Here is a 57,671-nt window from a genome sequence, read left to right on the forward strand (position 1 = left end):
GACGTGGTGCGGGAACGAACGCATCATGCGAGAAGGGAGGCGAGGCGCCGCACGGCGAATTCGTAGCCCGCGGTGCCGCAACCGGCGATGACGGCGGCGGCGATCGGCGAAATGTACGAATGGTGACGGAAGGTTTCTCGGGCGTGCACATTGCTGATGTGCACCTCGACAATCGGTACTTCGGGGATCACCAGGGCGTCGGCCAGGGCGACGGACGTGTGCGTCCAGCCACCGGGGTTGATGACGATGCCGCTAACCTCACCGCGCGCCGCATGGATCGCGTCGATCATCTCGCCCTCGTGATTGGTCTGCAGCGCACGCACACCGAAATCGAGTTCGGCGGCCACCCGCTCTACCAGCAGCACCACATCCGCAAGGGTGTCGGCACCGTAAACCTCTGGTTGTCGGGCCCCGAGCATGTTCAAGTTGGGTCCGTTGAGCAGCAGGATCGGAAGATTGCCGGTAGCGCCGGTTACTGAGGCCTCAGACATAAGTGCACTCTACTTGGCTTAGGATCAACTGCTGTGCCAGCATTCTCTGTCCGACGCGCTCAGTTAGTCGCCATCGTTGCTGGCATTCTCGGTGTGTTCCTAGCTTTGGCGACCCCGCTTCTGCCGGTTAAACAAACCGTCGCCGAGGTCTCGTGGCCGCAAAATGGCGTCGTCGAATCGGTATCGGCACCCCTATTTTCGTATGCGCCGATCAGCCTGAACGCCGATATTCCGTGTCGGGCGGTCGAATCGCTGCCCGCGGGCGAGTCGGTGCTGCTGTCGACGACGTCGCCATCGGCACCCAAAGCCTCCGACCGTGGCCTGTTTGTTCGTGTCACCGGGTCGGCAAACCCCAACGTTGAGGTCGTCACCCGGAATATCCCGATCCTGACCGCGCCGCTCTCGGCAGTCACCTCGGACCGGTGCGAGCGCATCGAGATCCGCGCCTCCGCGAGTGAAGTCAGCGCGACGTTCGTCGGCCTCACCGACGCGGCGGGCGACGAAATGACCGCGGCCACCGGCAGTGGCGACATCCCCGGTGGAGATCAGCGGCCACAGGTCACCGGCCTGTTCACCCAGTTGACGGGCCCCGCCGCCAGCTTGCCGGGCCTCACCGCGCACATGGTGATTGACTCCCGCTACAGCACGGCACCCACGCTCACGAAATGGCTGGCGATTGTTTTTGGGATCCTGTGCACGCTGATGGCGTTGGCGGCCCTGGCCCGCCTCGACGCCACTGACCGCCGCGGACACCGCCGGATTTTCCCGGCCCGCTGGTGGCGCCTCAACTCTCGCGACTACACCGTCATCGGGTTGTTGGCCCTGTGGCACATGATCGGACCTAATACTTCCGACGACGGCTACCTGATGACGATGTCGCGGGTGGCGCAGAGCAGTGACTACACGGCCAACTACTTCCGCTGGTTCGGCGCACCGGAAGCGCCTTTTGGCTGGTACTACGAAATTTTCGGACTCCTCAGCCATGTCACCGTTGCCAGTCCCTGGATGCGACTGCCCGCGCTGGCCTGCGGAATCATCAGTTGGCTGATTATCAGTCACGAAATTCTGCCGCGGATTGGGCGTGCCGCTCGAGTGCGGGCAGCGGTGCCGTGGACGGCGGCCGCCGTGTTCCTCGTCGCCTGGTTCCCCTTCAACAATGGGCTGCGCCCCGAGCCGATTATCTGCCTCGGTGCCCTCCTCACCTGGTGTTCGGTTGAGCGGTCCATCGCGACGGGCCGCCTCCTGCCCGCCGCGGTTGCCTGCACGGCCGGCGCATTCAGCATCGCCGCAGGCCCCACCGGGGTGCTGGCCGTTGCCGCCCTCGTCGCTGGCGCGCGCCCCATGTTCCTGGCGTTACGCAAGCGCGCCATCGAGGTCAACGCGCTCACCGGGCGCGGCTCGTTCACCGCCTACCTCAGCCTGGTGGCACCGATCGTCGCGGCGGGCACGTTTGTCATTTTCGTCGTCTTCTCCAAGCTCACGTTAAGTGCCTTCAGCGAAGCGTCCGCCATGAAGACCGCCCTTGGACCGTCGCTGAACTGGTACAACGAGATCGACCGCTACTCATCGCTGTTCGCGTTTTCGGCCGACGGTTCCATCGCTCGCCGGTTTACCGTCGTCGCGATGGTCCTCAGCATGACGATCGCCGGGGCGGTCCTTATCCGAAAGTCACGCATCCCCGGCACGGCACTGGGACCGGCTCGACGCATCGTCGGCATCACCTTCGGTTCGCTGCTGTTTTTGATGTTTACGCCAACCAAGTGGACGCACCACTTCGGTGTCTTCGCCGGGCTGGCGGCGGCCCTCGCCGCGCTGGCGACGATTGCCGCCAGCGCGCAGTCCACGCATTCGCGGCGCAATCGGACCGTCGCCGGTGCCCTGGTGTTGTTCACCCTCGCCCTGTCACTGACCGCGCCCAACTCGTACTACTACGCCTCAGCCTGGGGTATGCCGTGGGGCACCTCCCAGGTCGCGATCGCGGGAGTCCCACTCGGCGACATTCTGCTGTACGCGGCCCTCGCTCTGCTCGCACTGGCACTGTGGTTCCACTTCCGGGAACCCTTCGCCGGTACCGATCCCCAGCCCGCGCCGGCTCGCGACCAATCACGCCTGCACCGCACCGCCACTTCTGCAACGCGCGTCGTCGCTGCGGCACCACTCGGGATCGCCGCCGGGGCCGTGGTGGTCTTCCTCGTGTGGACGGCGGCCATGACCGGGGTCCACCAGAGCGAATCGTTCTCGGTGCCGCGATCGAACTTCGCCGCTCTGGCCGGTAAGCCCTGCGGCATGGCCGACAAAGTCCTCGTCGAATCCGATCCCAGCCAGTTCCTCCTCGAACCGGTCGACAAGACCCTGCCCAACCCGCTCGCCGGATCGTCGACACCATCGCCCACTGACCCCGATCATCGACCGACCAGCGGTTTCACCCCGGACGGTATCCCCGACAGTGTCGATACCAAGGCTCCGTCTGGGGCCTTCGGCGTCCTCGCGCGCGACACCGCCATCAACCCCGACCTGCTGATCGCGAACAGCGGCGGCACCGGCGGCGGAACCACCACCTCCGCGGGTATCAACGGCAGCCACGCCGAGCTGCCCTTCGAGCTCGATCCCGCGCGCACGCCGGTGTTGGGTAGTTACAACGCCGACGAGCAGACCCCGTCGACCCTGACCTCGGGTTGGTACCGTCTGCCCGCCGACTGGCGCGACCGCCCGCTGCTGTCCCTGTCTGCCGCTGGCCTCTTTGCGCCGTCGAACCTGAAGTTGCAGTACACCGATCAGGAGTTGACGCCCGGCATCAAGGACAACTCAATCGTGCCGACAGGCTCGATCGGGCTGATCGATCCGGGACCGCGACCGTCGTGGCGCAACGTCCGCATTGATACCGCTTCGCTCCCGAAAGACTTGACGGCCGTCCGCATTGTCGCCACCGACTACGATCTCGCCGCCGACCATTTCATTGTTGTCACCCCGCCCCGACTGCCGCAGATGCAGACCCTGCAGGAAGTGGTTGGTTCCGAAGCACCGACGCACGTGGACTGGACGTCGGGCCTTTTTGTGCCATGTCAACGGCCGTTCAATTTCCATGCGGGCGTAACCGAGATCCCCGAGTGGCGCATCCGGCCCGGTGCCGACCTCGCCGCGGTTAGCGCATGGCAGAGCGCACTCGGCGGCGGTCCGCTCGGCTGGCTCGAGGTATCGCAGCGCGCCAACACGGTCGCGACGTACCTGTCCGACGACATTGGCCGCGACTGGGGTGCCCTCGAACGGTATTCCTCGTACGACGACGCGGTTCCCGCGACCATCGACTACAGCGAAGTGGTTCGCAGCGGCCTCTGGAGTCCCGCGCCGATCCGGTACTGAGGTAACGCGTTCCTCGGGACCAAGCAACTCCAGGTTTGGGTCTGTTTGCGTCGAGTCGACTAACGTCAGAGGGCGTGCCAGACGCGACACCGACTTCACCCGACACCGTGACCGACCGCAGGTCGAGCCCACTGACGGCTTCGACCGCTCGAATCGTTGCGGCTGTAGCCGGGGTGATCGCCGTTTTAGCGGCACTCGCCACCCCGCTGTTGCCAGTTGAGACATCGGCGGCCACCATTTCGTGGCCGCAGGGACAGTCCTTGAACTCGGCAGATCCGTCGATCGTCGCACCGCTGATCGCGCAGACTGCTCAGCAGGTCGATGTCACGATTGCCTGCAGCGTGCTCGCCGACGTCAAGACCAATGGCACCATCCTGTCGAGCATGCCGCCCGGTGCGCAGCGCGCCGCCAACAAGGCCTTGACCGTTACCGCGAATGACGCAAACATCACCGTGCTGTTCCGCAGCAATGTCGCGGCTGTCGCCTCGCGTGCCGACATTGCGGCAGGCAAATGCACCAATTTGCGGATCTTCTCCGGGCCCACCGCGACGGGTGCCGAGTTCGTCGGGATCGCGCCGCCCAAATTGCTCGAAGCCGACAAGCGGCCGCAGATCGACGGTCTGTACACGACGCTGACGACCGCCCAGGTCAAGGCTGCGGGCGACGGTATCCGCGCCCGGATTGTCGTTGATAACCGCTACGAGTCGCACGCTTCGCCCCTTAAGACCCTCGCCATCATCGTCGCCGTCCTGGCCACCTTGATCGCACTGTTCGCACTGTGGTGCCTCGATCGTCTCTTCGGCTACCGCGGCGGCCTGGCCCAGCGGACCGGTTCGTTCTTCTCCCGCATCCGGATCCGACTGTCGGACCTGGCGGTGGGCGGTGTCCTCATCCTGTGGACGTTTATCGGTGCCGGCGCGCCCGACGACGGCTACATCCTCAACATGGCCCGCACCTCGGGCGATGCCGGATATCTGTCGAACTACTACCGGTTCTACGGCATCGCCGAGGCACCGTTTGACTGGTACTACAGCTTCCTCGCCCTGTGGGCCAAGATCTCTCCGACGATCCTGTGGATGCATTTGCCGCAGCTTGTTGCCGGTATCGCATCGTGGATCCTGATTTCCCGAGTGGTGCTCCCCCGACTGCTCGACGTGGCCCGTACCGCCACCACCAAACTCGAGCGTCATACGGCGTCGTCGTGGGCGGCGTGGACTGCCGGTGCCGTTTTCCTCTCGTTCTGGCTTCCGTTCTGTTCGGGCCTGCGCACCGAGGCGATCATTGTGCTCGGTTCGTTGTTGACCTGGTGGGCCACCGAGGTCGCGATTAGCCGCAAACGCATGCTGCCCGCAGCTCTCGCCGCTACGACCGCCGGTTTCACCTTGGCCTTGGCGCCGCAGGGCATCGTGGGTGCCGCGATCTTGCTGGTTGCCGCCCGACCGATGCTGCACGTGCTGGTCGACCGTCGCCGCGAGGCTGGTCTGGCTGCCCTCCTCGCCCCGATTGCTGCCGCCGCGACCATCGTCGCAGTGGTGGTTTTCCGGGATCAGAGCATCATGAATGTCCTTGAGGCGATGAAGATCCGGTACCAGACCGGGCCCATTGTGCCGTGGCATCAAGAGTTCCTGCGGTACTACTTCCTGTCGGTCGGCACGCCCGACGGTGCTCTGGCCCGTCGTATCCCGGTGCTGCTAGCCTTTGTTGCCGCCTTCATCGTGGCCGCGGTCCTGCTGCGTCGCGGTGGCATCAAGGGGGTTGCGACGGCTCCCGCATGGCGGTTGATCGGCGCGTTCGGTGTCAGCTTGCTGCTGCTGTTCGCAACCCCGATTAAGTGGACCATCCAATTTGGTGTCCTCACCGGCTTCGGTGCGGCCATGGCCGGGCTTGCTGCCATTGCGATCGCGCAGAGCAGCGCGCGATCGTTGCGGAACCTCTCGGCGTTGACCGCCGGTTTGCTGTTTGCCCTGGCGTTCGCCTCAGCGGGCACCAACGCCTGGCCGTACGCCTACAACCTGGGCATTCCGTGGTTCAATATCGCGCCTGTGGTCGCGGGTATCGAAGTCTCGTCGATCCTGCTGGCGTTGGCTGTGGCCGCGGTCGCGGTGACCCTGTGGCTGCATTTGCGCTCCGACTACACCACCAACAGGGGCTTGGCCCACCATCCCGAGGGTGCCCCCGATTCGCCTGCGGACCGTCGTCGGATCGCGATTGCGTCGACCCCGCTGATGGTGATCGCCGCACTCATGGTCGCTGCCACTTTGATCGCCTTTGGCCGGGCCGTGGTGCTTCGTGCCCCGGCTATGACGGTGGCCAGCAACAATGTCGACGCGCTGCGCGGTCAGCCGTGCGCGATGGCCGACCAGGTGCTTGCTGAACCCGATCCGAACGCCAATATGTTGACCCCCGCAGACGGAAAGTCGGCAACTGCCGCCCTCACCGGCACCAAGTCCGTCGGTTTCACCCCCGACGGGATTCCGTCCGACCTGACGCCCGACAATCGCAACGCCCGCGCGGGACAGATGCACGTCGGCGGCTCCACGTCGAAGCCGTTTAACATCATCGGCGGCCTCGGCGCTGGCACCACCGGCGGTAAAGGCCCGGAGACGATTAACGGCTCAACGGCCCTGCTGCCGTTCGACTTGGATCCCAAGAAAACACCGGTGCTTGGCAGTTACGGTTTCGGTGCCAACGCGCATCTGACGACCGGATGGTACGACCTTCCGGCCCGGGACGCCTCGCCGATCATTGCCTTCGCCACGGCCGGAGCCGTTTCGACGATCAACGCCGACGGGGTGCCAACCTACGGTCAGAAGCTGGTTGTCCAGTTTGGCACCAAAGCCGCCGACGGCACGTTTACCCAAGTCGGTGGCGACGTGATCCCTGTCGATCCCGGACCCGTGATCCCCAACCGGCCATGGCGAAATCTGCGCGTCCCGATGACTGCGGTACCGGCAAAGGCCGAGGTGATGCGCCTGGTTCTTGACGACACCAACCTCGGACCGATGCAGTTCATCGCTATCACGCCGCCGCGTGCCCCGAAGCTGCAGACCTTGCAGGAACTGGTGGGCTCCGACGACCCGGTGCTCATCGACTTCCCCGTTGCCGCGCATTTCCCGTGCCAGCGTCCCCTCGCAATCACGCACGGTGTGGCCGAGGTCCCCGACTGGCGCATCCTGCCCGATTACGTGATGGCGAACTCGCAGTCGAAGACGTGGATGGCTGCCAATTCCGGTGGCCTCCTTTCGATCAGTGAGTCGACGACGTCGTCGGTGACCGTGCCGACCTATCTCCGAGATGATTGGCATCAGGACTGGGGTTCCCTTGAAAAGCTGACGTCGTTGAGTCCTGACGCCACCGTCGCCACCGTCGACACGTCCGCAGTTTCGACTTGGGGCTGGTCGCGGACCGGTTCGATCCGGGTGGAGCCAACTAAATGAGTGAGCAGAACGGGAAGCAAACCCAGGTGAGCGCAACCGAAACCACATCTACCGGACCGACCGGCCGGTGGAAGTTGCTGAAGGCGAACAACTATCGCAATGCCAAACTCTTGGCCGCGATTGCCGGTGTCCTCGGTTTTGTCTTAGCGGTGTTGACACCGTTGATGCCGATCAATCAGAAGACCTCCGAACTGCATTGGCCGCAGAACAACACGATCGGCAACGTGACTGCGCCCATGGTTGCGTTTGTGCCGACCGAAGTTGACCTGTCGGTGCCGTGCTCGCTCGCCAAGGAACTCCCGGCCGCTGGCGGCGTCCTGCTGTCGACGGTGCCGCGCCAAGGCAAGCAGGCGAGCGCTCGCGCCGTCTTCGTCAGCGCCACCGACAAGTCGTTGAGCATGATTGTTCGCGACGTCGTTCTGCTGTCGACCGACCGCAGCGCGCAGAACAATCCGAACTGCCGCTTCGTCATGAAGGGCGACGGCGAAGGCGTTACCGCCGCTATCGAGGGCATTGCGCCCGGCGACGCGACGTCGTATCGCGTAGACGATCCGGATATGCGCCCGCAGATTATCGGCGTCTTCTCCGACCTTCCGGCCGACGCCCCGCGCGACGGGCTGTCGTTGAATGCAACCGTCGACACTCGCTTCATTAACTCCCCGACCCCGCTGAAGTTGGCGGCCATCATTGTCGGCATCATCGCGACCATCCTGTCGCTGCTCGCGTTGGGACTGCTCGACGCCCGTGACGGCCGCGGCCACAAGCGCTTCCTGCCCGCCGGTTGGTTCACCATCCGCGGACCGGACGTAGCCGTGTTTGTGGTTCTCGCCGCTTGGTGGTTGATCGGCGGCAACACGTCCGACGACGGCTACAACATCACCGTTGCTCGCATTACCGAAGAAGCCGGGTACGCGGACAACTACTTCCGCTACTTCGGTGTGCCACAGGACCCCTTCGGTTGGCACTTCCAAGTGTTGTCGTGGATGACGAACATTTCGGTCGCCACTCCGTGGCTTCGACTGCCCTCGCTCCTGCTGGGCCTGCTCGGCTGGTGGTTGATCAGCCGCGAAGTACTGCCGCGCCTCGGTCGTGCAGTCCGGAACAGTCCGGCCGCCGTCTGGACCGGTGCGATGGTGTTCCTCACCATTTGGATGCCGTACAACAACGGTATTCGGCCCGAACCCGCCGAAGCTGTTGGCGCCCTGCTGACCTGGTGCTGCGTTGAGCGTGCGATCGCCACCCGACGGCTACTGCCGTTCGCGATTGCCGCGATCACCGCGGCTTTCACCTTGGCTCTCGCGCCCGGTGGGTTGATGGCGGCCGCAGCCCTGGTCGCTGGTTTGCGCGGTGTCGTCAAGGCGATTGTCGACCGCCGCCAACGCGACGGCCTGCTCCCGATGATCGCGCCGGTGGCGGCAGCGGGCACCGCGGTGCTCTACATGATCTTCTACTCGCAGGCCCTTGCGCCGCTGCTGGAAGGCAACAAGGTCGCGACCGAAGTCGGTCCCACCGAGCAGTGGTGGCAGGAGCCGGTTCGCTACTACTACCTGATTCTGCAGACGGGCGACGGCACGTTCCCACGTCGCTTCGGCATCCTAATGATGATCTTGGCGCTGGTCGTGGCGATTTTCCGGTTGGCTTCGCGCCGGTCGCCGAACGGTATCGCCCGCGCCCCGATGTGGCGGTTGATTGCCGTCATCATCGGCACCATGTTCTTCACGTCGTTTACCCCGACCAAGTGGACGCACCACTTCGGTATCTACGCGGGTATCGGCGCGGCACTGTGCGCGGCCGTGGCAGCGATGATGGCGCCCGCGCTGCTGCGGTCACGTCGCAACCGCGCGTTCTTCGCCTCTGCCGTACTGCTCGTGACAGCCGTATCCGCGGCAGGCACCAACATGTGGTGGTACGTCGGTAGCTACGGCATCCCCTGGTGGGACCGTCCGGTAGCGCTGGCAGGCATCAAGCTCAGCTGGATCGTGCTGCTGGCCGCCCTAATCGCCGCGGCCGTCGGCCTCTGGTACCACTTCCGGGACGACTACGTCGACGAAGCGACTCGGACCGAAGCTCATCGCAAGGGACTGTCGAAGCTGAAGGTGTCGCCGCTGCCGGTGATCGCTGGCCTCCTGGTGCTCTTCATGCTGGGCTCGTTCGCGAAGGGTGCTTGGGAGCAGCGCGACAGTTGGTCGTGGACGAAGTCGAATATCCGCGCCCTCACCGGCAACGAGTGCGGTTTGGCTAACGATGTTCTCGTCGAACCGGACCCGAACAAGACGCTGCTGAAACCGGCCGCCGTTAACGGCAGGCCCGCGCCATCACCGTTCCGTGCGCTCGCTGGTGAGAATGTTGGGTTCCGGCCCGACGGTATCCCGGCGGGTACCTACATCGATCCGTTGGAGGAGAAGCGTTCCGGGTCCGACGAGGAATCCGATCCGTCGCTCGCACCGCCGACCGCCGGTGGCGGTTCGGCAACCGACGACGGAACCGGGACCGACACCGACGAGGCACAGGAGTCCGGTGCGGAGGAAGCTGCCGAGCCAGCGGAGAAGGCGACTACGGTCCGTCTTCCGTTTGGACTCAACCCGGCAACGACGCCGGTCTTGGGTAGCTATGGCGCTCAGGGCGTGAACTCGGTAACCACCGACTGGTACGACCTCGGCTTTGACGCTGGCAGCGCACCCGAGGACAAGCCGCTCCTGACGGTTGCCGCGGCCGGTTCCATCGAGTCCATTAACGGCTTGCGGGCAGTCACTCCGGGCCGTCACCTGGTGGCCCAGTTTGGTCGACGCGACGCCAGCGGCAAAGTTGTCCCGCTGGGTGTGGCCCTCATGCCGACCGACGCGATGGAGCAAACCTACTGGCGCAACATGCGTTTCGCGCTGAAGGATGCGCCGCCCCGCGCGAACGTGGTGCAGCTCAAGGTGGTCGACGATGCGGCTGCCGTCAGCGAGTGGGTGGCGTTTACGCCGCCGCGTGTGCCGTCATTGCAGACTTTGCAGAGTGTTGTCGGCAGTACCGATCCGGTGTTTATCGACTGGATGCCCGGGCTCGTGTTCCCGTGCCAGCGGCCGATGGCTGTCAGCTACGGCATCCTTGAGGTGCCCGACTGGCGCATCATGCCCGACGCTGACGCGACGAAGCGCAATTCACAGACGTGGTCGGACGGCGTGAACGGTGGCCCGCTCGGCATCACCGACGGACTCCTTCACGGCACCCTGGTTCCGACTTACCTGCGCAACAATTGGGGCCGCGACTGGGGTGGCTTGGAGCGCTACACGATGGTCGTAGATGCACAGCCCGCCGAGATGGTGCACGGCACCCACACGGTCAGCGGCCTGTACAACCCCGCCCCTATGCGGTCGATCGGCTACTGATCGAGACGCGAACGCACTCCTAGATCTGAAGTTCGCCCATCTCGCCCCAACCGTCGCCGTCGACCTGGCGGGAAACGATCTTCGGGGTCGACACCAGGTGGGGGCGCATCGCTTCGAGGCCTTTCGCGAAGTGGTCGCTGGAGACGTGCGGGCCGGCACCGTCGTCGGTGAACGCTTCAACCAAGACGTACTCGTTCGGGTCTTCGACGCTGCGCGACCAGTCGAACCACAGGTTCCCGGGCTCGGCCCGGGTCGCGGCCGTGAAGTCGGCGACGATGGCTGGCCACGTCTCCGCGCTCTCGGGCTTGACCTGGAATTTGACGACGATGAAGTACATGAATTTTCCCTTCGACAACGGTAGCGTCCGCTCAGTTCATCATTGTGGCAATCAGCCGACCGCGGTACCGACCAATAGACCGATACCGTAGGTGACCGCCATCGCGAGGCTGCCACCGATCACCATGCGGATGGTCGGACGCCACGGGGACGACTGCCCCAGGTAGGCACCCATTGCCCCGGTGAGTGCCAGTGCGACGACCACCGTCACGAAAGTGACCGGGATACGCCACGATTCGGGTGGCAGCAGGATCGCTGCCAGCGGCAGCAGCGCGCCAACCGTAAACGAGACCGCCGAGGAAAAGGCCGCCTGCCACGGGTTCGCGAGGTCGTGGGGGTCGATACCGAGTTCGGACTCACTGTGGGCGGCAAAGGCATCCTTTGCCGACACTTCGGCGGCGGCCTGCTCTGCCGTGGCCCGGCTCATGCCCTTCGACTCGTAAATGTCGGCGAGTTCGGCCAGTTCGGCGACGGGCTCGTTGTCGAGTTCCCACCGCTCCTTGGCAAGGAGAGCTGCCTCCGTGTCGCGCTGAGTGCTGACAGAGACATACTCGCCGAGCGCCATCGATACCGCGCCAGCAGCCAATCCGGCGATACCCGCAGTGAAGACCGGCCCGCGTGCCGCGGTGGTCGCGGCAACCCCGACGACGATGCCCGCCGTCGACACGATCCCGTCGTTGGCACCGAGCACTCCGGCCCTCAACCAGTTCAGCCGACCAGCAAGATTATTGGCGTGCGGTTCATGGCCATGCACTGCGTCGTCAGTAGTCACTCGCCCAGTGTTGCCGAAGGCCCAATGGCCCGGCAAGCGTCTAACTGGGAAGTCGCTGGGAATTTGCGGGCAGGTCGTTTCGGACGCAGCCGTGACGCGCGAGCGACCGTAAAGTCTTGCGAATGGATACCATCAACGGGTTGCCTGCCCACCCGCTGCTCGTGCACTTCGTCGTGGTCGCTGTGCCTGTCGCGGCACTCGTGGCAATTGCTATCGCCGCTTGGCCGCGAGCACGGCAAGCTTTGGGAGCCTTCCCGTCTCTGCTCGCTCTCGTCACGCTGATTGCCGTACCGATTACCACTAGCGCGGGCGAATCGCTCGAGAAGACCCTTCCGGAAACGCCGCAGTTGCAGCGTCACGCCGAGTTGGGTGACGAACTGATCCTGGCCGTCGGGCCGCTGTTCGGTCTCGTCGCACTGCTGTACCTGCTGCAGCTACCTGCCGTGACAGCACGACTACCGCTGTCCGAATCGGCCCTCAAGTGGCTCGACGTGACGGTGCGCGTAGCAACCGTCGCCGCCGCTATCGCCGCCCTCATCATGGTGGTCTTGGCCGGCGATAGCGGAGCGAAATCAGTCTGGGGCTAGTCCCTGAGTTAGATCGGCATCAGGAAGTGCTTGCGCGGGTTGCGCAGCACTTCCTTGTCGCGCAGTTGCGCGAGCGCCTTCCGCAACTGCAGGCGGGTTTCGGCTGGTTCGATGACGGCGTCAATGTAGCCGCGCTCGGCAGCCAGGTAGGGCGTCGCCATCATCGCGTTGTAGAACGCGATGAAGTCTTGACGCACCTTGTCGGCATCGTTCGCGGACATGCCTTCGGTCTGGCGGCGGGTCAGGACGGCGGCAGCCGACTCCGCACCCATCACCGCAATCTTGGCGGTGGGCCAGGCAAAGTTGATGTCGGCACCGAGCTGCTTGGAACCCATCACCGCGTACGCGCCACCGTAAGCCTTACGCAGGACGACGGTGATTTTCGGGACGGTCGCTTCGACGTAGGCGAACAGGAACTTGCCCGACCGTCGAATCGTGCCTTTCTGTTCCTCCACCAGGCCGGGAAGGATGCCGGGTGTATCGACGAGGAAGACGAGCGGAATGTTGTATGCATTGCAGGTGCGGACGAAGCGAGTCGCCTTCTCTGACGAGTCGGTGTCAATCGTGCCCGCCATGACGTTCGGTTGATTCGCGACAACGCCGACGCTGCGGCCGTCAATGCGCGCGTACCCGGTCAGGATGTTCGGCGCGAACAGTTCGGATACCTCGTGGAATGCACCATCGTCGAAGAGTCGGATGATGATGTCGCGCATGTCGTAGCCGGCATTGTCGTTGTCGGGCATGAACGTGTTGAGTTCCAGGTCCGACTCGGTGACCTCGGGTTCGAGACCCGGGTTGATGACCGGCGGCTGTTCGTGGGCACTCGACGGCATGTACTCGAGGTACTCGCGCACCCACGCGAACGCGGCGGCTTCATCGGCTGCCACGTGGTGGATGTTGCCCCAGAGCGCCTGGTTGTGGGCGCTACCCAAATCTTCGGCGGAAATCTCTTCACCGGTGGTCTGCTTGATGACGTCGGGCCCGGTGACAAACATGTAGCTCTTGTCCTCGACCGCAACCAGGATGTCCGTGTTGGCCGGGGTGTAGACGGCGCCGCCTGCACATTTACCCAGGATCACGGAGACCTGCGGCGACAGACCCGACAGCAGGTCGTTGCGTCGTCCCATCTCCGCGTACCAGGCGAGTGAGGTGACGGCATCTTGGATGCGGGCGCCTGCCGAGTCGTTGATGCCGACCATCGGGCAGCCGAGCTTGCCCGCCCACTCCATCAGCGCCGACACCTTGCGGCCAAACATTTCGCCGACGGTGCCGCCCATGACGGTCTGGTCGTGGCTGAAGGCCGCCACGGGACGCCCATTAACCATGCCGTGCCCGGTGACGACGCCGTCGCCGTAGCCGGTGTCGCCCGCGCCGGGCATCTTCGCCAGCGCACCGACCTCGACGAACGTGCCGGGATCGAACAGCAACTCCAGCCGTGCGCGCGGCGAAAGGATGCCCTTCTTTGCGCGCTTGGCGACGGCCGCGTCACCTCCGGGCTCCTTGGCGAGTTCGAGCTTCTCGCGCAGGTCCGCCAGCTTGGCAGCAGTTGTCTCGATCCGAGCAGTTTCAGTCACAGCAGTCCCATCCGCAGCAGTCGTTTCAGTCACTCGTCTACAGTCTTTCCGTCACTTCTGCGTCTTGATTTCGGCCATACGACGAGTCAGGTCGGCTCCGACCTTCGCAACGTACGGCTCGTCGACGATGGCCAGGTGGTCGCCGCCAATGTGGATGATCTCAAGATCGTCCACTACTTCGCCCCAACGACCGTCCTCGTCGATCTCGGCCCACTGCGGCTCAAGCTCGATAGCGCCGTCGTGCATTTTGTCCGCGCGGTACAGGATCACCTTGCCGTCGTACGACGTCGGATTGATCTCGGTGAGCGCACGGTTGTCGAGGAACGACGTCCGCTGGTGCTCGATGATGCCGCCGGGGATCTTGGTTCCCGACATCGCCATCATTTCGGCGATGATCGCGAACTGTTCGTTGTCGTCGGCGGCGACGAGGCGATCCATCGGGATCGGCACGTCTTCGTCAAGCCCGTAGGTCTTGATCGCGAACGCCTTCCAGCGTTCGAGGCGAGCCCGCTTGTTCTCTTCGGTGTCGGGCACGTCCTTGCTGGGACGGACGACGTCAATGAGGCCAACAAACGCGATCTCGTCGCCTTCCGCGCGGAGCAACTGCGCGGCACCGTAGGCGAGCGCACCGCCCAGCGACCAGCCGACCAGGACATACGGTCCGTGCGGCTGCACTTCACGCAGGCGCGGCATGTACTGACGGACGCGCTCCTCAATGGAACCTTCAACGCGGTCGAAGCCGATCACGGGCTGATCCTCGGGCAGACGCTTCAGGAGCGCCTCGTATGCGGAGGTGTTGCCACCGGCGGGGTGGAACACCAGCATCGGGATCGGGTCACCCGCGGTGGTGTCGAAGCTGTGCTTCGGCTTGCCGTCGGCACCCTTCGGGACGCGCAGGAATCGGAGGAACCCGTCGACATCGGCCGAGGCCTCCATGTGCTGGCGCACATAGTTCGACAGTTCCTCGATGGTCTCCGAGTCGAGGACATCTTCGATGTCGAGGTCACCACCGGTGCGCTCGTTAAGGCGTTCGGTGAGCTTCTCGGCATCGTCCTCGCTGAGGACGGGAAGCTTGTTGAACACGCCGCCCGCCGACTTGCCGGTGACAACCGCGTACACGCCGTAGGTGAGACGCTCGGCCGCGTCGCGCGGCGGCACATCGCTACCGGCGGCTTCGGCGACGGACGCCTGATCCATCATGTCGGTCGGCTGGGCCGGTGCCGCGGCGGCTGCCGGAGCTGCCGTCGGTGCGGGTTCCGGTTCCGGCTCGGGCTTGGGCTCGAGTGCAGGTGCTGTTTCGGGTGCAGTTTCGACCACCGGCGCGGCAACTGGTTCCGGTGCGGGCGCTGCCGCATCCTTTGCCAGTTCCTCGTCGATGTAGGCGTTCAGCGCCGCGGTATCGAGTTCGCCGCCGCCGGTCATCTCTTCTAGCTCGTCGAGCTGGTCGCGGTGCGTCACGGCGAACGCAACAAACTTTTCCACATCTGCCAGGTTGGCTTGCCGCATGGCCTGCAGCTGGAGTTGCGGGATGTCGAACTCATACTCCACACGGTTCTTGATGCGGACCGCCATCAGCGAATCCAAGCCCAGCTCGATCAGCGGAACTTCACGAGGGAGGTCCTCGGGGTCGTACCCCATGGACTCACCGACGATCACGGCGAGGCGATCACCGACGGTCTCGCTCGACTCCGGATCCCACCGATTGCCGATGTCTTCGACGATCTCGTCTTCGACGATGACCTTCTCGTCGACGAACCCGGAAGCCTTTGCCGCCTCGGCGGCTGTCGGCGCAGCGGCCACGGCGGTCTGCGCCGGTGCCACGGCAGCGCCGGTGACGGCAGCTTCGTACAGCAGTGCGTAGTTGCCAGCGGCGTCAGCGTGAACGGCGATTGCCGCACCGCCCGGGTGTCGCGTCAACGTGGTGGTGACAGTGCCGGCCTTCGGGAACTCGGCGGCCTGTTCCACCGCGGCAACCGCGGCGGACGAGCCGAGAATCTGCTTGGCCGCAGCCAGGACCAGTTCGCGCGGGTCACGAACGGCGGAGATGTTCACTTCCCAGGCGTGGCGACCATCGGGCAGCCCAACGTGCGAGCCGGGGACTGTGCTGGCACCGGTGCCGCTGGCGATAGCCGCATCGATCCAGTACGGCTTGCGTTCAAAGCGGGTGCGCGGGATGTTCGCGTAGCGCTGGTCCGGGCCGGTGCCGAAGAGCGACGCGACGTTAACCGGATGGCCATGCACGTACAGCTTCATCAGCGCGTTGACGAGGCCGTAGCTTTCGTCTTCCTTGCGGCGCAGCGTCTCGATGAGCTCGGCGTTATGCACGCCAGCACCGAAGGTGGTGGCGGCAACCGAGATCAGCACTGCCGGGTTCGGTGAGAGTTCAACGAACGTCCGGTGACCAGCCTCCACCGACTTCGCGATGGCCTGCGCGAACCACACGCTGTGGCGCAGGCCCTTCAGGTAGTAATCGATCGTGAAGACGTCGGGGGTGCCCGGCCGGTAGTAGGTCTCGCGGTCCACCGAACTGTAGACGCCGTACTTGAGCTTTTGCGGTTCGATACCGGTGATCTCGTACGAGAGTTCGCCGAGCAGCGGATCCATCTGCGACGTATGGCTAGCGCCCTTGGTCTGCAGCTTGCGACCGAGTTTGCCGTCGGCTTCCGCGCGCGCGACGATCGCGTCGACCTGGTCGACGGGTCCGCCGATGACGGTGTGTGTCGGTGCCGCGTAGACGCAGATTTCCAGATCCGGGAAATCAGTGAGGACGCCGGTGATGTCGTCGGCGCTGTATTCGACGAGGGCCATGTAACGGACGGCATCGCCGGTCAGCATGGCTTCGCCCTCGCCCATCAGGCGGGAACGCTGGCAGATCACGCGGGTGGCGTCTTCCAGCGACAGACCACCGCTGATGTAGGCCGCCGAGGCCTCACCCATCGAGTGCGGAACCAGCACACCCGGCTCGGCACCGAAGTGGCGCATGGTGTCGGCGAGCGCCACCTGGATCGTGTAAATGCCGATCTGGGCGGTCTCGATCTCGTAGGTTTTCTCGTCGTCGAGGAAGATATCGACCATCGAGTAGCCGAGTTCGCGCTGAATAATCGCGTCGACGCGATCGGCGTGCTTGGCGAAGACCGGGTTCTCCAGGTACAGCTGCTTGGCCATCTTGCGGTGCTGCGAACCGAAGCCCGACAGGAGCCACGCGGCCGATGCGGCATCCGGCGCATCGCAGGTGTAAACGAACGGCAGTGCCTTGCCCTCGGCGACGGCACGGACACCCTTGACGGCATCTTCCATAGTGCGGGCCATGACGACCGACCGGGTACGACCGTGGTTGCGATGTGCCAGGGCGCGACCGATCTCCACGAGCGGAGTGGCCTGACCTTCGTCGGACTCGAGCCACTCCAGCAGATCTGCGGCGGCCTTGCGGCGCCGCGAGGCGAGGAATCCGGAGATCACCAGCGGCACCACGGCACCTTCGACGGCGGCGGGGGCAAATCCCGCTGCGGGATCGACCTCGGCGGCTACCACCTCGGCCGGCACCTTGCTGGCCTGCGCGGCCAGGACGGCACGCTCGGCCTCGGTCAAGTACTCGTCGTCATCGTCGTAGTCGTCGCCGGTATGGACGGCGACCGGCTCGACGGCCTCGGCCGCTGACGGCTCCACAAAGTCGGACGGCAGTGCCTCGCGGATGACGAGGTGCGCGTTGGTGCCGCCGAAGCCGAATCCGGAAACACCCGAGATGGCATGACCCGAGTAACGAGGCCAATCGGTGGCCTCGGTGATGACGCGCAGGTTGGTGGCCTCGAACTGAATGTACGGATTGGGTCCGACATAGTTCAGCGACGCAGGCAGACGGTCGTGCTGCATCGACAGCACCACCTTGGCGAGCGCACCGGCACCGGCTGCGGACTCCATGTGGCCGAAGTTGGTTTTGGCCGAACCGAGCAGCATCGGGGCTTCCGGGCGACGACCGCGGCCAACCACGCGGCCGAGCGCATCGGCCTCGATGGGGTCGCCGAGGACGGTGCCCGTGCCGTGGGCTTCCACGTAGTCCACCGTGCGCGGGTCAATGGCGGCGTCGGCGTAAGCCGAACGCAGCACCTGGACCTGAGCTTCGGGGTTGGGGGCAAAGATGCCGTTCGAGCGACCGTCGGAGTTCACCGCCGAACCCGCCACCACGGCGAGGACCGTGTCACCGTCGCGGCGGGCGTCGGCCATCCGCTTGAGAACAAATACGCCGCCACCCTCGGCACGGATCATGCCGTTGGCGTCGGACGAGAAAGCCTTGATGCGACCGTCCTCGGCTTGCGCGCCGATTTGGTCGAAGCCCAACGTGGCGGCCGGAGTCAGCAGCATGTTGACGCCGCCGGCAATAACCACATCGGAATCGCCGTTGCGGAGGCTGCGAACACCCTCGTGCACGGCAACCAGCGACGACGAGCACGCGGTGTCGATCGCGAGTGACGGGCCGTGGAAGTCGAAGAAGTACGACACTCGGTTGGCGATGATCGACGTCGCCGTACCGGTCAGCGCGTAGGCCGCCGTTTCCGACGCGCCTTCACTGAGGCCGAGGGTCGCGAGCATCTGGTAGTCGTTGGTTGACGTGCCCATGAAGACACCGACCTGGCCACCTCGCAGATCGCTTGGCGGAATGTGGGCGTGCTCGAGGGCTTCCCACGTCAGTTCCAGCGCGAGCCGCTGCTGCGGGTCGACGTTCTCAACTTCGCGCGGGCTCATTTGGAAGAAGTCGGCGTCGAATCCCTTGACGTCATCAAGGTAGCCGCCATGCACGTTGCCGTTCTCGATGGCTTCGGCGATGCGCGGGTCGGCCTTGAACTCGAGCCAGCGGTCGTCCGGCAAATCGGAGATGCCGTCGACGCCGGTGATCAGCGTCTCCCACGTAGATTCCGGGGTGTCGCCGGAAGCCGGGAAGCGGGTCGCGAGGCCGACGATGGCGATGTCGTTGTCTGCCGAGCGCTCCCGCTCCCAGAAACGGTCGTCGTCGGCGTCCAGGCCTTCGTCGGGGTCACCCTCGATGATGCGCTTGGCGAGCGAACCGATAGTCGGGTGGTTGTACGCGGCGGTGGCGGTCAGGACGACGCCGCTGTAGTCCTCAACGTCGGCAGCCAAGGCCACCGCATCGCGGGACGACAGCCCAAATTCTTCCATCGGACGGTCATCGGAAATCTGGTCGGCGGGCACGCCCGTCGCCTTCGAGACCCAATTGCGCAGCCAGTCGCGCAAATCTTCCACCGTGAGGTCGCCGACGGTCTCGCCGTTTGAACCGTTGTTCTCAATTTCAGACATTACTAACCAGCCTACCGATCGCGTTACTTGTTATTAGCAAACGAGCCCGGTACGCCACCTCGTGACGTACCGGGCTCACTGCTATGTTCATGCGCCCGCGTCGGGGAACGCCGTCTGCTGGTACCCACCGCGCAAGGTGCCATCAATGTAGGCAGCCTTGGTGGCGCGTCGGGCAATTTTGCCGCTTGACGTGCGCGGGATCGATCCAGCGGGAGCCAACAGCAGGTCCCGAACCATGACACCGTGGCGGCCGGCGACGGCGGCGCGCACCGTATCGGCGACCTCCTGAGCGTCGGTTTTGCGACCCGAGCCGCGCTCAGCAACGATCACCAACTGCTCAGAAGCGTCGTCGGGGTCGTAGCTCAAACCGCTGTGACCGCTCTCGAAAACTTCCTTCGGGAGCTGGTTGGCGGGCACCGCAAACGCTGCGACGAAGCCCGGACGCAGGGCCGTGCTCGACTCCTGCGCGCTGTACTCGAGGTCCTGCGGGTAGTGATTGCGGCCGTCGACGATCACCAGGTCCTTGACGCGACCGGTGATGTACAACTCGTTCTCGTACCAGACACCGAAGTCGCCGGTGCGCATCCACCGGTCCGGCTTGCTGGCACCGATGGTGTGGCTGCCCTCATCGAGCGGCTTGGAGATGACGTTGTGGAACGTTTCGGCAGTCTCTTCGTCCTTGTTCCAGTAGCCTTCGCCGATGTTCAGGCCGTTGAGCCAGATCTCGCCGACGCGACCGTCGGGCATCTCAGCACCGGTCTCTGGGTCGACGATGGCGGCCCACTGGCTCAGTGCGACCTGACCGCACGAAACCTGGGCAACAGCGCCCTCGGCTTCGGGATCAACGGGCACAAATTCGCCAGCGTTCAACCGGTCACGGTCGACATAGTTGACGAGTGCTTCGTTGTCGCGCTGGGTGGCCGACACGAACAGCGTGGCTTCGGCCATGCCATAGCAGGGCTTGATGGCCTTCGGCGACAGCCCGTACGGGCCGAATGCCTCGTTGAACTTGCGCATCGAGCTCACCGTGACCGGCTCGGAACCGTTGATCAGGCCGATGACGTTCGACAGGTCGAGGTCTTCGCCTTCGCGCGGCAGGCCGCGGAGAGCAGCGTGCTCGTAAGCGAAGTTGGGGGCGGCGGCGTAGGTCGGCGCATGGTCGTCGTCCGCGGCGAGTTCGCGGATCCAACGACCGGGGCGGCGGACAAAGGCGAGCGGGCTCATGATGGTGACGTAGCGGCCGCCGAGCGCCGGGAGGATCACCGTCAGCAAACCCATGTCGTGGAACATCGGCAACCAGGTGACGCCGCGAGCATTGCGGTCGATTTCAATCGTGTCGTAAATCTGCAGGCAGTTCGCGGCGACCGCCTCGTAGGTGATCTCGACGCCGGCGGGCACACGGGTCGAACCCGAGGTGTACTGCAGGTAGGCAACCGAGTGGAGGTTGTTGTAGTCGGCGACGGGCGGAACCCAGCTCGATCCAACCGAGTCCGGGACGGCGTCGACGGCGATAACGCGCGGGCGGTCCTTGGCGGGACGATCAGCGAAGAAGTCGCGGACGGCTTCGGCCGACTTGGTCGACGTCAGGATCGCGGCGGGCTGGCAGTCGGCCAGGACGGCGATCAACCGGTCGGTGTGGCCGGGCTCGTCGGGGCTGAACAGCGGCACCGCAATGTTGCTGGCGTACAGCGACGCGAAGAAGCCGATCACGTACTCCAGCGACTGCGGCGCCAAGATAGCGACGCGGTCGCCCGGCTTGGTCACCTGCTGCAGGCGAGCCGCGACAGCGCGCAAGCGCTTGCCGAACTGCGACCAGGTCAGGTCGATACGTTCGCCGTCGCGTTCGCGGCTGAAATCAAGAAACCGGTAGGCGAGGGTATCCGCCTGCTCACGCACGTTGCGCTCGACGTAGTCGACCAGCGTTGCGTCCTCGCTAAAGCGAAGATTGCCGGTCTCGTCAAGGAACTGCTCGAACTCGGTATTCAGCATCCAAAAACTCCTGTATCCGCACTCTCTGCACGGTCTGCGTCACTACTTCCGCACGCGTTCCTTTTCCGACACGCCCGTGTCGTCCCCCCGAACGTACGAAAACCTCGATTAGTTTACTCTCCCCGCAGAAGCGGGATGACGGGCGCAAAGGCGTCCATCTGTGTCGGGAAGATCCCGACGTAACTCATGGTGGTCTGCCGACGAACCTCACGGATCTGATCAGCGATTTCCTCAAAGCTACCGAACGCCAGGTACGGGGACGACAAAATGTCGTCGACCGTCAGCTCCACATCGCGGGCAATGTTGGGCGGGTATCCGCTTTCCAGTGCCTTCAACGCCATCTCGGCGGTCGCGACACGGTCGTCGGTGATGACGATGGTCGCGATGGTCCAGTTCAGTTCGATTTCGTCGAACCGGTCGCCTGCGGCCTGTCGAATCCGGTCGACGCGCTCAATGGTCTTTTCCATTGTCATGTCCGACAGTCGCAGTCGGCCATCGACGGTGGTGCCGGTGGCCACGGAGATAATGTCTGCGTGCTTTGCGGCCAGCGCAAGCATTTTGGGGCCACCGCCGCCAACGGCGATTGGCGGGCGAGGTCCCTGCCGCGGACGGGGGGAACCTTCCAGGCCCTTGATGGTGTAGAACTCGCCGTCGAAGTCGACCGTCTGGCCGCGCATCAGTTGGTCGAGGATGGTCAACGCTTCGTCGAGCTTGCGGATGCGTTCGCCGGGGGTACCGAATTCGATACCGGCCTTGTCGAACTCTTCTTTCATCCAGCCAGCGCCGATGCCTAGTTCAAGCCGACCCTTCGACAGCACGTCGATGGTGGTGGCTTCCTTCGCCAGCAGCGCCGGATGCCGGAAACCGTTTGCGAGCACCGACGTCGCCAGGCGAATCGTGCTGGTGGCCTGAGACAGGGCACCGAGCGCCGCGAGCGGCCCCACCTGGTTGCCCAGGTGATCCGGGATCGCGAAAGTGTCGTATCCGTATTCTTCGGCAGTTTGGGCGAGCTTGACGAATTTACGGGCGCCACCCTCGTCTTTATTGCCTTCGCCGCCCGCACCGAAGCGGAACTTCCGAAGTCCGTCAACGTTATGCGTCGACGAGTCTTGGGCAGTCGTCACGAAGTATCTCTCCTCAATGGTCTGCGGCCGCCGCGTAGCGGGCCCCAACCCGAGAAGGTTATCTCAGGCGGCCGTGTTCCCCAAGCTCAGCGGCAGCGATACGACGCAACTGTGCCGCGGTCGACACCTGCCCACGACCACCGCTAATTGTGAGCGGGATGGGGAGCACCCTTGATTGTTGTCGACGCCCAATCAGTCATCCACTGAACGGCTGTCCGGCCGCCCTTGGTCTTCCAATAGCGCGGTGTTGCGTACATGGCGTGCACGGGATTGCCTGCCGCATTGGCCAATTGGCCGATGGCCTTCAGCGGATCCCGGATCGTCGGAGAATCGCAGATCAGGTCACCTGGGGCACAGATCGACCGGACGCGGTTGGAGATCTCGGCGAAGCCGCCCACCCGGGGACCGGACATGCGGATTCCGGGAACCAGGCTGCCGAACCCCGCGAGAGCGATTTCGGCCCCCACACCGGGAGGACTGGGCATGACGTCGGACTCCTGGCCAGGTTCGCGTCGGCCGTCGGCAATGAGCCCGACTCCGATGATCAAATCTTGGTCGGCCGCCGGGATGGGGCCGCGGTCATTCGCCATATTGCTGGCGAGGTCGCCAGCGATGACGGCACCCTGCGAGAAGCCCAACAGAAGGTACCGGGTCAGCGGGCAGTGCTCGTAGGTCTTCTTCAGCTTGATCGACCCGCGGGCCGTGCCTTGCTTCCGCGAGTCGTTGTAGTCGGCCTGCCGATCCGCGAGATTGGTGGGATTACGGAACTGCGCCTTGTACGGCACCGTGTAAACCTCGGTGCGCGAACGCGGGAACTTCTCCTGCAGCTGCGACGACACTTTCAGCATCAACGAATTCTTGTTCGCATGCGGCGCATACGGGTCGTCGTTGGGACTTGACTCCCAGGTACCGGGGAACACCAGCGTCAACACATCCGGGCAGTCGGCCGGTTGCGCATTGGGCCGGCTCGGTGGCGCGGTGGTCGTAGTTTCCGGACCGAGGCCTGGGGGCGCGGGGGTCGGCTTAAGCCATTGGAAGATGAGAAAGCCAATGAGAAGAAGCGCAACCAGGCCGAGCGCCAGCACAATCAGCAGCAGCTTGCCCCACTTACGCTTTCTCAGCACAGATTCTTCTCTGCCGCGGTGATTACCTTCGCGGACTTATCGTTCGCTTCCGCCTCGGTCTTGGTCATGGGGCCGATCGCTGCCCGCACATAGGCCTTAACCAGCATGGGGTCGGCTTTCTGCGCTTGCGCGTCGCACACGTAGTGCCCCATGGTCAGCGCGACATTGTTGTCCGTGTCGCCCATGAACGAGACGTTCTGTCGCTTCAAATCTGCGAGGTAAGCCTTGTCCTTGTCGCTCAGCTTGATGCCACTGGGCGGCGGCGCGCCACCGGGGAAATTCTTCGGGACCGACGTCGAGTTATTGGGCGCGGTATCGGGCGGCGAGACCGAAGCCTTCGACGCGCCAGCAGCAGCTTCCCGCGATGCTTCCTGCGATGCCTTCGAAACCTCTGCCGACGCCGAGGAAGGATTCGATCCCGGCATCGTGGTGGTGGTGACTGGTGCGGTGCCGATCGGCGCGCTCGCCGTCGACGAGTCGTTGCACGCGGTCAATGTCCCCACTGCAACAGCGAGTGCACCGGCCGCAGCGGCGATGCGCATGTACTTGACAGTCATGTCTGACAGCCTACCGTCGCTTTCGGCCTAGTTCGGTCCCGCAAAGGGCTTTACCTGCGAAGACACGGTAAACCCTCAGAGGAAATTCAGATAACCCCGCCAGCGGGCCGCGGTAGACCCGCTGGCGGTGACCCACGTCATTCGACGCGAGCGCCACCCTGGGGAGTCCACGTGATTTTTCCGCGTTCGACGGTATTGAATTTGACGCCGTCGCGACCGGTCATCTCGTCACTGGTCGGAAGCCCGAGACGGTCGAAGGCGGGCACATAGGCACCACCAATCGCACCGGCAACCACCCTGGGCCCCTTCGGCCCGGTGAAGATCCGACCGTTGCGGAAGTCTTGCGCCCGGCCACCGGGAACGGCGTATTCGGGAGTCAGGCAGCCGCCCAGCCCCTTAACCTGCGGAGCCTTCTTGAAGGCATCCCCAACCTGGCAAGCCACCGCATCATTGCCCAAGCCGAGGGCTCCGGCGGCCTGCGGCCACGCCTGCATCATTTCGAACTGCCAGTACGGCCAGGTGTGGGTACCCGACGGGCGGTACACCGCCTGCCCAGGAATACCGAGCTTGTTCAGTTGCGCAGCAAACTGCTGGCTGGTGACGCGCGAGAGCACCTCGAGGCCAACACCGGAGTAGTTCGTTGCCAGCAGTGGAATGTCGGACGGCTTGTCGTGCGGGCCGACCACACCGTTGCCCGAGGAGATGTACAGACTGGTTCCCTTGAGCTTCTCGGCCAGCAAGTAGGGGTCGTGCTCCTTCCACGCGGGATCAGACGGCGGTCCGAACATCTTCGATGAGTCGTAGCCGCCACCGTCGCGCAGGGCGAACTGAATGGCTTGCGGCATGCCGTACGACGACATCTGCAGAATGCCGGAGAACGATCCCGCGAACTTGTAGAAGCCCGGGTTACGGGCGGCCAGCATCATGGCCGCCGTGCCACCCATGGACAGGCCCTGGATGGCGCGAACATTCGTCGACCGCCACTGACCTTCCAGGATGGGTGGCAGTTCCCGAATGAGGAATGTTTCCCACTTGTAGTTCTTGCCGCGGTCGGGTTCTTTCCAGTCGGTGTAGAAGCTGGACTCGCCGCCGACGGGCAGCACCACGTTGACGTTCTTATCTTGGTAGAACTGCGCAACGTTGGTGTTGATCAACCAACCGTTTTGGTCGTCCTGCGCGCGGAGGCCGTCGAGCATGGTCAACTGCGGGAACTTGGCGGCAGGGTTCGAGAACCAATCGCGCGCCAGCAGCAATTGCACCTGGATGTCGGTGCCCATCGCGGGCGAACGCACCCACAGCGCCACGCGGTGCGCGTCGTACCAAAAGGTCTTGGTGACCGTCGCCGGCTTCGCGGCCGGTGCCGGGCGTGCTGGCGGTGCGGGCTTGTCAGCCTTCGGCTTTGGCTTGGGCTTCGGCTTAGCGGGGGCCTGCTGCGTCGGCGGCTTGGGTGCCGGTTCGGCCGTCGCCGAACCTACGCCCATCGGCACTAGTGCCGCCACCATTGTCACAGCGACGGCGATACTCGCCGCGCGGCGTCTGCGCACCGCCCCGCCATTCATCGTCCGGCCCGTCCACTTCTTCACTGCCTGCTCCTCACGAGTCCCCCGACTGCGCTTATCGCACTCCGTTCACAAAACCGAGCGCCTCGTTCTGTTTTCTACACGGGAAGCGGGCCGAACTGTGCGCGCCACGCTGTGACGCATGTGAATTGTGTGACTAATGTTTCTCGCTTCCACCGTTTCCCGCGCTTCGCCCGTTTCCCTTTTCTGTCACGATTCGACCAGACCGTCACCGATCACGGTGATCGGCGACGGTCCGGTCGCTGCGCGACCACGGTTTGTGACAGAAAAGGGGCAATCGGGGGGTGGGATTGCGGCGTGAGACGGCAAAACAAAAGCTGGGCCGCGACTTCGCGTTAGCGATGTCGCGGCCCAGCTCTCGTTAGATCTGGCCTAGCGGAAGAATCCGCGGCTGTAGGCGTTCCACAGCATGTCCTGCCAGTAGCCCCACGCGTGGGTGCCGTTGGCCGAGTAGGACATCACCGGCACACCCTGGAGGAATGCCGCCGCCTCGAAGGCCTTGGCCTGAGCGAAGGCGAGCAGCTCCAGCGGGGTGCCCTTCAGGAGGTCGTCGCCGACGTTGCCCGGGTAGTTGTAGCGACCGAAGAAGCCGTTACCCGAACCAACGAAGACCTTGAGGCCATGCATGCGGTTGATGAGCATCATCGGATCGTTAGCGGTCCAGCGCGGGCTCCACGGAGGTCCCCACATGGCGTCAATGTTCCACGGTGCCGGAGCAACGTCGAGCATCGCCATACGCAGTGCGGTGCGCATACCCGGTGCCGACAGGGTCAGGTAGCCCGACATCGAGCCGGCTGCGTAGTACAGGTCGCGACGCTGCGCGGCGTGCACCAGAGCGGCACCGCCACCCATGGACAGACCCATGATCGCGTACTTGCCACCCTTGCTGGCGAAGCCCCTGGAGCGCAGTGCGGGCACGAGGCGCTTATCGATCACGCAGCCCCACTTGTAGGCCTTGCGCTGACCGTTGAAGTTCGAGGGAGCATCCCAGTCGGTGTAGAAGCTGTTGGGGCCACCCACCGGCATGACGACGTTGACGCCCCGGTCGGCCAGACGCTTGGCGTTGGTCTCGATGTCCCAGCCGCTGCGGTCGTAGCCGGCGCGCATGCCGTCCAGCAGGATGACGGTGCGGGAGTTACCCGGCTTACGCCATGCCTGAACCCTGACGACACCGGGCTTCATCGACTTGTTGCCGAAGGCACCGTTGGTCGGCATTCCACAGGCGTCGATCGTGAAGCCCGCGTATGCGGCACCACTCGACGGACCCGCACCCAGTGCGGTTCCCATCAGGCCCATGGCAGTGAGCACTGCGACGAGGACCGCTGTGAACCGCCGATGGCCAGCGTGCGGTTTGCTCTTAGCTTCGCGCATTGACTGCTGTCTCCCTAACATTTGCTTCCAAAGTTCATACCCAGCCCTCAGGCTGGCGCATTACGGTTGCGATGGACGGACGTGGCAACCTTCGTCACTCACGTCACACCTGCAACTCGATAGTGCGAGCCTATTCGACTCGCCAACCCGCACCAAACGCTGTGACTCTAATCACAGTGTCGGTACTGGCCATACACGGCAGGTCGCGCTAGAGACACCAGATGCCTCCGCTTTCGACCACGCCATGACTATCGCTCGACCGATGAGGGACGTTACCGTTTCGATATCTCCGCAGGCAAGCCATTGAGAGACATCCGACACAGGATCGGCTTAACTACGACCAAGCTGACGCTCAGGTTCGCAGACCGAAACCCACTGCCGCCCTGTCACTTTCCCTGCAATCCCGGCGGCATGACCAGCCCGCAACGCTCAATCTCGTACTTCGGTTCACGAGCAATCCGGTACGAGTTGAACTCCGCAGCCTGACGCAAATTGTGCCGGAATCGCGCAAAACTCCATGTGTCCTTGTACGACGCGAACCGCGCCTGCGTCATTGGGCAACTCAACGCCACCCGCGCCATCTTCACGTCGTCCCTACCCAGGAAGCCCGGGAATCCGCCCATAACGCCACTCTCGGCGATAACCCACTCGCTGGGCAGTCGTTTGTCATGTCCGATGCGACCGTCCGTCAAACGCGCCGTATGGGCCGCCAGCGGGTAGGCCAGCCCCATCTGGTCGACGACCCGGACATCGAGCGGGGCGTTCATGCTCGTCATACCCAAGTTAAGGAAGTACACCGTGGTCTCGCGGGGGATTCCCGGCGGCATCTTCGCTGGCAACGGCGAGTAGTACCACTCGTCGAAGTTCGCCGACGACAGCAGCACACCGCCACCGCGCGCTTCCGACTCATCGATCATCCTGACCATGGCTCGCATGCGCGGATAGTCCAGATAGTCCTGTGCCGTTACCGGATTCTCGTTACCCATATTGGTGACGTAGAACCGGCGTTCGTCGACGATGCCGTCGCGGCTGATGTCCATCCCCGCGCCGGACAGCACCGTCTGGTTGACGGCCACTCCCCACCAGACGGTAGTAATGACTCCGCCCAGCAGGACCAATCCCGTACCGAGTTGGATCCGCGAACGCTTCGTCGACAGCGACGCCGGAAGCGACACCGGAATCACCATGACCGGGAGCAGCAGAATAAACAGCGGTGCCAAGAGCACACGGCCGTGCATGAAGTCGCCGCCCTGACGCAGCCAGTACAGGCCCAGAATCAGTCCGGCGACCAAGACCGTCACCACGACGGTGTTTTGTGTCTGCAGGCGATCGACGATCCACGACCATCGGTTTTGTAGCCGGGCCGTCGGGCTCGGTGCGTCAATCTCGTCGCCGAGGATGTCCGGTACGCCGGACGTGCTGGCCTTGACTGGCTCAGCCGTCGTGGCCTCACTCTGCGACGTGCGGCGCGACAGGTACGAGCCGACGGCCAGCAGGATGCCCGCTATCACCGCGACGATCACCGGCAGCAGCAACGTATACGGACTGAACAGGTTGCCCAAGTAGGCGAAACCCTGCTGCCATTTGGAGCCGCTGGCATCCTTGGCGATGGCCGGGTTGGGAACCAGCACGGCGTAGTAGCCCATGCGGAAGATTTGATAGCCGATCGGGAGCGCGCCCGCGACGACGACCATAGCCACGCGCATCCGCCAGCCGATCCGCGAGGCAAACAGCACCAACAGCACCAGTCCGCCCAGAATCGTGATCTCCGGTCGCACCAGCGGCGCCAGACCGGCAGTGAAGGTCAAGGCAAGGAACGCTGCGCGCGAGCGACGGGTCGGATTCGCCGGATCACGACGTCCCCAAGCCAAGAACTGGCACCAGAGGGCGGCGATCCAGAAGATCGTCAGGCCGTTCTCCAGTCCCGAGGTCGCGAAGTCGCGCGCTGGCGGCACCACGATGTAGACAATCGCACCGAGCGGAAGAATCAAGGTGAGGCCGGGGCTCATTGCCCGGCGACCGTACAGTCGTGCCGTCCCGTACATCGCCAGCGGCACGGCGGCAATCGACAGGACCAGCGCCACCCACAGCACCACATACTCGGTCTGCTCGGCACCGGTCACCCAGCTCCAGAACCAGATCAGGTACGTCCAGGCGGTCGAAGTATTGGCCTCGACGCGTTCGCCCGCGTTAAAGACCGGACCGTTACCGGCCAGCAAGTTCCGGACTGTTCGTAGGACGATCAGGCCGTCGTCAGCGATCCACCGTCGCTGCCAGGCACCAATCGCAAACAGCACCGTAACGACGATCGCGCCGATCGAGAAACTCGCGATCGGCGCAATCAGTCGACGGCGGCTCTGAGTCTCTGGAACATCAGAGGTCGCCAAGACTTCAGAGTGGGACATATACCGCGATACCTACGAGCACGACCCAGGCCAGGGCCAGTAACTGGAGTGCGCGGTCGCCGAGGGCCACCTCTTCGGGTTCGCCAGCTTCGCCACCGTCGACGTCGACCGCGTACCGCAGGATCGCGATCGTGAACGGCACCATCGAGATTGCGTAGAAGACGTTGTCGCTGCGGGTGTCGTCGAACGCCCACATGCCGTAGCAAAGGACAACGGCGGTCGCCGCCAGCGTCCACACGAACCGCAGGTAGGTGGTCGTGTAGTACTCGAGCGACTTGCGGATCTTGGCACCGGTTCGCTGCGCCAACTGCAGTTCGGCATAGCGCTTACCGGCCGCCATGAACAGCGAACCGAAGGCCATGACCAGCAGGAACCACTTCGACAGGCCCTCGGGAAGTTCCGCAGCCACGCCACCGGCGATCGCCCGCAGCAGGAAGCCGGACGACACGATGCAGATGTCGATGACCGGTTGGTGCTTGAGCCCGAAGCAGTAGCCGAGCTGAATCACCAGGTAGACGGCAATCGTGACGGCAGTCTGCCAGTTCGCGAGGTACGCGATGGCGATCGACGCCACAGACAGGACTACCGCGAGGGTGTAGGCGAGATTGACCGGGACCACGCCAGCCGCGATCGGCCGGAACCGCTTCGTCGGATGCTGGCGATCGGCTTCCACGTCGAGTGCATCGTTGACGAGGTACACCGCCGACGCGACCAGGCAGAACGCCACAAATGCGATACCGACATTGAGCATGCGGTGACCGTCGGTCAGCGTTGCCGTACCGGCCGCCATCGGTGCGGCCAGCACCAATACGTTCTTGACCCACTGACGGGGGCGCATGGCCTTGATCAGGCCCGCCGCCAAATTCTTTGGCGGTTTAGGGACGCCGTGCTCGATCGGCTCCTCGCTCATCGGTGGTTCCTCACTTGCTCGAGTCTCGGTTTCTTGCATCTGTGCTCTTTGCCTCTGCGCTCTTTACCTCTGCGCACTTTGCCTCTGCGGCGATCACCGCAGCCGCAGTCAGCGCGCCAACAAGCGCGCCACCGGCCACATCGGAAGGGTAATGGACACCTAGAACAAGACGCGAAAGCAGCATGGGCGGGACGATGGCCGCCGGCACCAAAATTTGCGCGCCCGGTTTGCCGGTCGCCCGGCCCAAAAGGATAGCGGCCGCGGTTGTCGACGTTGCGTGGCTTGACGGGAAGCTGAGCTTGCTCGGGGTCCCCACACCGATGCGGATGTCGGGGTGGTTCGGCCGCTTGCGTCGGACCACTCGCTTAATGACCACCGACGCCGCGTGAGCGACAAAGGCACCCGCGCCTGCCTCGATGTACCGGCGACGAGCGACGGTATCGCCACGGCGGTGCGCTGAGTAGGCACCGGCACCGGCGAGCGCCAGCCAGCCGAGGGAATGCTCGCCGAAGTGCGACAGTCCGCGCGCGGCAGGAAGCACCCCCGGTCGATCGGCGATCGCGTCCTGGATGCCGACGAGCATCGCGGCCTCACCGGTGGCGGGGCCCTGGTTAAGCGATGCTGTTTCCTTAGATACCGAAGACACGTGCCCAACTTTCCTTGCTGACGAGGTCGTCGTGTGCGGCACGGTATTCGACACGTTTGGCATCGAACTCGTCGCGCAGTTGCTTCACCAGAGCCGCCGACTCCTTACCGAGGGCGATCATCTTGTCGCGGTCGCGCTGGCGGTACACCACGCCACGGCCGTCCGCGGTGGTGACGGTGACACCGTCGACGCGACCGAGCGAGAACCAGCGGGCCTCGATTGGCGGGTAGTTGGCCTGCGGAACACTGTGGTGTCGCGGGTCGGCCGGGCGTGCGTTATTGACGACCGCGGCGGCCAGGGCCTTCACCTTGGCGATCGGTCCCTTGGGCTCGTTCGCGCCGAGCGCGGTGGCCTCACCGGTGGCGGTCGGCAATTCGGTTGCCGATGGCAAAACCACGGCGTCCGGGTAGCCCTTGCGGATGGCCGCGACCTTCCCGAGCGCGGTCGGCAGAATCTCCCGAATGTGGTCGGGGCCGGCGAGGAAGTCGCGGATCGCCTCATTCTGGATGGCGACCGTCGAGTACTCCAGGCACAGCAGGTGCTTGGCCGTGGCCTTCGCCATCGACTTCAAAATTCCGTCGATGGCGCCGTCGGTGTACATCGACGCCACCACCAGGCGGTTCCGGAGGTGGAAGTACGCCTGCCAGTCGATGGCGTCGTCCTTATCGCTCCAGGCCATATGCCAGATCGCGATGCCGGGAACGGTGACCGTCGGATAGCCCGCACGCTCGGCACGGAGGGCGAATTCCCAGTCATCCCACTTAATGAACAGCGGGAGCGGCAGTCCGATGGTTTCGGCGACCTCGCGCGGGAACATGCACATCCACCAGCCGTTGCCTTCAACGTCGATGCGGCGGTGCAGGTTCTTCGAGTTGTCGCGGTCGCTCAGCGGATACTTGGAGAAGTCGTGATCGTATTCGACGAACGGGGCAGCCGTCCACATGAACTTGCCCCAGTCGATGACCTCGCCCATGGAATGCAAGTGGCTGCGGTCCTGCAGGTTCAACATCTGGCCGCCGACGAGCATCGGCGACTTCGCGAACCTCGACATGGCCAGCGCTCGCAGGATCGAGTCGGGCTCGATCATGATGTCGTCGTCCATGTACAGGATGTACGGGCTGTCGGTCAGGCGCAGCGCCTCGTACAGGATGCGGGCGTAGCCGCCCGAACCGCCAAGGTTGCCCTGGTCGAAGATGTGCAGGCGGTCACCGAGGCCCGCTGCCGCTTCCGCGTAGCCGGGTTCGTCGACCACGTTCTTGGTGCCTTGGTCGGGCATCAGGACGGCGTCGATAACGGCGTCGACCATCGGGTCCGAGGTCAATGCGGCCAAAGCGGCAACGGCGTCGCCCGGGCGGTTGAACGTCGGGATGCCGACGGTGACGCGATTGTCGTTGTCGGTCGGCGCCTCAATCGGCGCATACCAGCCAGCGGACACCACTTCGGCGTCGGAGGCGGTCGTGATGTCGAACCAAATCCAGCCGCCGTCCTCGAATGGGCCGAGATCGGTTTGGAACTCGAAGACGCCGACACCGTCGTCGGTCGAGGACACGAGGTCGCCGCCGATGGCGATGCGCGCACCGTCGATCTTGGAGCGGTACAGGTCAACGCGGGCGGTGCCCTTGACCTCCACGTGCAAGATCACCGAATCCAGGACGGTCCAGTGGCGCCAGTACGACGCCGCGAACGCGTTGAAGTAAGTCGCGAAGCTGACCTCGGAATCGGCGGCCAGGCGAACGCTCGTCCGATTCGGGGCGTGCGCGCGGGAGCTGTTGCTCGCCGACTCCTCCAGGTACAACGACCGCACGTCGAGGGGCTCGCCCTGGCGCGGAAAGATCACTCGCTGCAGCAGGCTCACGGCTTGCGTTGGCGTGTCCGGCATTCAGTTCTCCTCTTCGGCCAGCGGCGCACCGTCGCGCAGGTGCGGGGCCAGGGTGTTGTCGAACATGGTCAGCGCACTCGCGATCGCCATGTGCATGTCCAAGTACTGGTAGGTGCCGAGGCGACCGCCGAACAACACCTTCGATGCGGCGACCTCGGCCTTCGCCAACTCGCGGTAGGCGGCCAGCATCTCGCGGTCGTCGGGGGTGTTGATCGGGTAGTACGGCTCGTCTTCGTCCTTGGCGAACCGACCAAATTCCCGCATGATGACCGTTTTGTCGGACGGGTAGTTCTTGCGTTCCGGGTGGAAGTGGCGGAACTCGTGGATGCGGGTGAACGGAACGTCGGCGTCGTTGTAGTTCATCACCGGGGTGCCCTGGAAGTCGCCGGTCGGCAGCACTTCGAGCTCAAAGTCGAGGGTGCGCCAGCCGAGGCGGCCAGCCGAGTAATCGAAGTAACGGTCGAGCGGACCGGTGTAAACGATCGGCGCGTCGGGGCTCGCGGCGACAATCTCGTCGCGGACGTCGAACCAGTCGGTCGACAGTCGTACCTCGATGCGGTCGTCGGCGGCCATGTTCTCCAGCCACGCGGTGTAGCCGTCGACGGGCAGACCTTCGTATGTGTCGCTGAAGTACCGGTTGTCGAAGTTGTACCGGACCGGCAGTCGCGTGATGTTGCCCGCGGGCAGGTTCTTGGGATCGGTCTCCCACTGCTTTGCGGTGTAGTGCTTGATGAACGCCTCGTAGAGGGGGCGGCCGATCAGGCTGATGGCCTTTTCTTCAAAGTTCGCGGCCGAACCGGTCTCCACCTCGGACGCCTGCTCGGCGATCAATGCGCGCGCTTCGTCGGGCGTGAAGTAGCGGCCGAAGAACTGGGACACCAAGCCGAGGCCCATCGGGAATTGGTAGGCCTGGCCGTCGTGCATGGCGAAAACGCGGTGCTGGTAGCCGGTGAACGAGGTGAAGTTGTTGACGTACTCCCACACGCGCTCGTTGGAGGTGTGGAACAGGTGGGCACCGTACTTGTGGACTTCAATTCCGGTCTCGGGCTCGGCCTCCGAGTAGGCGTTTCCACCGATGTGATCGCGCCGTTCGACGACGAGCACACGCTTACCGAGCTGCGTTGCCGCCCGTTCAGCGACGGTCAGGCCGTAGAAGCCTGAACCGACCACGATTAAGTCATACGTGTTGTTGTCCGTCACGGCTGTTCAGCCTATCGGACCCAACCTGATAGTTTCCGCAGCGCGTGGCCGTTGGGTCCAGCGTCACCCCTTGTTGCCCGCCCCTTGTGCGTTCCCGCATGATGCGTCGATTCCCGCTCCACGTCAGACGTGGAGCGGGAACGAACGCATCATGCGGGAACAGGTGAACGGGCTAGCGCAGGCCGTCGGCGGTCGGGAAGCCGAGCTTGGCTAGGCCGCCGGCATTCAGGAAGTCGGTCAGCGCCTGCCCCATCAGGGCGTGGGCACCGGTGGTCGGGCTGAAGTACAGCATGCCGTTCTGCAGCACCTGAACCAGACCGGGCATGCCCTTGCCGTCCGTCAGCATCTGCGGACTGGCGACGGTGCCCGTCGAGCCCTGCGAGTTGTCACTCTTTTCGAGCGCCACTTGCTTGGCGGCCAACGCCGGCATTCCCTGCTTCAGCAGCTGTTCCACCAGCGGCTGAGCCTGCGCGAGTAAGCCCGCCGCATCCGGGAGGGCAATCACCGGCAGGCCGGGAACCAACTGGCTGAGCATCGTGTTGAGCGGGCTCAGGTCGAGGAAGTCGCCGCCAGACGGGGCGTCCGGACCGATCTGCGGTTTGACGATCTTGGGCATCGTCTTCTGGCCCTTCACGGCAAACCAGTCCGACTTCAGCTGCAGTTTGGTGCGGGCTTGGTCGCCGGTCGCTTCGACGGTGCCACCGGTTCCGACGACGCGCACCTTCACCACGCGGCCGCTGCCTTCACCGAGACCATTGGCCTCGATCACCTCAAAGCTCTTCAGCGCTCCGACGCCGAACGCGGAAGCGATGCTCGACGCGCTGACGGTCGCGGTCCAATTGTGGGTCGGCGAAATGGAGTCACCGGCGTCGCGGACGGCCGGGAACAACCCACCTGCGGTGTAACCGCCGGTCGACGCCGAGAACTCAGTCAAAGCGGGCTTGCCGCCCAAGGTGCGGATCTGCCCTGCCGTCGCATCTGCGGCCCGGTTGGTGCGTGGGTCTTCGCCCGACGCGCCGTGGTACATCTGCGACTGCTGCGTGTTGTCCATCTTGCGGCCGTTTGCCAGGCCCGCGACCACGTACGACCGTGCCGCCACAGCCTGCGCCTTCAGCGCCTCAAAACCACCCGAATCCGCCCACGACGGCATGGATTCCTTGGGGATGACGCCCTTGACGTAGTCGTCGACGTGCAGTTTGTTGATGACGCCATCAGGTCCCACGCCGATGGAACCGCGGTACTGATCGTTGCCGCCGCAGAACGTCAGAAGTTCTTCGGCTGGCCGATTGGTGCCCGGATTGATCGGGTCAACCATCGAGGCCTGCACCGTCTTGACGACCGCGCCACCGCAACCGCTCGTGATGGTGGCCGTGGTCCCGGACAGGCTAACCGCCTGTCCGGGAGCGACCTTCTCCGGGCCTACGCGCATTCCGGCAGTCGCATGAACACTGACCGACGACTTCTCGCTAAGCGAGACCGTAACGTCGGGAGTGCCCACCTTCCCCGCAACTGTATTGCCGTAATAGTGCTTCAGGATCCGGTCGGCGGACCATCCCTGCTTTGCGTAGCCGTAAGCACCCCACTGGCCTAGGCCACGGCCATGTCCGTGCCCATGCCCGTCCAGGACGATCGGCGAACTCGCGGCCAACGCAACATCGTCGGACGAGAACACACCGGTGCCGCCTGCAATGAGTCCACCCGCTAAGAGCGCAGGTGCCAGCCCCAGTGCGGCGAAGGTAACGGTTCGCTTCTTGGCTCGGCTCGGTCGAACATTCGGCACTGCATACCCCTTTGGGCAAAGACCAGGGTCAGGACAACGCATGACCCCTGTGGCCTGTGTGACTAGTGGGACTTCTGTGACAGTAGTGACTCAATGGCAGGCACGACAAGTCAACACGGTCACAACACAGTCACACCGTTAGAACCAGCGTTCGAGTACCTTGGCGACGCCATCGTCGAGATTGGTGCCTGTCACCTCGTTGGCAGCGGCAATAGCTGCGGGATCGCTGTGCCCCATCGCGACCCCACGCGTCGCCCAGCGGAGCATTTCGACGTCATTGGGCATGTCTCCGAAGGCAATCGTCGAGACCGAATCGACATCAGTGTGCTCCGCAAGCCACGACAGCCCCGACGCTTTATGCGTTCCGGGTAACGAGAACTCGACGAGCCCGGTATCGATGGAGAAGGTGATCTCCGCCAAGTCGCCCACCCGCGAGGCAACGGCCTCGGCCATGGCGCGCGACGACATCTCGGGCACGCGCGCGAGCAGTTTCACCGCGGGCATCTCCGTGACTTCATCCTGACCGACGTACACGTGGTCGGGATTAAGCCAGGCGTGCTGGTAGCCGGGCGTCGCCACAAAGGGCGGTGTCGCCGCGTCGAAGGCCGAATCTCCGATCCGTTCGGCAGCAAGACCGCAGCCGGGTAACGCTTCGGCACAGATCGCCGCGATCTCGGCGAGGGCGTCCGGGGCCAGCGCCGATACGTGCAGCACCCGATCGGTGAGAACGTCGTAGACGATGGCACCGTTGGCACAGACCGCGTACCGAATGGCCGCAGGTGATTGCGCCAATTGGTCGGTGATTTCTGGAACCCACCTCGGAGGTCGACCGGTCGCGAGGACCAGCTCTACGCCTTGCTCGCGCGCCCGCTCGAGGACCTCCCTCGTGCGACGGGTGATCTGGTTGTCGTCGTCGATCAACGTGCCGTCGACGTCGGAAGCGATCAATGTTGGAGCATTCAATGGCGGGGCGAGAGCTTCGTCGCTCATCGGCACCTACTTCCTACTTCTCTGGCCGTCCATGCTGGTCGGATGGGTCGTGCTGGTCGGGTGGGCCGTGTTTTTCGGCCCGCTTACGTGCTTTTTCCGCGGCTTCGGCCTCTTCAATCACGAGCGCCTCCTCCGGCGTCGGGGCACTGCCGCCGAGCCGGGCTGGCAGCCAGTCCGCCCCCTCTGGGGCATCGGGGTAGCGCTCTTGGACGCGGTGCAATAACGCGGTCATCACCTCGCGCAGCCGTCGGGTGCCGTCGTCGGCGTCGTCGGGTCCGAAGTGCATGGGCTCGCCAAATTCGATATCGATCGGGATCCGCGCGCGTCCGAGCTGTCGCTTGGCCCCCTTGGTCCATTGGCGTTGCGCGCCCCAGACGATCACCGGGATGATTGGGACCCCCGCCTCAATGGCCATCCGAACCGCGCCAGGTTTGAATTCTTTGAGTTCAAAGCTGCGGCTGATGGTCGATTCCGGGTAGACGACAATCAATTCGCCAGCTTGAAGGGCATTGACCGCCGCGTGGTACGCGGTGCCGCCCGCCGACCGATCCACCGGAACGGCTTTGGCGTGCTTCACCAGGAACCGCATGATGGCGAAGTCCATGATCTCGGATTTCACCATGTAGCGGCCGCGACGATGCTTGCGCGCGAGCCCCAATCCCGAGGGCATGAAGTCGGTGTAGCTGGTGTGGTTAATCACCACCACGCCGCCACCCGACCGCGGAATGTTGTCGAGCCCGAAGTAGCGGCGTCGCACCCCCTGCACCGCCAGGATTGACCCGGCGATGGTTTCGAGGACGCGATACACCGGTTCCATGGTCAGTCCGTGACCTCGGGACTCTCGCGTGCGGCCCGCTTCGCGGCTTTTGCTTCTGCGTCGGCGGCGTCGAGCGCATTCGCTTCTTCCAGCGTCGGTGCCCCTCCCCCGCGGGCTGCAGGTACCCAGAATTCGCCGGCCGGGTAGTCGCCGTAGGCGTCCTGAAGTTCGGTCAGCTTGGTGCGCATTGAGTCGTAGAGTTGCGCGGTGAGCTGCTCCGGAGTTCCCTCGGGCTTCAGCGGTTCGGCCACTCCGACCATGATCTTGAAGCCGTTGCGGCCCATGTTGCGCGGATGTCCCTTGGTCCAAATCCGCTGTGCACCCCAAATAATGGTCGGGATGATCGGCGCATCGGCTTCCAGCGCCATCCGCGCGGCACCGGACTTTAGGGCTTTGATTTCGAAGCTGCGGCTGATGGTGGCTTCCGGGTACACGCCGACGAGTTCGCCGCGCTTCAGGTAGTCGACGGCGTCGCGATAGCTCTGTGCACCATCGGCCCGGTCGACGGGAATGTGCTTGAGCGAACGCATGATTGGGCCGCCGAGAGCATTGTCGAAGACTTCCTTCTTCGCCATGAAGCGCACGTACCGCCTCGGCTTGTGCAGGTAGGCCGGGATGCCCGCGAAGGTGAAGTCGAGGTAGCCGGTGTGGTTAATGGCCACCACGCCTGGGCCAGACGTCGGCATGTGCTCCACGCCGGAGATGTCGAACTTGAGGCCCTGGGCTAACCAGAGCGTACGGGCAGCGGACACGACTCCGGCGTACACGGGTTCCATATCCGAAAGCTTAGTCATTGCGTCTGACACGCGAACCTGTCCGACCGCCGTCCCTGCTTTCTAGGGACGGCCAACCCCGCCTAGGCCAGCGACCGACTGATCACCAGTCGTTGGATCTGGTTGGTGCCCTCGAAGATCTGGGTGATCTTCGCTTCGCGCATAAGTCGTTCCACCGGGAAGTCACGGGTGTAGCCGTTGCCACCAAACACTTGGACGGCGTCGGTGGTCACCTTCATGGCGGCGTCGGTCGCGATCAGCTTGGAGACGGAGGCATTGCGCGAGTACGACAGTCCGGCGTCACGTCGTCGTGCCGCATCGAGGTAGGTGGCGCGGGCGGAGTCGACGGCCGCGGCCATATCGGCGAGTAGGAAGCCGAGGCCCTGGTGGTCGATGATTTTGCGGCCGAAGGTTTCCCGTTCTTTGGCGTAGGCCACGGCGTTGTCGAGCGCGGCCTGCGCGATCCCGGTGGCGACTGCCGCGATGCCGAGTCGACCCGAGTCGAGGGCGCTGAAGGCAATCTGCAGGCCCTGGCCTTCGGTGCCGATTCGACGGTCCGCTTCCACGAAGGCCCCGTCGTAGCGAGCCGCTGTGGTTGGGACTGCCGCCAAGCCCATCTTTTCTTCGGGCCGACCGAAGCTGAGGCCTTCGGTGCCGTCGGGCACGAGGAAGCAGGAGATCCCCTTGGATCCATCACCCGTGCGGGCAAAGAGGTTGTAGAAGTCAGCGATGCCGCCGTGCGTAATCCACGCTTTCTCACCGGTGATTGCGTATCCGCCGTCTACCGCGTTGGCTCGACAGTTCAAGGCCGCCGCGTCCGAACCGGCTTGCGGCTCGGACAGACTGTAGGCACCGATGGTGCTGCCGCCGAGCATCTCGGGTAGCCAACGTTGCTTCTGCTCCTGGGTTCCGAACGCGAATAGCGGGTGGCACGCCAGGCTGTGGACGCTGACAGCAACCCCGACTGCCGCCCATCGCGACGCGATTTCTTCCAGAACCTGCAGGTAAACCTCGTACGGCTGGCCGCCGCCGCCCCATTCCTCGGGGTACGGAAGGCTGAGCAAACCCGCCTCGCCGAGTTGGGCAAAGACGCCGTCCGGGTACTTCTCTGCCTTCTCGTACTCGTCGACGATCGGAGCCAGGACCTTGTCGGCGATGTCACGGGTCAGGTCGATGAGGTCGTGGGCTTCCTGGGTGGGGAGCAAACGGTTGACGGGCACGGAAACCTCCGGGGAACAGTACTGGAATCCCTCTCACAGTACTGCCAGGCGATCAGTACTACAAGAGCGGCAGCAGTACTATGACGGAGTTATGGCCCCCGAAGTGCGCCCGACAGGTATCCCCGACCCCGCGACCGTCTCCGACTTTGCGACGCAGCGACGGTCGGACCTGTTCGACGACCTACTCGCCCTGTTTCTGACCGAGGGTTTCGCCCACTTCACCCTCGACGCCCTCGTCGCCCGACTGCACTGTTCCAAGTCGACGCTCTACACCTTGGCTCCCAGCAAGGGCGAGCTGGTGCGAGCGGCGACGGTCCGCTTCTTCCGTCAATCCACTGACGCCGTCGAGCACGCCGTGGCCCAGACGCCGTCGCCAGCAGCCAAGATCACCGCGTATCTGTCCGCGGTCGGTGATGCGCTCGCCGAAGCTTCACCCCGGTTCTTGACAGACCTGGCCGCGTTTGCCCCGGCCCGTGAGGTGTACGAGCAAAACACGGCGATCGCCGCGCAGCGAGTCAAAGAACTCATCGACGACGGCGTCGAAGCTGGCGCGTTCCGCGATGTGCACGCCACCTTCGCCGCCGACCTGGCGGCGACCACCATGGTCCGAATTCAGCAGGGACAGGTCCGGGCGGCCACCGGACTCGACGATGCCGCCGCATACCGCGAACTCGCCGCCATCCTGACCACCGGCATCCTCACCGCAGGGATCACCGCCTAGGCGCGGCTTTGGTCCGCGGGAGCGATACCCTTGAGGCGACAGCTCATCGCTATCGGAAGGTCAGTACCCGTGCAGATCACCAGCGTCGGCCACGCCGGATTCCACATTCAGACCGCGGCCGGATCCATCCTCTGCGATCCCTGGGTCAATCCCGCCTATTTCGCCTCGTGGGTCCCGTTCCCGGACAACTCCGAGTTGGATTGGAAAGCGCTGGGCAACTGCGATTACCTGTACGTTTCGCACCTGCACCGCGACCACTACGACGAGCAGCACCTCATCGACTACGTCAACAAAGACGCCACCGTCCTGCTCCCCGACTACCCGGTGCCGGACCTGCGCGGCGACCTGGAACGGATCGGCTTCACCAAGTTCGTCGAAACTGTCGATTCTCAGAAGCACACCGTGTCGGGCCCCAAGGGCGACCTCGACATCATGATCATCGCGATGCGCGCTCCCGCCGACGGCCCCATTGGCGACTCGGGACTCATCGTCGACGACGGCGAGACAGTTTGCTTCAACATGAACGACTGCCGTCCGATCGATTTGGATGTCGTAGCCGAGGAATTCGGTCGGGTCGACGTGCACCTGCTTCAGTACTCGGGCGCCATTTGGTACCCCATGGTCTACGACATTCCCCGTAAGTCGAAGGCCAACTTCGCGATCCAGAAGCGCCAGCGGGGAATGGACCGGGCACGGTCGTTCATCGAGCAGATCGGCGCGACCTGGGTGGTCCCGTCCGCTGGCCCGCCGATGTTCTTGGACGATGAGCTGTACGGTCTCAACGATTTCAACACCGGCAGCGACGCCGACAAAGCGAGCATCTTCCCCGACCAGGCGGAGTTCCTGGAGCAGATGCGCGAGCACGGCACCGACGACGGCGAACGCCACCGCGGATTGATGATGGTGTCGGGGTCGGTCGCCGATTTCGCCGGAGCCGAACTGCGCGAGATTGAGCACCCGTACCCGCCGGAGAACGTATTTGGCGAGAACAAGAAGGCCTACCTGGATTCGATGAAGGAGAAGTTCGCTCCCATCATCGCCGCACAGAAGGCCACGTGGGCCTCCGCGGACGGCCCCTCACTGTTGGAGCCGCTTCGCGAGAAGTTCGAGCCAATCATGAAGCAATCCGACCTGATTTGCGACGGTATCGGCTACCCGGTGGGCCTCGTGATCGGCGACGACACCTACGTCCTCGATTTCCCGGCTCGCACGGTCCGAATGGCGCAGGACGGCGACGGCAAGTACCGCTATGGCTTCCGGATTGCCCCGGAGATCGTGCGGACGGTCTTGCGCGACGACGAACCCGACTGGGTCAACACCATCTTCCTGTCGACCCGATTCACCACGTGGCGCATTGGCGGCTACAACGAGTACCTGTACACGTTCTTCAAGTGCCTTACCGACGAGCGGATCGCCTACGCCGACGGCTGGTTCGCCGAGGCGCACGACGATACTGCGACCATCGAGCTGGACGGCTGGGAGATTCAGCGCCGCTGCCCCCACCTGAAGGCCGACTTGAGTAAGTTCGGCGTCATCGAGGGCGAAAAGCTGACGTGCAACTTGCACGGATGGCAGTGGGATCTGTCGACCGGACGGTGCCTGACGTCGAAGGGCCACGAACTGCGAGCCGAGCGTGCCCAGCAGTAGTTCCGCCTCCACTGATACCGGAACGCACGCCACCGGGGAGCAAACCGCCGGGGAGCAACCCGCTGGCGAACGCTCGTATGCGGGCCGCAGCCTCGCCGACCGCAAGATCGAGCGTCGTGGACGCTTTCGCGAAGCCGGTTTGGAACTGTTTGGCACTCTCGGCTTTTCGCAGGTAACAGTTTCGGCGATCTGCACCGAGGCGGGCCTGTCCCGCCGTCAGTTTTATGAGGAGTACACGGGTCGGGAGTCCCTCCTGGCCGAGATCTACGATTCGATCCAGTTGCAGACGCGCGACGCCGTTATCGCGGCGGTCACGTCATCGGTCACCGATGCGGAGTTCGATATCGCGACGGTAGCTCGGGCTGCGGTGACGGCCTATATCGACACCATCACGACTGATCCCCGAAACATTCGATGCTCGTTCATTGAAGTCGGCGGGGTTTCCGATGAGGTCGAGCACCACCGTCTCGCCGGTCGTGAGACATGGGCCGGATTTATCGCTGACACGATTTCGTCGGTGCCAGGAACGACGGCTCGAAAGATCGACTACGAGGCCACTGCCTACATTGGCGCGCTGACCTCGGTGGTTCATCGTTGGGGAACCTCAGATCCGCGGCCAGATCGCTCAGAAGTCGTCGATTTGCTGACCGGCATGCTGGTTCATCTCGCCCTCGACTGAGCTGAGACTGCACTCATGAGCGTTGACGTGCTAGATTTTTTGTTAGGTCTGAGACGCAGCAGTCTCACACCGCACGCTCGATCCGGGTGGAATCGGGGCTCTTGGGAGGGAGCTACTCGGGTCGCCTTAAGCGCGGCGCAGATTTGAGGATCTACATCCCCCCTCAAACCTGCGCCGCGCTTTCCCCTTTCCGGAGTTCTGCACCGCTCCGCGTTGGTTGCTGGGAGTGCGCTAGGTATCTACACCCAGCCGAGCCATCCGGTTTCCGCGAGGACCGCATAGCCGACGAACGCGACGGCGTCGATGAGTCCATGAGCGATCACGAGCGGCCACAGCCGGTTGGTCGCTTGGTACCAGCGGCCGTACACCAGCCCCATGATCACGTTGCCGATGCCGGCACCAACCCCTTGGTAGAGGTGATAGCTCCCGCGTAGTAACGCCGACGATGCGAGTGCGCCGTTTGCGCCAACGCCGAGCTGCCGGAGCCTGGTCATGAAATACCCGACGACCACCACTTCTTCGGCGAAACCATTGGCGAAGGATTTCACCGTCAGGAGCGGAATGCGCCACCAGAGGTCGTCGGTCGGCGCGACGACGAGGTTCGCGTTCCACCCCATCACCTGCGCCAGGGCCACCAACGCCAAGCCCGGGAGGCCGATCACCGCCGCCAAGATCGCCGCGGGCGGCACGTCGCCCCAACCGGGGCGCCCCAAACCGACGCGCTTAGTTCCAATTCCACTGCGCCACAACAGGTATGCACCCAATGCGCCGATGGCGACCAGCCTCACGACCGACATAATCTGGCGAATCATGTCGAGGATTTGGAGCGAGGACTGTTTAGGGTTGAGGGCCACGGTAGCGTCGGAAAGGCCCGTCGTCAGTTCGTGTTCAATCAACCGCAGCACGGCATCGAGACCTAGGAACCCGAAGGTCAGCACCCCCACGATGACGAGTTCGACCACGATCGCCCGACGCTCGCGCGGGTCGTCGACCCGGTCAACGGGACCGGGCGGTGGATGCAATAGCGCGCGCCAGCCCCGAAGAATCCGCGACTGTCGAATCCCCGACTGTTGAACCCCCCGCTTCCCGGCCACCGCACCACCGTAGTACGCGGTGTTCGCGCCTAGCAGTCGTGCCCGAACGCGGCGTCCAATGCCAAAGCGCCGAACGCCGCCGACAGATCGGCGATGCGCGAGACGGGCCGGGCAAATGCGATCCGCACATCCTCTTGTCCCCCGCCTTGCTCAACGCGGAGGGTGATTCCGAATCGGTCGAGGCGCAGCGGCCGGGCACGACCCTCGCGGAGATGGGCGGGCAGGCGAAAGGTCAAGTGGTCGAGGAGGTCACCGTGGTGCGATTCCAGATGGACCAGCCAGTCTTGTTCGTACTCCCAGAAGGGGTCGGGCTTAGCCGAGGCAATTGCTTCGACGTCGACGCTGCCGGCACCGCCCATGGTGGCGAGGACGGCAGAGTTCACTGCCAATCGCATTAACGACAGGCCACGCCCAATATCTAGCAGTTGCTCATTCGGGTGCTCGCCAGCGATCTCGGCTGCCAGTTCGCGTTCGAGTTGGTCGGGAACCGGGTGCAAGGTTCCCGAGAGCCACACAAGGGCCCGGACTCGCTCGCGCATATCGACCGGTGCCATGTCGACCACTTCCACCATCGCAGTAATCCCGTCCGCGAGTCCGTCGGCGAGACTCAGAGCCGTCGACGAACTCGGGACCAGGAGAAATGCGTCCCCTTCGAACAGATGGACCATGGTGACGGTGTCGCTTACAGTGCCGCCGAAGTCGGACTCGCGCGACCCACCCGCCGATAGTGTCCCGGCCTGGGCGCGGCGGCACGCCGTTTGGATCAGTTCGGCATCGTATGGCGCGACGATCGTGTTCACGGCAACCTCCAACGGTGATAGCAACTCAAATTAGTACACCCTAACTTAGCCGAACCTAACTTAAGCGCCGGAGAGTTTTCCTGTCAACGTTCCTTCGTAAGGAATCGAGGTAAATGACGTGGCCGGAGACTCTCGACTAGGGTGGTGACGTGCCCGTCTACGCTTACTTCGGTCCCGCCGGCACGTTCACCGAGATGGCGCTCGACGCGCTACTTCAGCGCCGCGGCGAGGAGACCACCGCGACCAAACTCGCCGTGAGCAGTCCGCTGGCCGTTATCGACTCTGTCCGCAACGGCGACGCCGACTTCGGTTGCGTGCCCATCGAAAGCTCTCTGGAAGGCGCAGTCCCGGCCACCATGGACGCCTTGCCCCCAAAGGCTGGCCAAAGCCGCGTACAGGCATATGCCGAGGTGGCACTCGACATCGCGTTCACGATTGCCGCCGCAACCCCGCTCGCACCCGAACAAGTACGGACGATCGCCGCGTACCCGGTGGCCGCGGGCCAGGTCCGACGCAGCATCGAAAAGCTGTACCCCAACGCCACGTTTGTCGTTGCCACCTCGAATTCCGGTGCTGCGCAAGATGTTTCCAAGGGACTGGCAGACGCAGCCGTAACCACCGCGGTGGCCGCACGCATGTACGGACTCGTCGCGATCGCCGACGGGATCGCCGACTCCGACGACGCCGTCACCCGGTTCCTGCTCCTCGGCCTCCCCGGTGAACCCTCAGTTCCGACCGGCGCAGACCGCACGTCCGTCATCCTCGATCTGCGAAACCAGCCCGGCAGCCTGGTCTCGGCGATGAATGAATTCGCTATGCGCGGGATCGACCTGACCCGCATCGAGTCGCGGCCACGCGCCGCCGATTCGTCCGGATCTGCTGGCGCCCAGTACCGCTTCTATCTCGACGCACGAGGCCACATCCGCGATGCCGCCGTCGGCGAGGCCCTGCGCGCCTTGTACCGAATGGCCGAGCGCGTGGTGTTTCTGGGATCCTGGGCGGTGGACCCCCACCTCCCGGTCCCCTCGGCTTCGCTTCCGCCCGACCACGCCGAATCATGCGAATGGTTTGATCAACTTCTTCAGGGAGGGAGCTAGCCGATGGCCCGCCTACATCTAGTTCGGCACGGCGAGACGACATCCAACGTTCTCCGCAAGCTCGACACCGCGCTCCCCGGCGCCTCCCTCACCGATTTCGGTGCCCGGCAGGGCGTCCGTTTTGGGCTCGAACATCCACTCACCTCCGATGCAGTCCTGGTTAATTCCGTGGCAAACCGCGCAAGGCAAACCGCAGACCTGATTGGTTCGGCGTGGGAATCATCGACAGACACCGTCGAAGGTGTTCACGAAATCCAGGTGGGCGACCTCGAAGGTCGAAGCGACAGGGAAGCCCACGACCAGTTCCACGAGGTCGTGACACGCTGGCACAACGGCGATCTCGATGCCCGGATCCCTGGCGGCGAGTCCCTCGAGATGCTCCACAACCGCTATCTGCCGGTGATCGACGAGCTGGCCACTAAGTACTTGATCGGGGAAAACCAGCAAGACGTCTACCTCGTATCCCACGGCGCAGCGATCCGGCTGATTGCGGCGCACTTGGCGAAAATCGATCCCGAATTCGCCATGAAGAACTACTTGCCCAACACCGGGTCAGTGGAGTTGGAACTCCGCGACGACGGCCTTTGGGTGGCGCACCTGTGGGGCGATTCGGTTCTCCCCCTCGACGGTGAGAACATCACCGACCCGATGGGTTAGCGAGCGCGCTTATGCCTCGGGCGCGGTGATGTGTTCAACCCCGACGAACCGCGCCAGTTCCGGCGGCAACTTGACTGAGCCGTCGGGCTGCTGGTGGTTCTCCAAGATGGCCACGAGCCAGCGGGTCGTCGCCAGGGTGCCATTCAGGGTGGCTGCGGTCTGCGGCTTACCGTTCTCGTCGCGGTAACGGACCTGCAGACGACGGGCCTGGAAAGTGGTGCAGTTCGAGGTTGACGTCAGTTCGCGGTAGGTGTTCTGGGTGGGAACCCAGGCTTCGCAGTCGAATTTGCGGGCCGCCGAGCTCCCGAGGTCGCCGCCCGCCACGTCGATGACGCGGTAGGGAACGTCAATGGCCGCGAGCATGTCCTTCTCCCAGCCGAGGATGCGCTGGTGTTCCACCTCGGCGTCTTCGGGCTTGCAGTAGATGAAGCCCTCCACCTTGTCGAACTGGTGAACACGGATGATGCCTCGCGTGTCTTTGCCATACGACCCGGCTTCGCGGCGGAAGCAAGTGGACCAGCCAGCGTACCGTTTGGGGCCTTTGTCAAGGTCGAGAATCTCGTCCTTGTGGTAGCCGGCGAGGGGCACCTCCGAAGTACCGACGAGATACATGTCGTCGTCATCGAGGTGGTAAATCTCATCGCTGTGTGCGCCGAGGAAGCCGGTGCCCGCCATAATCTCGGGTTTAACCAGGACGGGCGGAATCATCAGGGTGAATCCATTGGCGGTGGCCTTGGCCGCCGCCATGTTGAGCAGGCCGAGCTGCAGCATCGCGCCGAGACCGGTCAAGAAGTAGAAGCGCGACCCCGACACCTTGACGCCACGCGCCATGTCGATGATGCCCAGGCTCTCACCGAGTTCCAGGTGGTCCTTGGGGTTCTCGATCTGGCGCGGTTCCCCGACGTGCTCAAGGACGATGTAGTCGTCTTCGCCGCCCGCGGGTGCGCCGGTGACAATGTTCGAGATGGCCCGGTGGGCGATCCCGGCTGTTTCGTCGGCGGCGTTTTGCGCGGCGACGGCCGCTTTGACTTTCTCGGCCAGTTCTTTGCCGCGCGCAAGTAGTTCGGCCTTCTCGTCGCCGGAAGCCTTGCCGACGAGTTTGCCGAGCGTCTTCTGCTCAGCGCGCAAAGTATCCGCTTCGACGATGGACGCACGGCGCGTCGCATCCGCCTCAAGCAGTTGGTCGACGAGAGTGGGATCCTCGCCGCGGACACGCTGGGAAGTGCGAACAAGGTCGGGGTGCTCGCGCACAATCTTCATGTCGATCACATCTTGAAGCGTACTAGGAACACACTTTTGCGGGCGACCAGGCATGATGGATTGCGATGACTTCGAAGAACGATCACCCGCACCGCGGCGGCCGCCGCGATGAGGAGGCGTCGACCGCTGGCGACGCCACCGAGCCAGTTTCAGGGTGGAATGCCGACGATGATGTTGAGGACGACGTTGAAGAGTGGGGCGTCGAACCGGAAGAGGCGTACTGGGATGACGCCGATTCTGACGAGGACGCCCCGGTAGCTGCCGCCCCCGTCGAGGAAGACGCAGAGGCCACGGCGCGGGTCTCGTCTCGGCCAGTTCGGTTGATGCTGAGCGCCATCCTCATCGGAGCAGTCGTTGCGGCCGGCGTAATGTTCGCGAACGGTAGCTTCCGCGACGTCGGCGACGTCGCGAACTCCGTGATCGGCGAAAACTTGGTCGAAACGGACTTCACCCGTTCGGCGGCAGGCGATTGCTTGACCTGGACTGTGAACCCCCAGGGCTCACCGACCAGCGTCAACTGCGCCGAACCACACCGCTTCGAGGTGGCGGGCGTACTTGATACCGCACGGTTCCCGACAGCGGAGTTTTCCGCGACCGCGCCGCGGCCGAGCACGGAACGATTCGCCGAGATCCGTGACGAGAACTGCCCGGTCATTGTCGACCGCTACCTGGGTGGCCTCCTCGATCCGGCAGGCCGGTTTGCTGTCGGTTTGATGTATCCGTTGCAGGCCGAATGGGACAGCGGTATCCGCGGCCTCCGGTGCGGCATTGAGGAGCGCGGCGCGGCCGGTTCGATGGAGGAGTTCAAGGGCCCTGTCGCCGATGTCGATCAGTCCTTCAACTGGCCCGATGGCACTTGCATCGGCATTAATCGCGCCGATCGGTCGGCCACCAGCGATGTCGTCAACTGTGCCGAACCGCACGCCTTCCAAGTGACGGGCACTGTCGACCTGTCCCAGCGCTTCGGTGGCAGCCGCTCCGGCAAGCCGTGGCCTAGCGCAAACGACCAGAACGAGTATCTGCGCGGAATCTGTCCGACGCAGACCAACAAGTTCTTTGGGGGTGCCCAGCAGTTCAAGGCGACCACCCTCAACGTCCAGTGGTCGGTGATTTCCGAGGTCAGTTGGATGACCGGTAGCCGTCGCGTGGCCTGCTACGCGGCGCTGCCGGACCGCGGCGGTTTCGCGACCTTGGTCGGCGACGCGCGTGGTGAGGCTCTGCTGATTAATGGTCGGGTGCCGATGCCGCCCAAGAACGACAATCCCGGTCGCGCCGTCGGCGAACCTGTTCCACTGCCGCCCGGCTACACCCCGAACGACGCGGAACTTCCCGCTCCGGCAGGCGGATAGTCGTGCCGATGCAACTGTCCGACAGGGATTTTGAGAATCTTGTCGGCGAGGCTCTCGACCTGTTGCCGCCCGAATTAATGGACGCGATGAGCAACGTGGTGATTCTGGTGCGCCCGCACAACGACGAAGATCCCAACATCCTCGGCCTGTACACGGGTGTGGCACTCACCGAGCGGACCACCGAGTACAGCGGCTTTCTGCCCGACACGATCGAGATTTACCGCGATCCGCTCATGCAGATGACGCACACGTACGAACACCTGCGCCGCGAAGTTGCCATCACGGTGCTGCACGAGGTCGGGCACCACTTCGGCATCAGCGACGACTGGCTTCACGAAAACGGCTGGGGATAGCTTCCCGGGGTTCTTGACGTGGAGCGGACTCCGAGATTTAGCGGTACCGCTTGAGCGACCGGGCGGGATCCGCGTGTCCGACGCCGCCACCGACCTGGCTCTCGATGCCGAGGCGATCGGGTACCGCTGCTCTCAGCCACCAGTAGGCTGACCATCACTTACGAGCGGGGGCGGACCTGTGACGATTGGACTATCGGCGGCGATCGCCGCGGCCCTCGCTTTTGGTACCGCATCGGTACTTCAGGCACGGGCAGCGGACACCGCGTCGACGGCACTCTCCGCGATGATCCAACCGCTGTTTCTCGCGGGGATGGCCCTTGACGGCCTCGGCTTTGTGACCAGCGCCGTTGCCGCCCGCACCCTGCCGCTGTTTCTGGCTCAACCGATCGTCAGCGCCAATCTGATCGTCACGGCCGTGCTCGCGGCAGTCGTGCTGAAAGTAGCTTTGAACAGGCGCGACATCATGGGTATTGCGGTGGTCATGGCGGCACTCGTGGTCTTGAGTCTCACCGCGGGACACGAGGGCCACGACGACCCCGGTGCCCCCTTGCACTGGGGTTTGCTGATTGTCGGCGCGGCACTGTTGACGATCGGCCTGGGCGTAACCACGGGCGCCAACCGGTGGAAGGCATTGATTGCCGGAATGGCCTCGGGGGTCCTGTTCGGGCTGATGGCGGTGAGCGTGCGCGTGGTTGACGGGATCTCGCCGTTCTCTCTGACGGCACTCGCCTCCGATCCAGCGGCCTGGGCAGTCCTGGTTTGCGGGCCCGGCGGCTTCTACCTGTTCACTGTCGCCTTGCAGGCAGGTAGCGTCGCGGCCGCAGCGGCGGCCCTCGCGGTTGGCGAAACAGTGGTCCCGGGAGTGATCGGAGCCGTCGTCCTCGGTGATTCGACGCAATCGGGATGGGCTCCGGTTACCGCCATTGCGTTCGTCGCCGCGATTGTCGGTGCTGTGACGGTCGCCATGTCGGACGGCGTCAAGGCCGCAGGTTAGTGTCATTCGGTCGGCCAATTGGCGCATCTCCCTCAGGCTTCTTGTAGATTTCGCCGGTAGCGTTATCGGAATGAACCGTCAGCGACCCGAGCCGCCGCACCAGCGGCGACCGCGCGATCAGCGCGCTCCTGAGTCGCCCACCCGGCGCGTCACTCCGCCGCAGGAGTCGCCGTATCAGCCACCGTTGGCCTGGTCGGCTGAGCCCGATCCGCGCTACCGTCCCACCCAGAGTCCTCCTCCCGCCCCAAATCCCCGTCCCGCCCCGAATCAAAGTCCCCGTCCCAGCCAGCAGCCGCGTGCCGCCGGTACCCGCCCGCCAGCACCCGGCTACGCCCCGCGCCAGGATCCCCAGCCGATCCCGGCGAGGCAACAATCGGCCACACCTGGCAATCGGCCCCCACCCGGGAATCGAACCCCGTCTGGCGATCGAACCCCGTCTCGCGATCGAACCTCGCCTGGCGGGCCGCCCCGGAAACCCGCCGTCGCCTCGCCGACCCGACATCGAAAGCAGCGGAAGCGCCGCAAGTTCCGAGTCGGCCGAATCCTGCTGGTCCTGCTGCTTCTGATCGTCGTCATCCCGGTCGGCTTACTCTTCTTCTACGACGGCAAGCTCCACCGGGTCGACGCGCTGTCGTCGTACGCCGGTCGAATCGGCGACACGCCTGGATCAAACTGGCTGATCGTCGGCACGGATTCGCGCGCTGGCCTCTCGACGCAACAGAAGGAGAACCTGGCGACGGGCGACGCCGACGGTGCCCGCACTGACACGATCATGATGGCGCACCTGCCGCTGTCCGGGAAGCCGATGCTGATCAGCATTCCCCGCGACCTCTACGTACCGATTCCCGGCATGGGGAGCCACAAGATCAACGCCGCCTTCAATAACGGTGGGCCCCAATTGCTCGTCCGGACCGTCGAGGAGTTCACCGGCGTCCACATTGATCACTACGTCGAGATTGGCTTCGGCGGTTTCGACCAGCTCGTCGACTCTGTCGGCGGCGTCGAAATGTGCTTGGATCAACCCCTCCGCGACCCGAAAGCCGGGCTCCGACTGCCCGCCGGATGCCAAACGCTGAATGGTCAGCAAGCTCTCGGCCTGGTCCGCACCCGTGCCTTCCCCAATGCCGACTTGGAACGCGTGGTGAATCAGCGCAAGTTCCTCGCCGCCCTGATGGCGAAGGCAACCAGCCCCTCGGTCCTGCTGAATCCGTTCAAGCTGATTCCGTTCGTGAACGCAGGTGCCGACGCGGTCACCGTCGACAATGGCGATCATCTGTGGGATCTCGCCTGGCTGGCGTTCAAAATCAGCGGCAACACGGTCACGACGACCGCACCGAGCGGCGGCGACCAGTACACCGATGACGGCGACTCGTTGATCCCGGACGACAAGACTTCCGCCTTCTTTGGTGCCATCGCCCGCGGCCAGACGGTCCCCGACGATCTCCTCAGCACCGGTACCGGCGCAGTATCCTGACGACTGACGAGTGGCAGTAGCGATACGCCTGGATGTCAGTGATCGTCGTCGTGGACGTTGACACCGCGGAGACCGCGCCACGTGATCGACAGTAGGAGGTCGGTGGCGCGTTCAAGATCGATGCCGCCGTCGGAGACGCGATCGGCCACAGCTTCGCCCGCACCAACCAGCGCCACAGCGGTCAGTTCGAAGTCGACGTCGCTGGCTCCCTCGGTGGTGGTGCCGCGGCGAATCAAGTCGGTGATCATCGCGGTTACACCGTTGCGGCTCTCGGTGACGATGTGTGCGAATGAGGCACTACCGACCGCCACCCGGTACAGGACGCGCCACGAGTCTGAGTTCTCGTAGACGTAGCGGAGGAACTCACGGACCAGCGTTCGTGCTTGGTCGCGCTGACGCATCGACAGGTCGAATCCGGAAGACACGGCCTCCATGAAACGGCCCGACTCACGCGCCACGCAGGCACTGAACAACTCGTCCTTCGACCCGTAGTACAGGTACAACATCGGCTTCGAGATCTTCGCCTCGGCGGCAATCGCATCCATCGAGGTGTCAGCGAAGCCGTTCGCCGAAAATGCAGTCACTGCGGCGTCCAGCATTTGCTGTTCGCGAACTGCACGCGGCAGTCGCTTTGTTCCGCTCGCCATGAGACCAACTTACCATCGAGTAAGAAGCTCAGGCGCAGTCGACGACGCCCTTCGCCTTCAAAATCCGCACCACCGAACGATCTACCCGCTTCTCGGACAGTCGACCCGTCGAAACTGCCTTCTCCAGCGAATCGAGAACCGACGTCACGCGGTCGGTCGTCAACCACAAACCGATGTCACTGCCCGCGATGATGGCTTTCAGCACGGCCTGCTCGATCGTGTACTTGTCGGTGATCGCCTGCATTCCCGACAGGTCGTCGGTGAACACGACACCGTTGAACGCGGGAGCGTTGTACTTCTTGCCGCTGCGCAGCATGCCGATCGCTGCCGGGCTAATGCTGGCTGGCGTCGACGGACCGGTGAGGCCCGGAACAATCAAATGCCCAACCATCACCCCCGCCGTGCCGGGATCTTTCAGCAGGTTCCGGAACGGAACCAGGTCGGTGTTCTGCATCTGCGCCAGCGGCGGCGTCGTCACGGCGCCGGTGTGCGAATCGCCCGAGCCGTGACCGTGTCCGGGGAAATGCTTGTAGACCGGCATGATCCCCGCGTCGGCCAAGCCTTGAGCGAAGGCACCCGCATAGGCGGTCACCGTGTCGGGATCACTTGAGAAGGAACGGTCGCCGATCACGGTGTCGTCGGGTTGGTCACTCACGTCGGCCGACGGCGCAAAGTCGACGGTGATGCCCAGGTCCGCCATCTTTTTTCCGGCTTCCTTAGCGAGTGCCCGAACTTGCTCGGGCGTGTTGTCCTTCGCCATTTGGCGGGCCGACGGCAGGTCGATTCCAAGAGACTTGAGGCGGCTCACCCGACCGCCCTCTTGGTCGACGGTCACCATCAGCGGAATCTTTTGGCTCTGCGACAGCTTCTTTGCCGAACCGTCCTTGAGGAAAGCCAGGTCCGTCCAACTGCCGACGAACACGCCACCGATGTGTTCGCGTTTCACCACCTGCTGCGCGTCGGCCGTATTTTGCACGCCGACCACCAGCAGTTGCGCCAACTTCTGGCGGAGAGTCAGCTCCTTCAACTGCTTGGCCCCGCACGCGGGGGGCACGGGCGCAACGCTGCTCGACGACGCTGCCGAGTTTGGCGCAGGAGTGCTGGCAGAGGCGGAAAGACTCGAGGAGGCGGCGTTATCAACCGGCGCATCCGAGCACGCCGCGGTCGCAAACAGTCCGACGGTGGCGACCAGCACCGCAACCGTGCGGCCAAGGCGCGGGAGGTTCGTTCCACGACGGCGGGAAGGGCGGCGATAGAACTCTGGTGAACGCAGACGCATTCCCCCAGTGTTTCATGCCCCTCGTCCCGCCGTATTCGTCAAAAGCGCATCGAGTGGCCGGAGACGGCGAGGATGGTAGTTTGGGGTCCATGCGTCAACGCCTGATATATGGAGCCGTCGCCGCGATTGCTGGCGTGGTCGTCGGGGTCGGCGCGGTGTTCCTCGGTGGGCAACTTGCCTCCGAGACCAAGCCGTCAACGGACGTCAACAGCTTTAACGCTGAGAATGGCTTCGTTCAAGGATCGGTCGACTACGGCTCCCGCGGCGGCACCGACTCCAACAACTGACGCCCGCTGTGACTAAACGCGGCGTGGCTGTGGTTGCCGCCGTCGCCCTGCTGATTTCCTTTCTGCAGCGTCCGGGCCAGATTTCGCCCGACACCAAACTCGACCTGACCACCGACCCCCGCGGCTTTCTAGCGCGGGCGGCGCACCTGTGGTCTCCGGATGCGCCCATGGGCCAGGTGCAGAATCAGGCGTACGGCTACTTCTTTCCACACGGGGCATTCTTTGCCGTCGGAGATCTGCTGCACCTCCCGCCGTGGATTGTCCAGCGTTTCTGGTGGGCACTACTGCTGACCATCGGTTTTGTCGGCATCGTCCGCCTGGCCGAAACCCTCCGCATTGGGTCGTTCACGTCTCGCCTCATCGCCGGATGGGTGTTTGTGTTGGCCCCGCGCGTGATGACGACGCTGGGCACCATCTCGTCGGAGACGCTGCCGATGATGCTGGCCCCCTGGGTCCTGATCCCGGTGATCCGCGCCCTCGACACGACGCCCGATGCCGATCGCGGACCGCTGTGGCGCGACGCCGCCCGCTCTGCCTGCGCTGTCGCACTCATGGGTGCGGTAAATGCCGTCGCCACCGGGGCCGCCGTGCTGGTGGCGGTGATTTGGTGGTTGCTCGCGACCCTCGGACGCGACCGTGACCGCCTCCGTCGAGGACTCACCTTCGGTTGTTGGTGGGCTCTCGCCCTCGCTGCGGCCTGCCTGTGGTGGATTGCCGCGCTCCTCATCCTGTCGCGGGTGTCGCCACCGTTCCTGGACTACATCGAGTCCGCGAGTGTCACCACCGAGTGGACCTCGCTGACCGAAGTGCTGCGCGGAACTGACTCGTGGACACCGTTCGTCTCGCCGGAGCGCGCCGTGGGCGCGGTCCTGGTGTCCGAACCGGCCGCGGTGATCGCGACCGCCATCGTCGCCGCGGCCGGACTCGCCGGCCTGACCATGCGGGCCATGCCTTTTCGGCGACGACTGCTGGCCATCCTGACCGTTGGCTTGCTGGCATTGTGCCTGGGCTATCCCGGTGCGCTGGGGTCCCCGATCCGCGAGACCGTCATTGCATTTCTCGACGGCCCCGGCGCGGCCCTGCGCAATATTCACAAGTTCGATCCCCTCCTACGACTGCCGCTGGCTCTGGGTGTCGCGCATCTTCTCGGGAAAGTTCGCGTGCGGGCCCCGAGTTCGCTTCCCGGCCGCGAACGCGGGTTAGCAGCGGCGATGGTCGTAGTGATCGCGGCGTTTGGCGCCGGTTCCCTGCTGTGGACGGGAGGCCTGGCACCGGCAAAGAGTTTCGCTGGCATCCCCGGCTACTGGCAGCAGACCGCCGACTGGCTGAAGGCTCAGGAGCAAGACTCGCCGACGCCGCGCCGAGCGCTGGTGGTGCCGGGTGCCCCCTTCGCCGATCAACTGTGGGGCCTCACACGCGACGAACCGCTACAGCCTCTGGCTCAGACACCCTGGGCCGTGCGCGATGCGATTCCACTGGTCCCCCCGGGCGCGATTCGGGCCATGGATGCCGTGCAGCGGGCCGTGAACTCCGGTCGCGGGTCGCCGGGATTGGCCGCGACCCTCGCCGGGCAAGGCATCGGGTACCTCGTGCTGCGTGCCGACTTGGATCCGAATACGTCCCGCTCGGCACGACCGTTGACCGTCGCGCAGGCAATCGAAAACTCACCGGGACTGTCGCAGGCCGTCACGTTTGGCCCGCTCGTGGCACCGGCAACGATTGATGGGATCGTCGTCGACGACGGCCTGCGGCCCCGCATGCCAGCGGTCACCGTCTATCGCGTCAACGCCACCAGCGACCAAGGATCTGCGGTCGGCGGTCCCGGCTTGGTCGACGCGACGACCATGCCGCGCATCAGTGGCGGTCCCGAAAGCGTACTGGCGGTGCAGGATTCGCGAAGTCGGGCGGGTCTGCCCGCATTGGGTCCGGCTCTTCTCACCGGCGACGCCAAACGCGCCGGTCTCAGCACCAACAACATCGTCGTGACTGATACCCCCGTCGACCGCGAGACCGACTTTGGTCGGGTCGACGACCATTCGTCGGCGATCCGGTCGCCCGCCGATCCGCGGCTGACGAAAAATGCCGCACCCGACTATGCGGTCGGCAACCAGCAACTGGTGCAGGGCCAGTGGCTCCTGGATGGCCACAGCGACCAAGTACGAGTGGGCAGTTCCGGATCGGCGGCCGACGCGACACAGCCGGGCCGGACGTCGCCGGCGAATTCCACCGCCGCCGCCTTCGACGGCGACCCCGCTACCGCGTGGATTTCCCGCGGTTTGGAGTCTGCGGTGGGGCAGTGGATGTCGATCGACCTCACGCAACCCCGCAGCAACCTCGCAGTCACCGTCACCACAGCAAAAGCTCTTGGTCCCGACGTCACCAGCTTGCTCCTGACGACCAACAACGGCAGCACCGTGGCACAAGGAATTACACCGGGCGAACCGGTGCGCATCCTGGCACCGCCCGGCCAGACATCGCACCTCGAGATCCGCGCCATCGACACCGAGAACGGTTCGGCGGGCAACCAATTCGCCATCTCTTCGCTGGCTCTCGCGGACGCGAATACTGATGTGCCACTAACCATTCGGCATCGCACGGTATTGCCGACCCGCGATGCCTCCGACCGCGTGAGCGAATGGGTGTTGGGGCCCGAGTTCGGCGCGCGCAGCGACTGTGTGACCGCCGCGGACCGGTCACCGTCGGGCGGCCGAGTCCGCTGCTCCCCCGCGCTCGGCTTGAGTTCGGAAACCCCCGGCATCTTCGGCCGAGTCCTGTCGGTTCCGACAGGTACCGAAGCGACACCGGAAGTGACCCTGAGGCCCCGCCCGGGCGGCGAACTGTCGGATTTGCTGCGCCAACCGGGCACTATCACCGCCGAGGGCCCCTCGGCCGTGGCCGATCCGCTCGGCAATGCTTCGGCCGCCGTCGACGGTGACCAGAACACCTCGTGGACAGCACCGGAAAGCACCGGCAAAAAGTCCCCTAAACCTCAACTGACCTTGCACCTCCCGGCGGTCCGCGAGGTCTCCGGGGTGCGCCTGCACACCGCACCCGACTACCCGGCAAAGCCGACCACGGTGACCGTCGAACTGCGCGACGGCGATCGGACGGTCAGCAAGCAGCAGGCAAAGGTCAGTGCCGACGGCACCGTTAGGGTCGCTACCGCCCGCGCCGACTCCATCGTCATCACGGTCAACAATCGCAGCGATCTGATCAACGTCAACGACCTGGGTTTCGCGACCGACGCACCCGCCGGAATCAGCGAGGTACAGGTACTGCCGCTAGGGCCGGAACCGGTATTCGACGACAATCGGCCGATCGAGATCCGGTGCGATGCGGACCCTTTCGGCCCGTACGGGCTGGGAGCCACCGTCTCCGGGCAGGTCGTTCGCCTGCAGGTCAGCACCACCGCCGGTGCCCTCCGCCGTGGCGAACCAGTGTCGGCAACCCCGTGTCCCGGGCCAGCCCTGGTGTTGGCCGCTGGCGAGCAGGAGTTGTCGGTGAATCCGGGAAAGGCGTTTTCGGTCGACGCCGTCACCCTGCGTACCCCCGACAGCTTGCGCACTCCCGACAGCTTGCACACTCCCAACGAGCCGACCCCGACCTCGGTGACTCGGCCGCAAGTGGAACGGTGGGACGCCACCGATCGAGCCGTCCGCATCGACCCCGCAACAACTGAGCGGGTGCTGTTTGTCCCCGAAAGCACCAACCCGGGCTGGCATGCACG

At 64.3% G+C, this 57,671-nt stretch carries 41 protein-coding genes (1 of these 41 running past the window's edge); 15 read left to right on the forward strand and 26 right to left on the reverse strand.

Annotated elements, in window-relative coordinates; translation table 11 throughout:
• Window positions 1-23: 23 nt before the first annotated feature.
• Window positions 24-491: a type II 3-dehydroquinate dehydratase gene (gene aroQ, locus WBA38_RS02140; RefSeq protein ID WP_424321939.1), complete on the reverse strand. Its 468-nt coding sequence runs from the start codon at window positions 489-491 to the stop codon at window positions 24-26.
• A gap of 33 nt (window positions 492-524) precedes the next feature.
• Here aroQ and WBA38_RS02145 point away from each other — a divergent pair, with 33 nt between their 5' ends.
• From WBA38_RS02145 to WBA38_RS02155, 3 genes are all read left to right on the forward strand, one after another.
• On the forward strand, window positions 525-3,851 hold the full coding sequence (locus WBA38_RS02145) for an arabinosyltransferase domain-containing protein (RefSeq protein ID WP_424321940.1): 3,327 nt from the start codon (window positions 525-527) through the stop codon (window positions 3,849-3,851).
• 74 nt (window positions 3,852-3,925) lie between these two features.
• The gene (locus WBA38_RS02150; RefSeq protein ID WP_424321941.1) at window positions 3,926-7,288 is read left to right on the forward strand and encodes an arabinosyltransferase domain-containing protein; all 3,363 of its coding nucleotides are present in this window, start codon (window positions 3,926-3,928) and stop codon (window positions 7,286-7,288) included.
• Window positions 7,285-10,662 carry an arabinosyltransferase domain-containing protein gene (locus WBA38_RS02155; protein WP_424321942.1) on the forward strand — a complete coding sequence of 1,126 codons (3,378 nt, stop codon included), beginning with the start codon at window positions 7,285-7,287 and terminating at the stop codon, window positions 10,660-10,662. The genes WBA38_RS02150 and WBA38_RS02155 overlap by 4 nt, the downstream gene beginning before the upstream one ends.
• 19 nt (window positions 10,663-10,681) lie before the next feature.
• Here the strand turns inward: WBA38_RS02155 and WBA38_RS02160 are convergent, their stop codons facing one another.
• Entirely contained in the window at window positions 10,682-10,999 is a 318-nt protein-coding gene (locus tag WBA38_RS02160; RefSeq protein ID WP_424293702.1) for a putative quinol monooxygenase, read from the reverse strand.
• A 51-nt stretch (window positions 11,000-11,050) separates the two neighbouring features.
• Window positions 11,051-11,770, reverse strand: coding sequence for a VIT1/CCC1 transporter family protein (locus WBA38_RS02165; RefSeq protein WP_424293703.1), 720 nt, complete (start codon window positions 11,768-11,770; stop codon window positions 11,051-11,053).
• Window positions 11,771-11,892: 122 nt separating this feature from the next.
• Between WBA38_RS02165 and WBA38_RS02170 the strand changes: the two genes are divergently transcribed.
• Window positions 11,893-12,357, forward strand: a complete 465-nt coding sequence (locus tag WBA38_RS02170; RefSeq protein ID WP_424293704.1) for a DUF2231 domain-containing protein — start codon at window positions 11,893-11,895, stop codon at window positions 12,355-12,357.
• A gap of 8 nt (window positions 12,358-12,365) precedes the next feature.
• Here WBA38_RS02170 and WBA38_RS02175 read toward each other — a convergent pair whose 3' ends face one another.
• From WBA38_RS02175 to WBA38_RS02260, 18 genes are all read right to left on the reverse strand, one after another.
• Window positions 12,366-13,913 (reverse strand): acyl-CoA carboxylase subunit beta, encoded by a 1,548-nt coding sequence (locus tag WBA38_RS02175; RefSeq protein WP_424321956.1) that lies wholly within the window; start codon window positions 13,911-13,913, stop codon window positions 12,366-12,368.
• A gap of 69 nt (window positions 13,914-13,982) precedes the next feature.
• Window positions 13,983-19,241 (reverse strand): polyketide synthase Pks13, encoded by a 5,259-nt coding sequence (gene pks13, locus WBA38_RS02180; RefSeq protein WP_424321943.1) that lies wholly within the window; start codon window positions 19,239-19,241, stop codon window positions 13,983-13,985.
• Between the two features lie 87 nt (window positions 19,242-19,328).
• The gene (fadD32, locus tag WBA38_RS02185; RefSeq protein WP_424296605.1) at window positions 19,329-21,230 is read right to left on the reverse strand and encodes a long-chain-fatty-acid--AMP ligase FadD32; all 1,902 of its coding nucleotides are present in this window, start codon (window positions 21,228-21,230) and stop codon (window positions 19,329-19,331) included.
• A 113-nt stretch (window positions 21,231-21,343) separates the two neighbouring features.
• Entirely contained in the window at window positions 21,344-22,354 is a 1,011-nt protein-coding gene (locus WBA38_RS02190; RefSeq protein ID WP_424296603.1) for an LLM class F420-dependent oxidoreductase, read from the reverse strand.
• 143 nt (window positions 22,355-22,497) lie between these two features.
• Complete coding sequence (locus tag WBA38_RS02195; protein WP_424321944.1) at window positions 22,498-23,478, reverse strand: cutinase family protein; 981 nt, start codon at window positions 23,476-23,478, stop codon at window positions 22,498-22,500.
• Complete coding sequence (locus WBA38_RS02200; RefSeq protein WP_424296600.1) at window positions 23,472-24,035, reverse strand: DUF732 domain-containing protein; 564 nt, start codon at window positions 24,033-24,035, stop codon at window positions 23,472-23,474. Before WBA38_RS02200 ends, WBA38_RS02195 begins: the two co-directional genes overlap by 7 nt.
• Window positions 24,036-24,172: 137 nt before the next feature.
• The gene (locus WBA38_RS02205) at window positions 24,173-25,594 is read right to left on the reverse strand and encodes an alpha/beta hydrolase-fold protein (RefSeq protein WP_424296609.1); all 1,422 of its coding nucleotides are present in this window, start codon (window positions 25,592-25,594) and stop codon (window positions 24,173-24,175) included.
• 393 nt (window positions 25,595-25,987) lie between these two features.
• Window positions 25,988-26,986, reverse strand: coding sequence for an alpha/beta hydrolase (locus WBA38_RS02210; RefSeq protein WP_424296598.1), 999 nt, complete (start codon window positions 26,984-26,986; stop codon window positions 25,988-25,990).
• Between the two features lie 386 nt (window positions 26,987-27,372).
• A complete protein-coding gene (locus WBA38_RS02215) occupies window positions 27,373-29,391 on the reverse strand; it encodes a hypothetical protein (RefSeq protein WP_424296596.1) in 2,019 nt (672 codons plus the stop codon).
• Window positions 29,378-30,301: a decaprenyl-phosphate phosphoribosyltransferase gene (locus WBA38_RS02220; RefSeq protein WP_424296594.1), complete on the reverse strand. Its 924-nt coding sequence runs from the start codon at window positions 30,299-30,301 to the stop codon at window positions 29,378-29,380. Before WBA38_RS02220 ends, WBA38_RS02215 begins: the two co-directional genes overlap by 14 nt.
• A 10-nt stretch (window positions 30,302-30,311) precedes the next feature.
• Window positions 30,312-30,884 carry a phosphatase PAP2 family protein gene (locus WBA38_RS02225; RefSeq protein WP_424321957.1) on the reverse strand — a complete coding sequence of 191 codons (573 nt, stop codon included), beginning with the start codon at window positions 30,882-30,884 and terminating at the stop codon, window positions 30,312-30,314.
• A 46-nt stretch (window positions 30,885-30,930) separates the two neighbouring features.
• On the reverse strand, window positions 30,931-32,826 hold the full coding sequence (locus WBA38_RS02230) for a glycosyltransferase (RefSeq protein WP_424321945.1): 1,896 nt from the start codon (window positions 32,824-32,826) through the stop codon (window positions 30,931-30,933).
• Complete coding sequence (glf, locus tag WBA38_RS02235; RefSeq protein WP_424321946.1) at window positions 32,827-34,026, reverse strand: UDP-galactopyranose mutase; 1,200 nt, start codon at window positions 34,024-34,026, stop codon at window positions 32,827-32,829.
• A 172-nt stretch (window positions 34,027-34,198) separates the two neighbouring features.
• Window positions 34,199-35,806, reverse strand: coding sequence for a SpoIID/LytB domain-containing protein (locus WBA38_RS02240; RefSeq protein WP_424321947.1), 1,608 nt, complete (start codon window positions 35,804-35,806; stop codon window positions 34,199-34,201).
• 138 nt (window positions 35,807-35,944) lie between these two features.
• Entirely contained in the window at window positions 35,945-36,796 is an 852-nt protein-coding gene (locus WBA38_RS02245; protein WP_424297023.1) for an HAD family hydrolase, read from the reverse strand.
• Between the two features lie 13 nt (window positions 36,797-36,809).
• A complete protein-coding gene (locus WBA38_RS02250) occupies window positions 36,810-37,613 on the reverse strand; it encodes a lysophospholipid acyltransferase family protein (protein ID WP_424321948.1) in 804 nt (267 codons plus the stop codon).
• A 2-nt stretch (window positions 37,614-37,615) separates the two neighbouring features.
• Entirely contained in the window at window positions 37,616-38,389 is a 774-nt protein-coding gene (locus tag WBA38_RS02255; RefSeq protein ID WP_424297024.1) for a lysophospholipid acyltransferase family protein, read from the reverse strand.
• Between the two features lie 80 nt (window positions 38,390-38,469).
• A complete protein-coding gene (locus WBA38_RS02260) occupies window positions 38,470-39,606 on the reverse strand; it encodes an acyl-CoA dehydrogenase family protein (protein WP_424321949.1) in 1,137 nt (378 codons plus the stop codon).
• A 91-nt stretch (window positions 39,607-39,697) separates the two neighbouring features.
• Here WBA38_RS02260 and WBA38_RS02265 point away from each other — a divergent pair, with 91 nt between their 5' ends.
• From WBA38_RS02265 to WBA38_RS02275, 3 genes are all read left to right on the forward strand, one after another.
• Window positions 39,698-40,327 carry a TetR/AcrR family transcriptional regulator gene (locus tag WBA38_RS02265; protein ID WP_424297018.1) on the forward strand — a complete coding sequence of 210 codons (630 nt, stop codon included), beginning with the start codon at window positions 39,698-39,700 and terminating at the stop codon, window positions 40,325-40,327.
• Between the two features lie 69 nt (window positions 40,328-40,396).
• The gene (locus WBA38_RS02270; protein ID WP_424297016.1) at window positions 40,397-41,974 is read left to right on the forward strand and encodes a Rieske 2Fe-2S domain-containing protein; all 1,578 of its coding nucleotides are present in this window, start codon (window positions 40,397-40,399) and stop codon (window positions 41,972-41,974) included.
• The gene (locus WBA38_RS02275) at window positions 41,961-42,653 is read left to right on the forward strand and encodes a TetR/AcrR family transcriptional regulator (protein ID WP_424297014.1); all 693 of its coding nucleotides are present in this window, start codon (window positions 41,961-41,963) and stop codon (window positions 42,651-42,653) included. Before WBA38_RS02270 ends, WBA38_RS02275 begins: the two co-directional genes overlap by 14 nt.
• Window positions 42,654-42,892: 239 nt before the next feature.
• Here the strand turns inward: WBA38_RS02275 and WBA38_RS02280 are convergent, their stop codons facing one another.
• Window positions 42,893-43,699 carry a CPBP family intramembrane glutamic endopeptidase gene (locus WBA38_RS02280; protein WP_424321958.1) on the reverse strand — a complete coding sequence of 269 codons (807 nt, stop codon included), beginning with the start codon at window positions 43,697-43,699 and terminating at the stop codon, window positions 42,893-42,895.
• Window positions 43,700-43,776: 77 nt separating this feature from the next.
• Entirely contained in the window at window positions 43,777-44,547 is a 771-nt protein-coding gene (locus WBA38_RS02285; RefSeq protein WP_424297010.1) for a DUF2470 domain-containing protein, read from the reverse strand.
• Between the two features lie 149 nt (window positions 44,548-44,696).
• Between WBA38_RS02285 and pheA the strand changes: the two genes are divergently transcribed.
• Complete coding sequence (gene pheA / locus WBA38_RS02290; RefSeq protein ID WP_424297009.1) at window positions 44,697-45,644, forward strand: prephenate dehydratase; 948 nt, start codon at window positions 44,697-44,699, stop codon at window positions 45,642-45,644.
• Between the two features lie 3 nt (window positions 45,645-45,647).
• Window positions 45,648-46,301, forward strand: coding sequence for a histidine phosphatase family protein (locus WBA38_RS02295; RefSeq protein ID WP_424297007.1), 654 nt, complete (start codon window positions 45,648-45,650; stop codon window positions 46,299-46,301).
• Window positions 46,302-46,310: 9 nt separating this feature from the next.
• Here the strand turns inward: WBA38_RS02295 and serS are convergent, their stop codons facing one another.
• Window positions 46,311-47,570 (reverse strand): serine--tRNA ligase, encoded by a 1,260-nt coding sequence (serS, locus tag WBA38_RS02300; protein WP_424297006.1) that lies wholly within the window; start codon window positions 47,568-47,570, stop codon window positions 46,311-46,313.
• 56 nt (window positions 47,571-47,626) lie between these two features.
• Here serS and WBA38_RS02305 point away from each other — a divergent pair, with 56 nt between their 5' ends.
• The 4 genes from WBA38_RS02305 to WBA38_RS02320 all read left to right on the forward strand — a co-directional run bounded on the left by WBA38_RS02305 (window position 47,627) and on the right by WBA38_RS02320 (window position 51,731).
• Window positions 47,627-48,910, forward strand: a complete 1,284-nt coding sequence (locus WBA38_RS02305; protein ID WP_424321950.1) for a septum formation family protein — start codon at window positions 47,627-47,629, stop codon at window positions 48,908-48,910.
• 8 nt (window positions 48,911-48,918) lie between these two features.
• Window positions 48,919-49,263 (forward strand): metallopeptidase family protein, encoded by a 345-nt coding sequence (locus WBA38_RS02310; protein ID WP_424293391.1) that lies wholly within the window; start codon window positions 48,919-48,921, stop codon window positions 49,261-49,263.
• A 178-nt stretch (window positions 49,264-49,441) separates the two neighbouring features.
• Window positions 49,442-50,257: a hypothetical protein gene (locus tag WBA38_RS02315; protein ID WP_424293390.1), complete on the forward strand. Its 816-nt coding sequence runs from the start codon at window positions 49,442-49,444 to the stop codon at window positions 50,255-50,257.
• A gap of 70 nt (window positions 50,258-50,327) precedes the next feature.
• Window positions 50,328-51,731, forward strand: coding sequence for an LCP family protein (locus WBA38_RS02320; RefSeq protein ID WP_424321951.1), 1,404 nt, complete (start codon window positions 50,328-50,330; stop codon window positions 51,729-51,731).
• Between the two features lie 35 nt (window positions 51,732-51,766).
• Here the strand turns inward: WBA38_RS02320 and WBA38_RS02325 are convergent, their stop codons facing one another.
• Window positions 51,767-52,378 (reverse strand): TetR/AcrR family transcriptional regulator, encoded by a 612-nt coding sequence (locus WBA38_RS02325; RefSeq protein WP_424296771.1) that lies wholly within the window; start codon window positions 52,376-52,378, stop codon window positions 51,767-51,769.
• 28 nt (window positions 52,379-52,406) lie between these two features.
• Window positions 52,407-53,657 (reverse strand): glycoside hydrolase family 3 N-terminal domain-containing protein, encoded by a 1,251-nt coding sequence (locus WBA38_RS02330; RefSeq protein WP_424321952.1) that lies wholly within the window; start codon window positions 53,655-53,657, stop codon window positions 52,407-52,409.
• Window positions 53,658-53,746: 89 nt separating this feature from the next.
• Between WBA38_RS02330 and WBA38_RS02335 the strand changes: the two genes are divergently transcribed.
• Entirely contained in the window at window positions 53,747-53,944 is a 198-nt protein-coding gene (locus WBA38_RS02335; RefSeq protein ID WP_424296775.1) for a DUF2613 family protein, read from the forward strand.
• A 23-nt stretch (window positions 53,945-53,967) separates the two neighbouring features.
• Window positions 53,968-57,671, forward strand: partial view of an alpha-(1->3)-arabinofuranosyltransferase domain-containing protein gene (locus tag WBA38_RS02340; protein ID WP_424321953.1) — the 5' portion only. It continues 547 nt past the right edge of the window; only the first 3,704 of its 4,251 coding nucleotides appear in the window; it begins with the start codon at window positions 53,968-53,970; the stop codon falls past the right edge of the window.

The sequence above is a fragment of the Gordonia sp. (in: high G+C Gram-positive bacteria) genome, assembly GCF_049647785.1.
GTDB lineage: Bacteria > Actinomycetota > Actinomycetes > Mycobacteriales > Mycobacteriaceae > Gordonia.

Excerpts from the sequence above, each read along its gene's own strand:
- WBA38_RS02215 (WP_424296596.1), bottom strand. The coding sequence starts at position 29,391 with ATGTCCCACTCTGAAGTCTTGGCGACCTCTGATGTTCCAGAGACTCAG.
- WBA38_RS02265 (WP_424297018.1), top strand. The coding sequence starts at position 39,698 with ATGGCCCCCGAAGTGCGCCCGACAGGTATCCCCGACCCCGCGACCGTC.
- WBA38_RS02210 (WP_424296598.1), bottom strand. The coding sequence starts at position 26,986 with ATGCGCGAAGCTAAGAGCAAACCGCACGCTGGCCATCGGCGGTTCACA.
- WBA38_RS02155 (WP_424321942.1), top strand. The coding sequence starts at position 7,285 with ATGAGTGAGCAGAACGGGAAGCAAACCCAGGTGAGCGCAACCGAAACC.
- WBA38_RS02245 (WP_424297023.1), bottom strand. The coding sequence starts at position 36,796 with ATGAGCGACGAAGCTCTCGCCCCGCCATTGAATGCTCCAACATTGATC.
- WBA38_RS02330 (WP_424321952.1), bottom strand. The coding sequence starts at position 53,657 with ATGCGTCTGCGTTCACCAGAGTTCTATCGCCGCCCTTCCCGCCGTCGT.
- fadD32 (WP_424296605.1), bottom strand. The coding sequence starts at position 21,230 with ATGCTGAATACCGAGTTCGAGCAGTTCCTTGACGAGACCGGCAATCTT.
- WBA38_RS02170 (WP_424293704.1), top strand. The coding sequence starts at position 11,893 with ATGGATACCATCAACGGGTTGCCTGCCCACCCGCTGCTCGTGCACTTC.
- WBA38_RS02255 (WP_424297024.1), bottom strand. The coding sequence starts at position 38,389 with ATGGAACCCGTGTACGCCGGAGTCGTGTCCGCTGCCCGTACGCTCTGG.
- WBA38_RS02335 (WP_424296775.1), top strand. The coding sequence starts at position 53,747 with ATGCGTCAACGCCTGATATATGGAGCCGTCGCCGCGATTGCTGGCGTG.
- aroQ (WP_424321939.1), bottom strand. The coding sequence starts at position 491 with ATGTCTGAGGCCTCAGTAACCGGCGCTACCGGCAATCTTCCGATCCTG.
- WBA38_RS02200 (WP_424296600.1), bottom strand. The coding sequence starts at position 24,035 with ATGACTGTCAAGTACATGCGCATCGCCGCTGCGGCCGGTGCACTCGCT.
- WBA38_RS02225 (WP_424321957.1), bottom strand. The coding sequence starts at position 30,884 with ATGCTCGTCGGCATCCAGGACGCGATCGCCGATCGACCGGGGGTGCTT.
- WBA38_RS02295 (WP_424297007.1), top strand. The coding sequence starts at position 45,648 with ATGGCCCGCCTACATCTAGTTCGGCACGGCGAGACGACATCCAACGTT.
- WBA38_RS02220 (WP_424296594.1), bottom strand. The coding sequence starts at position 30,301 with ATGAGCGAGGAGCCGATCGAGCACGGCGTCCCTAAACCGCCAAAGAAT.
- WBA38_RS02250 (WP_424321948.1), bottom strand. The coding sequence starts at position 37,613 with ATGGAACCGGTGTATCGCGTCCTCGAAACCATCGCCGGGTCAATCCTG.
- WBA38_RS02230 (WP_424321945.1), bottom strand. The coding sequence starts at position 32,826 with ATGCCGGACACGCCAACGCAAGCCGTGAGCCTGCTGCAGCGAGTGATC.
- WBA38_RS02320 (WP_424321951.1), top strand. The coding sequence starts at position 50,328 with ATGAACCGTCAGCGACCCGAGCCGCCGCACCAGCGGCGACCGCGCGAT.
- WBA38_RS02205 (WP_424296609.1), bottom strand. The coding sequence starts at position 25,594 with ATGAATGGCGGGGCGGTGCGCAGACGCCGCGCGGCGAGTATCGCCGTC.
- WBA38_RS02310 (WP_424293391.1), top strand. The coding sequence starts at position 48,919 with ATGCAACTGTCCGACAGGGATTTTGAGAATCTTGTCGGCGAGGCTCTC.
- pks13 (WP_424321943.1), bottom strand. The coding sequence starts at position 19,241 with ATGTCTGAAATTGAGAACAACGGTTCAAACGGCGAGACCGTCGGCGAC.
- WBA38_RS02325 (WP_424296771.1), bottom strand. The coding sequence starts at position 52,378 with ATGGCGAGCGGAACAAAGCGACTGCCGCGTGCAGTTCGCGAACAGCAA.
- WBA38_RS02160 (WP_424293702.1), bottom strand. The coding sequence starts at position 10,999 with ATGTACTTCATCGTCGTCAAATTCCAGGTCAAGCCCGAGAGCGCGGAG.
- WBA38_RS02305 (WP_424321950.1), top strand. The coding sequence starts at position 47,627 with ATGACTTCGAAGAACGATCACCCGCACCGCGGCGGCCGCCGCGATGAG.